The 56406-nt window shown below is 70.9% G+C and carries 56 protein-coding genes and 1 pseudogene (1 of these 57 only partly in view); 38 read left to right on the top strand and 19 right to left on the bottom strand.

Annotation, left to right across the window (positions count from 1 at the left end; translation table 11 throughout):
- Positions 1 to 251 carry the end of an ABC transporter ATP-binding protein gene (locus LADH09A_RS15915; protein WP_238645972.1) on the top strand. 532 nt of this gene lie to the left of the window's left edge, so the window shows 251 of its 783 coding nt (coding positions 533–783); its start codon lies off the left edge, out of view; its stop codon occupies positions 249 to 251.
- A 126-nt stretch (positions 252 to 377) separates the two neighbouring features.
- Here LADH09A_RS15915 and LADH09A_RS15910 read toward each other — a convergent pair whose 3' ends face one another.
- The 5 genes from LADH09A_RS15910 to LADH09A_RS15890 all read right to left on the bottom strand — a co-directional run bounded on the left by LADH09A_RS15910 (position 378) and on the right by LADH09A_RS15890 (position 3882).
- Positions 378 to 1142, bottom strand: a complete 765-nt coding sequence (locus tag LADH09A_RS15910; RefSeq protein WP_238645962.1) for a VOC family protein — start codon at positions 1140 to 1142, stop codon at positions 378 to 380.
- A 95-nt stretch (positions 1143 to 1237) separates the two neighbouring features.
- A complete protein-coding gene (locus tag LADH09A_RS15905) occupies positions 1238 to 1975 on the bottom strand; it encodes an ABC transporter permease (protein WP_238645961.1) in 738 nt (245 codons plus the stop codon).
- A gap of 10 nt (positions 1976 to 1985) precedes the next feature.
- Positions 1986 to 2933, bottom strand: coding sequence for an ABC transporter ATP-binding protein (locus LADH09A_RS15900; protein WP_238645960.1), 948 nt, complete (start codon positions 2931 to 2933; stop codon positions 1986 to 1988).
- Positions 2930 to 3241, bottom strand: a complete 312-nt coding sequence (locus tag LADH09A_RS15895) for a transcriptional regulator (protein ID WP_238645959.1) — start codon at positions 3239 to 3241, stop codon at positions 2930 to 2932. Before LADH09A_RS15895 ends, LADH09A_RS15900 begins: the two co-directional genes overlap by 4 nt.
- Positions 3238 to 3882, bottom strand: a complete 645-nt coding sequence (locus LADH09A_RS15890; RefSeq protein WP_238645958.1) for a transporter — start codon at positions 3880 to 3882, stop codon at positions 3238 to 3240. Before LADH09A_RS15890 ends, LADH09A_RS15895 begins: the two co-directional genes overlap by 4 nt.
- Before the next feature lie 135 nt (positions 3883 to 4017).
- Between LADH09A_RS15890 and LADH09A_RS15885 the strand changes: the two genes are divergently transcribed.
- From LADH09A_RS15885 to LADH09A_RS15870, 4 genes are read left to right on the top strand one after another with little or no spacing between them, the layout of a single operon-like run.
- A complete protein-coding gene (locus LADH09A_RS15885) occupies positions 4018 to 4422 on the top strand; it encodes a WXG100 family type VII secretion target (RefSeq protein ID WP_238645957.1) in 405 nt (134 codons plus the stop codon).
- Entirely contained in the window at positions 4419 to 5345 is a 927-nt protein-coding gene (locus tag LADH09A_RS15880) for a WXG100 family type VII secretion target (RefSeq protein ID WP_238645956.1), read from the top strand. The genes LADH09A_RS15885 and LADH09A_RS15880 overlap by 4 nt, the downstream gene beginning before the upstream one ends.
- Before the next feature lie 11 nt (positions 5346 to 5356).
- Complete coding sequence (locus tag LADH09A_RS15875; protein ID WP_238645955.1) at positions 5357 to 5758, top strand: YbaB/EbfC family nucleoid-associated protein; 402 nt, start codon at positions 5357 to 5359, stop codon at positions 5756 to 5758.
- A gap of 4 nt (positions 5759 to 5762) precedes the next feature.
- A complete protein-coding gene (locus LADH09A_RS15870; protein ID WP_238645953.1) occupies positions 5763 to 6374 on the top strand; it encodes a hypothetical protein in 612 nt (203 codons plus the stop codon).
- Between the two features lie 85 nt (positions 6375 to 6459).
- On the opposite strand, the gene LADH09A_RS15865 is transcribed toward LADH09A_RS15870, so the two are convergent.
- The 3 genes and pseudogenes from LADH09A_RS15865 to LADH09A_RS31920 all read right to left on the bottom strand — a co-directional run.
- A complete protein-coding gene (locus LADH09A_RS15865; RefSeq protein WP_238645951.1) occupies positions 6460 to 8742 on the bottom strand; it encodes a HelD family protein in 2283 nt (760 codons plus the stop codon).
- Positions 8743 to 9051: 309 nt separating this feature from the next.
- Complete coding sequence (locus tag LADH09A_RS31925) at positions 9052 to 9756, bottom strand: HNH endonuclease signature motif containing protein (protein ID WP_308194574.1); 705 nt, start codon at positions 9754 to 9756, stop codon at positions 9052 to 9054.
- Positions 9757 to 9853: 97 nt separating this feature from the next.
- Positions 9854 to 10303 (bottom strand): annotated as a pseudogene (locus LADH09A_RS31920) (DUF222 domain-containing protein); the annotation flags it as partial.
- Positions 10304 to 10564: 261 nt separating this feature from the next.
- Between LADH09A_RS31920 and LADH09A_RS15855 the strand changes: the two are divergent.
- The 3 genes from LADH09A_RS15855 to LADH09A_RS15845 all read left to right on the top strand — a co-directional run bounded on the left by LADH09A_RS15855 (position 10565) and on the right by LADH09A_RS15845 (position 13478).
- A complete protein-coding gene (locus LADH09A_RS15855; RefSeq protein ID WP_238645950.1) occupies positions 10565 to 11149 on the top strand; it encodes an ArsR/SmtB family transcription factor in 585 nt (194 codons plus the stop codon).
- Positions 11150 to 11277: 128 nt separating this feature from the next.
- Positions 11278 to 12606: an MFS transporter gene (locus LADH09A_RS15850; RefSeq protein ID WP_238645949.1), complete on the top strand. Its 1329-nt coding sequence runs from the start codon at positions 11278 to 11280 to the stop codon at positions 12604 to 12606.
- Between the two features lie 20 nt (positions 12607 to 12626).
- Positions 12627 to 13478: a menaquinone biosynthetic enzyme MqnA/MqnD family protein gene (locus LADH09A_RS15845; RefSeq protein WP_088951111.1), complete on the top strand. Its 852-nt coding sequence runs from the start codon at positions 12627 to 12629 to the stop codon at positions 13476 to 13478.
- Positions 13479 to 13581: 103 nt separating this feature from the next.
- On the opposite strand, the gene LADH09A_RS15840 is transcribed toward LADH09A_RS15845, so the two are convergent.
- Together LADH09A_RS15840 and LADH09A_RS15835 are read right to left on the bottom strand one after the other, a co-directional pair.
- Positions 13582 to 14544 (bottom strand): serine hydrolase, encoded by a 963-nt coding sequence (locus LADH09A_RS15840; RefSeq protein WP_238645948.1) that lies wholly within the window; start codon positions 14542 to 14544, stop codon positions 13582 to 13584.
- Positions 14544 to 15533, bottom strand: a complete 990-nt coding sequence (locus LADH09A_RS15835) for a hypothetical protein (RefSeq protein ID WP_238645947.1) — start codon at positions 15531 to 15533, stop codon at positions 14544 to 14546. Before LADH09A_RS15835 ends, LADH09A_RS15840 begins: the two co-directional genes overlap by 1 nt.
- A 370-nt stretch (positions 15534 to 15903) precedes the next feature.
- Here LADH09A_RS15835 and paaA point away from each other — a divergent pair, with 370 nt between their 5' ends.
- Genes paaA through paaE form a run of 5 tightly spaced genes read left to right on the top strand, consistent with a single transcriptional unit; the run spans position 15904 to position 19646 of the window.
- The gene (gene paaA / locus LADH09A_RS15830; RefSeq protein WP_238645946.1) at positions 15904 to 16983 is read left to right on the top strand and encodes a 1,2-phenylacetyl-CoA epoxidase subunit PaaA; all 1080 of its coding nucleotides are present in this window, start codon (positions 15904 to 15906) and stop codon (positions 16981 to 16983) included.
- Positions 16980 to 17264 (top strand): 1,2-phenylacetyl-CoA epoxidase subunit PaaB, encoded by a 285-nt coding sequence (gene paaB, locus LADH09A_RS15825; protein ID WP_088951115.1) that lies wholly within the window; start codon positions 16980 to 16982, stop codon positions 17262 to 17264. Before paaA ends, paaB begins: the two co-directional genes overlap by 4 nt.
- Positions 17261 to 17986 carry a 1,2-phenylacetyl-CoA epoxidase subunit PaaC gene (gene paaC / locus LADH09A_RS15820; protein ID WP_238645945.1) on the top strand — a complete coding sequence of 242 codons (726 nt, stop codon included), beginning with the start codon at positions 17261 to 17263 and terminating at the stop codon, positions 17984 to 17986. Before paaB ends, paaC begins: the two co-directional genes overlap by 4 nt.
- A gap of 53 nt (positions 17987 to 18039) precedes the next feature.
- Positions 18040 to 18513, top strand: a complete 474-nt coding sequence (gene paaD, locus LADH09A_RS15815) for a 1,2-phenylacetyl-CoA epoxidase subunit PaaD (protein WP_238645944.1) — start codon at positions 18040 to 18042, stop codon at positions 18511 to 18513.
- Positions 18510 to 19646, top strand: a complete 1137-nt coding sequence (gene paaE, locus LADH09A_RS15810) for a 1,2-phenylacetyl-CoA epoxidase subunit PaaE (RefSeq protein ID WP_238645942.1) — start codon at positions 18510 to 18512, stop codon at positions 19644 to 19646. Before paaD ends, paaE begins: the two co-directional genes overlap by 4 nt.
- Positions 19647 to 19874: 228 nt before the next feature.
- Here paaE and LADH09A_RS15805 read toward each other — a convergent pair whose 3' ends face one another.
- Both LADH09A_RS15805 and LADH09A_RS15800 read right to left on the bottom strand, forming a co-directional pair.
- Positions 19875 to 20384, bottom strand: a complete 510-nt coding sequence (locus LADH09A_RS15805) for a hypothetical protein (protein ID WP_238645940.1) — start codon at positions 20382 to 20384, stop codon at positions 19875 to 19877.
- Between the two features lie 56 nt (positions 20385 to 20440).
- Positions 20441 to 20836 (bottom strand): hypothetical protein, encoded by a 396-nt coding sequence (locus LADH09A_RS15800; protein WP_238645938.1) that lies wholly within the window; start codon positions 20834 to 20836, stop codon positions 20441 to 20443.
- 189 nt (positions 20837 to 21025) lie between these two features.
- Here LADH09A_RS15800 and mqnC point away from each other — a divergent pair, with 189 nt between their 5' ends.
- From mqnC to LADH09A_RS15700, 20 genes are all read left to right on the top strand, one after another.
- The gene (gene mqnC / locus LADH09A_RS15795) at positions 21026 to 22216 is read left to right on the top strand and encodes a cyclic dehypoxanthinyl futalosine synthase (protein ID WP_238645936.1); all 1191 of its coding nucleotides are present in this window, start codon (positions 21026 to 21028) and stop codon (positions 22214 to 22216) included.
- Positions 22217 to 22636: 420 nt separating this feature from the next.
- On the top strand, positions 22637 to 23857 hold the full coding sequence (locus LADH09A_RS15790; protein WP_238645934.1) for an LPXTG cell wall anchor domain-containing protein: 1221 nt from the start codon (positions 22637 to 22639) through the stop codon (positions 23855 to 23857).
- A gap of 164 nt (positions 23858 to 24021) precedes the next feature.
- A complete protein-coding gene (locus LADH09A_RS15785; protein WP_308194573.1) occupies positions 24022 to 24732 on the top strand; it encodes a demethylmenaquinone methyltransferase in 711 nt (236 codons plus the stop codon).
- A gap of 86 nt (positions 24733 to 24818) precedes the next feature.
- Entirely contained in the window at positions 24819 to 25043 is a 225-nt protein-coding gene (locus LADH09A_RS15780; RefSeq protein WP_030486260.1) for a hypothetical protein, read from the top strand.
- Between the two features lie 139 nt (positions 25044 to 25182).
- Entirely contained in the window at positions 25183 to 26460 is a 1278-nt protein-coding gene (locus LADH09A_RS15775; RefSeq protein WP_238645932.1) for a geranylgeranyl reductase family protein, read from the top strand.
- A 135-nt stretch (positions 26461 to 26595) separates the two neighbouring features.
- Positions 26596 to 26961, top strand: coding sequence for an NADH-quinone oxidoreductase subunit A (locus LADH09A_RS15770; RefSeq protein ID WP_007454588.1), 366 nt, complete (start codon positions 26596 to 26598; stop codon positions 26959 to 26961).
- 14 nt (positions 26962 to 26975) lie between these two features.
- On the top strand, positions 26976 to 27653 hold the full coding sequence (locus LADH09A_RS15765; RefSeq protein ID WP_124821345.1) for a NuoB/complex I 20 kDa subunit family protein: 678 nt from the start codon (positions 26976 to 26978) through the stop codon (positions 27651 to 27653).
- Positions 27650 to 28387, top strand: a complete 738-nt coding sequence (locus LADH09A_RS15760; RefSeq protein ID WP_238645931.1) for an NADH-quinone oxidoreductase subunit C — start codon at positions 27650 to 27652, stop codon at positions 28385 to 28387. The genes LADH09A_RS15765 and LADH09A_RS15760 overlap by 4 nt, the downstream gene beginning before the upstream one ends.
- Entirely contained in the window at positions 28384 to 29709 is a 1326-nt protein-coding gene (locus LADH09A_RS15755; RefSeq protein ID WP_238645930.1) for an NADH-quinone oxidoreductase subunit D, read from the top strand. The genes LADH09A_RS15760 and LADH09A_RS15755 overlap by 4 nt, the downstream gene beginning before the upstream one ends.
- A 52-nt stretch (positions 29710 to 29761) precedes the next feature.
- A complete protein-coding gene (gene nuoE, locus LADH09A_RS15750; RefSeq protein WP_238645929.1) occupies positions 29762 to 30964 on the top strand; it encodes an NADH-quinone oxidoreductase subunit NuoE in 1203 nt (400 codons plus the stop codon).
- The gene (gene nuoF / locus LADH09A_RS15745; RefSeq protein WP_238645928.1) at positions 30961 to 32277 is read left to right on the top strand and encodes an NADH-quinone oxidoreductase subunit NuoF; all 1317 of its coding nucleotides are present in this window, start codon (positions 30961 to 30963) and stop codon (positions 32275 to 32277) included. Before nuoE ends, nuoF begins: the two co-directional genes overlap by 4 nt.
- Positions 32277 to 34784, top strand: coding sequence for an NADH-quinone oxidoreductase subunit G (locus LADH09A_RS15740; RefSeq protein ID WP_238645927.1), 2508 nt, complete (start codon positions 32277 to 32279; stop codon positions 34782 to 34784). The genes nuoF and LADH09A_RS15740 overlap by 1 nt, the downstream gene beginning before the upstream one ends.
- A complete protein-coding gene (nuoH, locus tag LADH09A_RS15735; RefSeq protein WP_210925167.1) occupies positions 34781 to 36133 on the top strand; it encodes an NADH-quinone oxidoreductase subunit NuoH in 1353 nt (450 codons plus the stop codon). The genes LADH09A_RS15740 and nuoH overlap by 4 nt, the downstream gene beginning before the upstream one ends.
- Position 36134: 1 nt before the next feature.
- On the top strand, positions 36135 to 36776 hold the full coding sequence (gene nuoI / locus LADH09A_RS15730; protein ID WP_238645925.1) for an NADH-quinone oxidoreductase subunit NuoI: 642 nt from the start codon (positions 36135 to 36137) through the stop codon (positions 36774 to 36776).
- Positions 36773 to 37543: an NADH-quinone oxidoreductase subunit J gene (locus tag LADH09A_RS15725; protein ID WP_238645924.1), complete on the top strand. Its 771-nt coding sequence runs from the start codon at positions 36773 to 36775 to the stop codon at positions 37541 to 37543. The genes nuoI and LADH09A_RS15725 overlap by 4 nt, the downstream gene beginning before the upstream one ends.
- Positions 37543 to 37860, top strand: coding sequence for an NADH-quinone oxidoreductase subunit NuoK (gene nuoK / locus LADH09A_RS15720; protein WP_203121620.1), 318 nt, complete (start codon positions 37543 to 37545; stop codon positions 37858 to 37860). Before LADH09A_RS15725 ends, nuoK begins: the two co-directional genes overlap by 1 nt.
- A 12-nt stretch (positions 37861 to 37872) precedes the next feature.
- Positions 37873 to 39798: an NADH-quinone oxidoreductase subunit L gene (gene nuoL / locus LADH09A_RS15715; RefSeq protein WP_238645923.1), complete on the top strand. Its 1926-nt coding sequence runs from the start codon at positions 37873 to 37875 to the stop codon at positions 39796 to 39798.
- Between the two features lie 64 nt (positions 39799 to 39862).
- A complete protein-coding gene (locus LADH09A_RS15710; protein WP_238645922.1) occupies positions 39863 to 41398 on the top strand; it encodes an NADH-quinone oxidoreductase subunit M in 1536 nt (511 codons plus the stop codon).
- Between the two features lie 52 nt (positions 41399 to 41450).
- A complete protein-coding gene (nuoN, locus tag LADH09A_RS15705; protein WP_238645921.1) occupies positions 41451 to 43004 on the top strand; it encodes an NADH-quinone oxidoreductase subunit NuoN in 1554 nt (517 codons plus the stop codon).
- A gap of 90 nt (positions 43005 to 43094) precedes the next feature.
- Positions 43095 to 44180 carry a polyprenyl synthetase family protein gene (locus LADH09A_RS15700; protein WP_238645920.1) on the top strand — a complete coding sequence of 362 codons (1086 nt, stop codon included), beginning with the start codon at positions 43095 to 43097 and terminating at the stop codon, positions 44178 to 44180.
- Here LADH09A_RS15700 and LADH09A_RS15695 read toward each other — a convergent pair.
- Positions 44156 to 45385, bottom strand: a complete 1230-nt coding sequence (locus tag LADH09A_RS15695) for an MFS transporter (RefSeq protein WP_238645919.1) — start codon at positions 45383 to 45385, stop codon at positions 44156 to 44158. The genes LADH09A_RS15700 and LADH09A_RS15695 overlap by 25 nt on opposite strands.
- 153 nt (positions 45386 to 45538) lie before the next feature.
- On the opposite strand from LADH09A_RS15695, the gene LADH09A_RS15690 reads away from it, so the two are divergent.
- Positions 45539 to 46321: an IclR family transcriptional regulator gene (locus LADH09A_RS15690; RefSeq protein WP_238645918.1), complete on the top strand. Its 783-nt coding sequence runs from the start codon at positions 45539 to 45541 to the stop codon at positions 46319 to 46321.
- 81 nt (positions 46322 to 46402) lie between these two features.
- On the opposite strand, the gene LADH09A_RS15685 is transcribed toward LADH09A_RS15690, so the two are convergent.
- Complete coding sequence (locus LADH09A_RS15685; RefSeq protein ID WP_238645917.1) at positions 46403 to 48529, bottom strand: PhoX family protein; 2127 nt, start codon at positions 48527 to 48529, stop codon at positions 46403 to 46405.
- Between the two features lie 226 nt (positions 48530 to 48755).
- Between LADH09A_RS15685 and LADH09A_RS15680 the strand changes: the two genes are divergently transcribed.
- Both LADH09A_RS15680 and LADH09A_RS15675 read left to right on the top strand, forming a co-directional pair.
- Positions 48756 to 49271: a sigma-70 family RNA polymerase sigma factor gene (locus tag LADH09A_RS15680; RefSeq protein WP_308194575.1), complete on the top strand. Its 516-nt coding sequence runs from the start codon at positions 48756 to 48758 to the stop codon at positions 49269 to 49271.
- Complete coding sequence (locus tag LADH09A_RS15675; protein WP_238645916.1) at positions 49268 to 49987, top strand: anti-sigma factor family protein; 720 nt, start codon at positions 49268 to 49270, stop codon at positions 49985 to 49987. Before LADH09A_RS15680 ends, LADH09A_RS15675 begins: the two co-directional genes overlap by 4 nt.
- 23 nt (positions 49988 to 50010) lie before the next feature.
- Here the strand turns inward: LADH09A_RS15675 and rarD are convergent, their stop codons facing one another.
- The 4 genes from rarD to eccE all read right to left on the bottom strand — a co-directional run bounded on the left by rarD (position 50011) and on the right by eccE (position 53977).
- On the bottom strand, positions 50011 to 50928 hold the full coding sequence (gene rarD / locus LADH09A_RS15670) for an EamA family transporter RarD (RefSeq protein ID WP_238645915.1): 918 nt from the start codon (positions 50926 to 50928) through the stop codon (positions 50011 to 50013).
- Positions 50925 to 51422: a GNAT family N-acetyltransferase gene (locus tag LADH09A_RS15665; protein ID WP_238645912.1), complete on the bottom strand. Its 498-nt coding sequence runs from the start codon at positions 51420 to 51422 to the stop codon at positions 50925 to 50927. The genes rarD and LADH09A_RS15665 overlap by 4 nt, the downstream gene beginning before the upstream one ends.
- A 112-nt stretch (positions 51423 to 51534) precedes the next feature.
- Complete coding sequence (locus tag LADH09A_RS15660) at positions 51535 to 51921, bottom strand: phage holin family protein (protein ID WP_088951145.1); 387 nt, start codon at positions 51919 to 51921, stop codon at positions 51535 to 51537.
- A gap of 61 nt (positions 51922 to 51982) precedes the next feature.
- A complete protein-coding gene (gene eccE, locus LADH09A_RS15655; RefSeq protein ID WP_372492280.1) occupies positions 51983 to 53977 on the bottom strand; it encodes a type VII secretion protein EccE in 1995 nt (664 codons plus the stop codon).
- A gap of 203 nt (positions 53978 to 54180) precedes the next feature.
- On the opposite strand from eccE, the gene LADH09A_RS15650 reads away from it, so the two are divergent.
- On the top strand, positions 54181 to 54501 hold the full coding sequence (locus LADH09A_RS15650; RefSeq protein ID WP_238645909.1) for a WXG100 family type VII secretion target: 321 nt from the start codon (positions 54181 to 54183) through the stop codon (positions 54499 to 54501).
- A 22-nt stretch (positions 54502 to 54523) separates the two neighbouring features.
- The gene (locus LADH09A_RS15645; RefSeq protein ID WP_088951148.1) at positions 54524 to 54817 is read left to right on the top strand and encodes a WXG100 family type VII secretion target; all 294 of its coding nucleotides are present in this window, start codon (positions 54524 to 54526) and stop codon (positions 54815 to 54817) included.
- A gap of 85 nt (positions 54818 to 54902) precedes the next feature.
- Here LADH09A_RS15645 and mycP read toward each other — a convergent pair whose 3' ends face one another.
- Positions 54903 to 56126, bottom strand: a complete 1224-nt coding sequence (gene mycP, locus LADH09A_RS15640; protein WP_238645908.1) for a type VII secretion-associated serine protease mycosin — start codon at positions 56124 to 56126, stop codon at positions 54903 to 54905.
- Positions 56127 to 56406: the final 280 nt, after the last annotated feature.

Raw genomic sequence — 56406 nt, 5'->3', positions numbered from 1 at the left:
TGGAACTGGTCGACCAGTTGCGCCGCGAGCACGGCCTGACCGTCCTCGCCACGATGCACGACCTCTCCCTGGCCGGCGAGTACGCCGACCGGATGGTGATGCTCGCCGCCGGCAAGGTGGTGGCCGCCGGGACCCCGTCCGAGGTGCTGACCGAGCACCTGCTGGCGACCCACTACCGGGCCAGCGTCCGGGTGGTTCCGGGCACCCACGGCCCGCTGGTGGTCCCGGTCCGTCCCCGCGCTCATCTGTGACACCAGCCCGACCGGCAAGATCGCGCTCGATCGTGGAAAGAGTGGCCTCAGGAAGAGGACGAAGCCACTACATCCACGATCCAGTGCGATCTTGGCAGTTGCGGGCAGTGCGCGAGGTCGTCCGGCTCAGGAGCCCAGGTCGATGACGGAGAAGAGGGCGCCCTGGGGGTCACGTAGGGCCGCGAACCGGCCCGCCGGGATGTCCCGGGGTGGCACCAGGATCGTTCCGCCCAGCTCGGCGGCGCGGGCCGCTGCGGCGTCCGCGTCGGTCACCGCGAAGTACACCGTCCAGTACGCGGGCAGGTCGGCCGGGAAGTCGTCGGCCAGCGGCGGCATCATCCCGGCGACGATCTGCGTCCCGAGCCGCCAGCCGGTGTACGTCATGGGGCCCACCGCCTGGTCGTCCGGTTGCCAGCCGAACACCAGCTCGTAGAAGACCTTCGCGCCCTCGGGGTCGGGGGTGACCAGTTCGTTCCAGCTCATCGCGCCCGGCACGTTGAACACCTCCGCGCCGGCCATGGCCAGCGGCTGCCAGACGCTGAACGTGGCGCCGGCCGGGTCGGCGAAGACGGCCATCCAGCCCCGGTCGAAGACCTCGAACGGTGGCACGACGACCTGCCCGCCGGCCCGTTCGACCCGGCCGGCGACCAGTTCCGCGTCGTCGGTGGCCAGGTACGTCGACCAGATCGGCACCTGGTCCGGGATCGCCGGCGGCCCGGCCCCGGCCACCGGCCTGCCGTCGAGCAGGAAGACCGTGTAGCCGCCCGCCTCGGGCTCCGGTGTCACCCGGCCGGTCCAGCCGAACAGCTCCGGGTAGAAGCGCCGCGCGTCGGTCAGGTCCGGGGTGGCCAGGTCGGCCCAGCAGGGCGTACCCGGCGGGACGGTGCTCACGTCAAGACCCCTCTCGCACCCGGGCGGTCACGGCGACCCCCTGCCGGAATCCTGGCACCGTCCCGCTGCGGCCCGGGGCGAAAACGGACGAATCGTCAGCTGAACCGGCGACCCTCGTCCCGTCGGTACGCCCAGCCGGCGAGCGCCGCGAGCAGCACCACCCAGACGCCGAGCATGATCATCGCCAGCGGCTGGACGCGGTAGTCGCCGACCGCCGACCACATCAGCTCGGCCGCGCCCCGGGTGGGCAGGAACGGCGCGATCGTCTCGATGAACCCGGGTGCGTCACCGGGCGCGGAGAGCAGGCCGCCGCCGAACGCGAGTGGCAGGAAGACGACCTGCGCCACGACGATCGCCGCCTTGCTGGGCAGCGAGTAGCCGATGGCGAGGCCCATCAGCGTGAACGGCACCGAGATGACGGCCACGGTGCCGATGGTCAGCAGGAACGCCGCCAGGGTGATCTCGGCCGCGGTCAGCGTCGCGCCGATCACCACGACCGGGATCAGCGAGAGGTACGTCAGCGCCAGGCCGGCCAGCACCCGGCCCGCGAACCGGGGCGCGGGCCCGGCCGGCAGGGTCCGGGTGTACGGGTTCCAGGGCTGGTCACGGTCCTCGGCGACGCCGACACCGTACTGGAAGATGTTGGCGCTCATCACCGAGAAGGTGACCATCGACGCGGTGGCCAGGGTGGCGCCGGCCGAGTCCTCGCCGGCGAACGGCACCACGAAGAAGATCATGGCGGCGGCCGGGAAGAAGGCGCTGCCGACGACGGCCACCGGAATCCGGATGATCTCCAGGAGTTGGTAGCGGGCGTGAACCAGGGCGAGCTGCACGGTGGCCTCCTCAGACGGTGGTGGGTCGGCCGCCGGCCGCGGCGGTGGCGGTGGCGGTTCGGCCTTCGGTGGCCGGCTGGTCCCCGGTGGGCGCGTCCCCGCTGGTGATGGCGAGGAACGCCTCCTCCAGCGAGGTCGGTCGTACCTCCAGGTCGGTGAAGGCCGTTCCGGCCGTGACCAGCGCTCGGACCAGTGCGTCGGCGTCGGTGGTGAGCAGGTGCAGCCGGCCGTCGACGCGTTCGGTGCGGACGACGCCGGGCAGGTCTGGCAGTTGGTCGGCGACGAGGCTGACCCGTCGTACGCCGACGATGCCGCGCACGGCGTCCACCGTGTCGTCGGCGAGCACCCGGCCCTGCCCGATCACCACCACCCGGTGTGCCAGCGCCTCCACCTCCTCCAGGTAGTGGCTGCTCAGCAGCACGGTGCCGCCGTCGGCGTGGAACGCGCGTATCGCCTCCCACAGGGTGTGCCGGGCCGCCACGTCCAGGCCGGTGGTCGGTTCGTCGAGCAGCACCAACCGGGGCCGGCCGACGAATGCCAACGCCACCGCCAACCGTCGACGCTGCCCCCCGGAGAGACCTCCGGTCTGCCGTCGGGCGAGGTCGCCCAGGCCGAACTGGTCGAGCAGTTCACCGCGAGGCAGCGGGTCCGGGTAGTGCGCGGCGACGAAGTCGACGACCTCACTGACGCGCAGCGTGCCGGGCAGGCCGGTTTCCTGTGGCGTGACGCCGATCTGCCGCCGGCTCGCCGGGTCGCGGGGGTCGCCACCGAACAGCTCGACCCGCCCCGAGCTGGGCCGGCGCAGGCCGACCAGCAGGTTCATCAGAGTGCTCTTGCCGGCGCCGTTCGGCCCGAGCAGGCCGACCAGCTCACCGGCGGAGACTTCGAGGTCGACGCGGTCGAGGGCGAGGACGTCGCCGTACCGGCGAGTGGCCTGGTCGGCGCGGGCGAGGGTCATGACTGCTCCTTCGACGGGGTGAGGTCGAGCAGGCTGCGGATAGCTTCGGTGTACTCCTCGAACGCCAGCCGGCCCCGCCGGCTGAGCCGGACCAGGGTTGCCGGTGTCCGTCCACGGTGGGTCTTGCTGATCTCCACGTAGCCGGCGTCCTCAAGCTTGCGCAGGTGCACGGAGAGGTTGCCGGCGGTCATCGCGAGCAGTTCCTGTAGACGGGGAAAAGCGATCTTGTCGCCCTCGCCGAGAGTGGAGAGGCTGGCGACCACCCGCAGCCGGGCCTGCGCGTGGATGACCGGGTCCAGCTCGGTCACAGTCGCTGCCGCTCTCGCTGTCGCCGTCGGGCGAGTGCGCCGGCGACCAGGATCCCGCCGCCGCCGGCCGCCGCCACTACCAGTGCGTGCCAACCCGGCCCGGCGATCGCGCCGACCAGGTTGATCACGCTGATCCACACGCCCAGCCGGAACAGGTCCCGGTTCAGCCAGATAGCCCCACCAGCCATGTGCAGCGCGCCGGTCAGCCCGACCGCGGTCGCCGACCAGAGCAGTCCCGCCCGATCGTGTGGCAGGTACTCGGTGATCTGACCTGTCCCTGCGTAGACACTCACCGATCCGAGGCCCCAGGCGCACCCGTACCAGCGGCCACGTCGCGCGGAGTCGCCGGTCACCTGGCCGTACGCCCGCGCACTGGCGACCGCCTGGACCGCCGCGGCGGCCAGCAGCAGCGCGAAGAGGACGGTTAGCGGCAGCCAGCCCGGCAGACGGACCAGCTCCGAGTCGCCGGGGGGAAACCTCAGGAAGAACAGCCCGAAGCCGACCAGCCAGGCGACGCCCCAGGGCCAGTAGAGCAGGCGGGCGTCGGGATCGAGGCGCCGTGCCGTCGCCGACCGCTGGTCCTGGATCAGCCGCAGCGCCGCTGCCGCGTCGGCGGGTGGAAGGTCATCGTCTAGGTCCACGCAAACTACTTTACGGGACAAAGTCCAGGCTCGGTGACCCCGACGTCACGGGCGGGGTCACCGATGGCGGCGGGCAGTGCCTATGGTGGGGAGTCGTGGCGGCTGATCCGTCGCACAGGACACAGGGGAGGGTCCGTGTCGAGCCCGAGCAGTGAGCTGGAGGTCCAGCCGGAGGCGCTGACGGCGTTCGCCAAGGCGTCCACCGACCGGGCGGAGCGCTTTCGCGAGTTGCACCGCTCGTTCGGTGACGGGCACGTGCCCCGGCACGCGTTCGGGGTGATGCCGGCGTCCTTCGGTCTCGCCGCGGCGTACGCCGAGCAGTTCGAGGCCTGCCTCCAGGGGTTGGCCGAAGGCGCCGAGGTGATGGCGGACATCGCCGAGGGGCTGGCCGACACCGCCGCCGCCTACACCGGCACCGATGTGGCCAACACCGACATGTTCGTGCCCGGCCGGCCGCCCGCTCCCGACGTCATCGCACCCGGCCCCTGGTCACCGGGCACCTCGTCCCCCGGCAGCTCGACCGGGCAGGTGCCCGCGTGAGCACCGAGGCGTTGCAGCGCAACAAGACCTACTTCGAGCAGATCGTCTCGGGCACCCCCGACCCGTTCAAGCCGCTGTCCAACGCGGTGCTCTGGCCCTTCGAGCAGCTTCTCGAACTGGTCGCGGGCGAGCCGGACGACTTGATGCGCGCCGCGCAACTCTGCCTGGACACCGGCGCGGCGGTCCGCGAGATCGCCGGGGAGCAGATCCAGGACCGGGCCCGGCTGCGGGGTGCCTGGTCAGGCGACGCCGCCGAGAGCTTCCACGCCTCGATGGAGTCGGTGGAGGAGGCGATCGAGGAGCTGGCCAAGGGACTGGACGGCACCAAGGAGGTGCTGGTCGACGCGGCCAACGCCGCAGTCGACGCGTTCAACCTGCTGGTCGAGCTGATCCTCGAGTTCCTGCTCTGGTTCCTCACCGAGGTGATCATCGCGGCGGTCGCGGCGGCGCTCAGCGCCGGCATCTCGCTTGCCGCAACGGTCGTCCGGGTGCTGGCGCGGCTGGCCACCACCGTCGGGCGGATGGTCAAGATCGTCGCCCGGTTCGCCGAGATCCTCACGAAGCTGGCCGCCAAGATGCAGAAGGTCGCCGAGCTGCTGATGCGTTACCGCCGTGCGGTCCTGGAGATCCGCAAGGCGAAGAAGGCGTACAAGGTGTGGAACAAGTCCGGCTGGACGCCCGAGGGCAGAGCGTTCCAGATCGAGAAGTTCAAGACGCTCTTCCCGGGCAAGTTCGTGATCAATCAAGTGTCCCCGGTCAACATCCCCGGCATCGGCGGGGCTCTACTGGACACCGGCGTCGGGATGCACGACATCTCCGACGGCACGAAGGACCGCAACTACCTCGTGGACGGCACGTACCGCGAGGATCTGGGCCCGTACACCAAGGGCGTGCAGAATGTCTTCGACTCCATCCTGACCTGATAGGGACCGACATGACCTTTCCCGGTCTGGACCGCATCGAGGCGCTGGCCCGCAACCTGGACAGCTGGCAGCGCGAGCTGGCCGGCAAGATGACCGAGCTGGAAGACAGCAGCGCCGAGGGCGTCAGCGACTCCGGCCTGGTCCGGGTCACCGCCTCGGCGGACGGCACGATCGTCTCCACCGACGTCAACGCCCGGGCGATGCGCCTCGACTCGTACACCCTGGCCGAGGAGTTCACGGCCGCGGCCAAGCGCGCCCAGGAGGCAGCCGCCGCCCGGGTCCGTGAACTGGTCGGCGAGGTGATGGCCGACGCGCCGGGCGGCAGTCCACCGCCTGACAGCGGCCGTGCGGCTGACAGTGGTCGAGTGGCCGACGGCGGTCGTGCCGCTGACGACCGCCCGGACTGGTACTGAGCCCGTGGCGGACAACGGCTACCAGGAACGGGTCGGCCAGCTCGTCGAGCCGGGCGAACGGGTGCTTGCCGTCGCGAAGACGGACGTCGCCCAGGGCGCCCTGCCGGCGGATCCTCCGGCTGCCGACAACGCGGAGCCGTCCGGCAGCGGTCGCGGCGGCGGTGTCTCCGGGGTGTTGCTCAACCTGATCTCACCGGTGATCTCCTTCCCGGCGGGCGACCGGGTCGTCGACCGCATCACCCACGGGGTCGCCGGTCGAGGGGCTCCGGGTTCGGCGGCGTCCACCCTGCAACACTCCCGGCGGCCGGTCCCCCCGGTGACCACGCTCGAGGACACCATCCTCGTCGTCACCGACCAGCGGTTCCTCGTCTGCGCGTCCGGTCCGGTCAAGCTCTGGTCCAACAAGGCCGACGACGAACGGGCCGTAGCCGGGACCCGCGTCGTCTGGTCGGCACCTCGGGCCGCGGTGGCGAACGCCCGGGTCGGCTGGCACCGGCTCAACCCGAAGCGCCTCCGCATCGAGTTCACCGACGGCTCCTGGCTGGCCTTCACCGTGCCGATCGCCGAGCCCGGCAAGCCACTGCGCGAGATCGCCGCAGCTCTCACCGGCCGCTAGCCCCGCGCTGGCCGCTAGCCCCGCGCTGGCCGCTAGCCCCGCGCTGGCCGCTAGCCCCGCGCTGGCCGCCGGCCCGCGCTGGCGGTCAGTCCACGGTGGTGGCTGATCTGGTCAGCTCCGGCGTGGTCTGCGTCGCCGTGGTGAGCGCTGGCGCGGTCGACAGCGGCGCGGGCAACGGCTCGTGGTGCAGTACTGCCAGCCGGGACACCGCTCGGGTGAGCACCACGTACAGCCGGTGCAGCCCGCGCGGTTCGGCCGCGACGATCGCGGCGGGCTCGACCACCACCACGTGGTCGTACTCCAGGCCCTTGACCAGCGTCGCGGGCACCAGGGTGACCCGCTCCGCGGCCGCCACGTCGTCGGCGGTCGCGGTTGCGATGCCCGCATCGGTCAGAGCGGCGCGCAACCCGCCGACCGCGCCGTCCGCGGCAATCACGCCGACCGAGCCGTCGTGCGCGAGCGCCGCGCGCACCTCCGCCACCGTCGCCGAGGTCAGGTCGGTCACCGTACGCACATCCAGGCCGCCGTCGTGCCGTAGCGACTCGGCCGGCGGTACGTCCACCGCGAGCGCCGGTAGGAGCAGGTTCGCGAACGCGACCACGGCGGCGGGCACCCGAAAACCGATGGTCAGCGGGACCACCACGGCGTCCGGCTTGCCCAGGTGGGCAAGGGACTCCTTCCAGTCCGTTGCCGCCCACGGGCTGGTGCCCTGGGCGAGGTCACCGAGGAGGGTGATCGAGCCGTGCTCGCTGCGCCGGGCGATGGCCCGACACTGCATCGGGGAGAGATCCTGAGCCTCGTCCACCACCACGTGCCCGAACCCGGAAGGTCGTTCCAGCAAGCCGGTCGCCTCGTCGATCAGCACGGCGTCGGCGGCGGTCCAGCGGGTCGCCTTGGGGGTGCGAGCCGGCTTCGCCCAGACGAGCGACGCCTGCTCGGCGTCGCTGAGCAGGCCTTCCGCCGCTGCGGCCAGCCGGCTCGGGTCGGAGAACAGGCCGTGCAGCAGACCTTCCGGGGTGAGCGCCGGCCAGACCCCGTCCAGGAAGTCGACCACCGGGCGGCAGCGGCCCATCCGACGCAGCCAGGCATCACCGGGTGACTCCGCCCGACGGGCCTCGGCCTGCCGTTGCAGCAGGCTCACCACCCGCGCCCGGACCCGCTCCCGGCCGGTGCCGTACGGCAGTCCTTCCCGACGGGTCTCCTCGACGATCCGGTGCAGCGGCTCCACGCCGATCCGCCACCGGAACGAACCGTCCGACACGGTGATCGACTCGGTAGGCGTGCCGATCTGTGCCCGCACCGCCCGTTGCAGCACGCTCGCCATGCGTACGTCGTGCTTGAGCGCGGCGACCGTCGGCTCCTCGACCGCCCGAACCTCCACCCGGGAGATCAACTCCTCCACCGTGGCCTGCTCGACCTCGACCTCGCCGAGCGCCGGAAGCACCGCCGCGATGTACGACAGGAACGCCCGGTTCGGTCCGACGATCAGCACGCCGGCCCGCCGCAGACGCTCCCGATGCAGGTAGAGCAGGTACGCGGCCCGGTGCAGCCCGACCGCCGTCTTGCCGGTCCCGGGCGCACCCTGCACACAGATCGAGTCGGCCAGGTCGGCCCGGACCAGCTCGTCCTGCTCCGGCTGAATGGTCGCGACGATGTCCCGCATCGGCCCGACGCGCGGTCGTTCGATCTCGGCGGTGAGGATCCGACTGGTCGTGCCGAGTTCCTCACCCCGATCCAACCGCTCGTCCTCGAAGCTGGTCAGCACCCCGTTGCTGAACCCGAACCGCCGCCGGACCGCCACCCCCTGCGGATCCCGCGCGCTGGCCCGGTAGAACGAGCGGGAAACCGGTGCCCGCCAGTCCAGCACCAACGGCTCGCCGAGCTCGTCAGTGACGTGCCGCCGCCCCACGTGATACCGCCGACCTTCATGATCACCGGTGCCGGTGCCGGTGCCGGTGCCGGTGCCGTTGTCGGTGTCGCCCAGCGCCGGACGGCTATCGGTGGTCGCGCTGCTGGCGGTGCCGGTGGCCTCGCTGCCGGCGGTTGCACTGCCGGCGGTTGCGCTGCCGCTGGTCTTGCTGCCGACGTTCGCGTTGTCGGTGGTTTCCTGGTCCGTGGTTCCGGCGAAGTCGAGGCGACCGAAGAAGAGGGGCGTCGTCGGGTCGTCTGCCAACTCGGCCACCCGGCGAGCCAGGGTGCGACCCAGCGTCTCGGCCGCGTAGGCGTCGCCGGCCACCTGGTCACCGGTCGCGAAGAGGGCTTCGGCTCGCTCCCGCATCCGGCGTAGCGCTGCCCGCGAGTCGGCGAGGTGCGTGCGTTCGGCGGCCAGATCCGTGTCGAGGTGGGTGTCGAGGTCAAGTGCGGACATGCTGACGTCCCATCGTTCACATCTGCTGCGCGCTCGCGTGTCCGGGGGCGGATGGCCGGCCGCCCGGCGCGAAGACGTCCGTTCCGGTGCAGCTCACCTCGGCCGTCAAGCGGGCTGCAACCCTACGCTTCCGAGCCGGTCCCTTCCACCGAATTACCCACGCAACCATCCGTACGAGAGGGCGTGTCGCCGGGCGCGGCGCACGAAAGTGGGCGTGTCGTCGGTGGTGGCAACGTGCTGCCCGGACGTCGGCGGTCGGCCCGTGCGGTTGATGTCGTTCTCGGGTGGCGAAAGCATGTGTGCCGGGTATCAGCAGCGCCGGTGATAGAGGTTGCGCGGTGGCGCGCGTAGCGGGTCGAGCCAGCTCGGCGGAAGGAATTCGGGCCGGCTGTCGGGCGCGATGGGGACCACCCAGTCGCCGCGGTGCACGAGCCGGTGGTGGTAGCCGCAGAGCAGCACCGCATTGCCCAGCGCGGTGGCTCCACCGTCGGCCCAGTGCCGGACGTGGTGACCGTCGCACCATTGGGATGGCCGATCACAGCCAGGAAAGGCGCAGCCGCCGTCGCGCAGCACCAGTGCTCGGCGCAGCGGGCCGTTGAAGAGCCGGCGCTGGCGCCCGACGTCCAGGATCTGACTGTCTCCACCCAGCACCGCCGGCAGTACGCCCGCGTCGCAGGCGAGACGGCGGATCGCGCCCGGCGTGAGAGGAGCCCCGGTCTCTAGGGTGCCGGCGCGCACGCCGTTGACCAGCTCGTCCAGCGACACGGTCACCACGAGCTGCGGCCGGTCCCCGCCGTTGTCGGGCAGCTGGCCGGTGCGCAGCGCCAGCCGACAGACCTCGCCCAACGCGTCCGCTCGGCGCTGACCGGGACTGCGATCGTCGTGCTCACCTGCCGGTGCGCAGAGCGGGTCGATCGCCTCCCGTAGCAGGCTCGCGGTCTCCGTGTCGAGGTTGCCGCTGAGTCGGACCTGCCCGTCCTGCTGATCGGAGAGCGTGACGTGCCGGCGGGCCACGGCCCCGCTCGGTGGCCTTTTCGAGGGCGGCCAGCTCGGCGTGGTCGGCCAGGTCCGGTGCGACGTGCGTGAGGACGCGCTCCCCGAGCCGGCTGAGAATGGTCGGATCGAAGCGGTCGGCCCAGGTGACCAGTAGTTGGGTGGCGTTGTCCGCCACCTCCGGGCCGGCCTCGGGCGGAAGGGCCGCGATCGTCTCTGCCACCACCCGGCCCTGCTCGAGGGTCATCGCACCGCTGAGCAGCGCGTCACGCACCGCCTGCGGTGCGGCGTCGACGGTGGCGGCGAGCTGGACCAACTGGCGGGCGGAGCGGCTGGAGAGCCTCAGCCGCTCCCGCAGCCAGACGGAGGTGGACGAGGCGCCCTGGGCGACCGCCAAGCCGCGAGAGTCAACCTCACGCACCAGGCCGAGCTGAACGGCCGCCAGTCGCTGCGCCAACACGTGGGCCACGGCGAGAGACGCGAGCAGGTCGTCGTCGGAGAGCGCCCACAGTGGCGTGCCGGAACAGTCGTCGACGGCACCGCCCGCCTGCGCCAACGCTCTCAACATAGAAAGAAGATAGAACAGGTGTACGACACTTTCGGTCCGCGTCGACCCCTGCTCTGGCGCTGAATTCCGCCGTCGACGGACCACGCTCCGGCCGGCTCGTCCTGAACGCCGGGCATTGCGGCGGGGCCTCCGGCCATCCCCGCCGCCGGCTGTCCCGCCGAGGTGGCCACCTCTGCCGGGCCACGATCAGTTGGCAGAAGCGGGTTGTTGCCCACTGTGGGGGTGATGGCGGGTCGGGGAACCGCCCGGGATCATGGGCTCATGACCGAGGCCAGCCACGATTCGCGTCGGATGACGATCAGTGACCCGCAGGTGATGCGGGCGATGGCTCATCCGGCCCGGATAGCGATCATGGAATACCTGAGTAGCCGTGAGAGCGGTGGGACCGCCACGGAGTGCGCGGAGATCGTCGGGCTGTCGCCGAGTGCGACCAGTTACCACCTGCGCGCGCTGGCGAAGTTCGGCCTGGTCGAGCAGGCGCCGAGTCGCGGGGACGCGCGCGAGCGGCTGTGGCGCGTGCCGAGTGCGAGTGTGCTGGTCGAGGCGGGTCGCGATGCCGGGCCCGAGGGGCGCGCGGCCGAGCAGGCGCTGGTCGAGGCGCACGCGGTCCGGGCCATGGAGCGGACCCGGGACTGGCTGCGGCGTGCGGGGGGTGAGCCTGCCGAGTGGTACGAGACCGCTCTCTTCACCGACACACTGCTGCTGCTCACTGCCGAGGAGTTGGCCGAGGTGAACCAGGCGGTCCTGGCCATCCTGCGGCCGTACCAGGCTCGTCGGCGTCAGGCCGATCCTCCGTCGGGGGCTCGCACGGTCGCCGTGCAGTACCGGTCCGTGCCGCTGGCCTAGCTGGATGGTCGCGGTGCGCTGAACCGTACGCCGGTGGCCTGCTCGGACAGCCCTCTCGGCCGCCGGCCGTGCGCCGTCTGGCGACGGCAGGGGTTGTGCGAACAGTTGTGAAGGATTAACTTCGAAGTATGTCCTTCACAGCTGAGTCGTCGCGCTGGCCGGACGTCTGGCTCGCCGCCACCGCCCGTGGCACCACGATCTGTGGCGACTTCCTGGCCGCCACCGCGCTCGCGCTGGCGCTCCAGAGCTCCGGCGCCGGAGGGCTCGCCGTCTCGGCGCTGCTGCTCGCGGCCACCCTGCCCCTGGTGGTGCTCGCCCCGCTCACCGGACGGCTCGCCGACCGGGTGGACAGCCGCACCCTGCTGGTCACCGTCGGGCTTGCGCAGGCGGTCATCTGTACGCTGCTGGCCGTCGCCGAGCACCCGGTCTTGGTCGTGGGCCTCGTCGGCCTGCTCGCCTGCGGGCTCGCGGTGACCCAACCCTGCCTGGCGGCGCTGTTGCCGGCGATGGTCCGCCCGGCTGACCTGCCCCGGGCCAGCGCGATCAGTCAGAACGCCGTCTCCCTCGGCGCGCTCGGCGGGCCGGTGCTGGCCGGCCTGCTGGTGGGGCAGTTCGGCACCCGCGTACCCCTGCTTCTCGATGCCGTGACCTACCTGGCGCTGGTGGCGGCGGGCCTGCTGCTGCGCACCCGGCGGGGCGGCCGACGTCGCACCACCGTCGCAGCCGCTCAGGGGGGCGCGGCAAGCCCCGCCAACCAGGCCGACCCGAGCGGTACGGGCGCGAACTGGCGGCTGCGCCGTGACCCCCTGATGCTGGTCATGGTGGCCAGCACCGCCGTGGTGATCGCGGCGATCGGCGGCATCAACGTGATCGAGGTCTTCTTCATCCGGGAGACACTGCACGCTTCGGCAACCATGTACGGCCTGGTGGGAGCGGCATGGATGGCCGGTATGTTGCCCGGTAGCTGGGTTGCCGCACGACTCGCCCGTCGGTTCGACCACGACGCCGCCCTCATCCGTGGGGTGCTGATCACGCTGGCCATGTGCAGCCTGCTGGTGCTGCTGGCCGCGACGGTGCCGACGGCAGCCCTGCTCGTGCCGCTCTGGCTGGTGGCCGGCGCGGCGAACGGCGGCGAGAACGTCTTCGCCAACCTGCTCACCAGCCGCCGGGTGCCGGAGGCGATGCGCGGGCGGGCGTACGCCAGCTACGGCGCGGCGGTGCAGGGTGGCTCGATGACCGGCTATCTGATCGGCGGGGCGCTGCTGGCGGTCGTCCCGCCCCGACCACTGATCGCCGGAGCGGGCGTGGCCGGGCTCGTGGTGGTGTTGGCCTTCGTGCCGGTCGTCGCCCGGGCGGTACGACGGCCAGTGCCGAACGAGGCCCACCGGGATCGCCAGGTGGTCGGCGCGAATGCGGGGTTGGCCACTCCGGGCCGGCCCGCCGAGCCGGAGCCGTAGGCCGGGGATACGGTCGGGTCATGGCTGAGCGCATCGCACGCCCGCGGGTCGGGCACATCCAGTTCCTGAACTGCCTGCCGATCTACTGGGGTCTGATGCGCTCCGGCGCCCTGCTCGACGTCGACCTGCACAAGGATTCGCCGGACCGGTTGAGCGCCGCGCTGGTTGCCGGCGACCTCGACATCGGCCCGATCACCCTCTTGGAATACCTGAAGCACGCCGACGAACTGCTGCTCCTGCCGGACCTGGCCGTGGGCAGCGACGGGCCGGTGCTCTCGGTCAACATGGTCTCCACCCGGCCCCTCGCCGAGCTGGACGGCGCCCGGGTGGCGCTCGGCTCGACCTCGCGGACCGGGGTGATGCTGGCTCAACTGCTGCTCACCGAGCAGTACAACGTGCGGCCCGACTACTTCCGCTGCCCGCCGGATCTGACCCAGATGCTGCTGGAGGCCGACGCCGCGGTGCTGATCGGTGACGTGGCGCTACGGGCGTACTACGAGGCACCCCAGCGGGGCCTCACCGTCACCGATCTCGGGCAGGCGTGGCGAGAGTGGACCGGGCTGCCGATGGTCTTCGCCGTCTGGGCGGTCCGCCGCGACTTCGCCGCCGCCCATCCGGGCATGGTCAAGGAGGTGCACGAGGCGTTCCTGCGCTCGCGGGACCTCTGCCTGGCCGAGTTGGACCAGGTCGCCGAGGCGGCGGCCCGCTGGGAGACGTTCGACGCGGAGACGCTGGCCACGTACTTCCGGACCCTGGACTTCTCCCTCGGCGACCGTCAGGTCGCCGGGCTGCGCGAGTGGGCCCGGCGGGCCACCGCCATCGGCGAGGCCCCGGCACTGCCGGACGGCGGCCCGGAGTTCTTCGCCGGCTGAGCGGCCGGCGCGGCCGTTACCGCCCGCCCGCCTGAGCGGGCCCGCTGTCAGCCTGCGCTATTGGCTGCCAGCCCCCGACGGGGCCGCTGCCTGCCGGTGCGGCTCAGGCACCGGGGCGGAGCAGCGCCTCGGTGATCTTCTCGCAGTTCTTCATGCCGTAGTCGTAGCCCATGTTGATCGGGTACTTCACCATCACGCCCATCGTCCAGGTGTCGCCGATGGCCAGGCAGTTGATGTGCATCTCCTGCTCCCTGGTCCGGTCGATCCACCCGTTCTTGATGGCGATCTGCTTCTGCTCGGCAGCCGGGAAGGCCTTGCGGATGCCGAAGTCACCGGCGCCGCGCACCAGCTTCATCTCGTTGAGCAGCCACTTGGTCCACTTCGGCCCGGCAGCGGTGCCGGTGGCGATGCAGTTGCCCAGGCGGGCGGTGTCCCGGGGGGAGAGGGCCGTGCGGCTCCAACCCTTGTCCGGGGCGACGCTGCTGTCGGTCAGCTTGCACATGGAGATCAGCCGCTTGATCGAGGCGTCCCGGCCGACCTGGTTGTAGAACTGTTCGGCCCGGGTGTTGTCGCTGTCCCGGATGATCCGCGTCGCGTCGGCGAGCTTCGCGTCGCTCGGCGTCTGCCCGGCGTCCGCCGAGCGACGCAGGTAGTCGGCGACGATCCACGACTTGATCATTGAGGCGGTCGTGCTGGTCTCGCCCATGTTCTTGGAGCCGATGATCTGCCCGGTCCGCCGGTCCAGGACGCTCCAGGAGTACCAGCCCTCGATGTCCAGGTTGAGGTCCTTGGCCGCGAACGGCAGCGGTGCCAGCGAGGGGCTGGGGCTCGGCGACGGCGGGGCCGGCTGGCGGGCGCTGCGGTCGGTGGGCTTGCCGGTGGACCGGTCGCTGGTCGTCGTGCCGGCGTTGCCCCACGTGGCGGCGGCGGACGACTCGAACGGCGACCCGGGCAGCAGCCGCAGCGACACCAGCACCAGCCCGATCAGGATGACCGCGATCGCGACCAGCCGAAGGGGAGAAGCGTCAGCGCCCTCGCGCCGGGTGGCTCGACGGTTGCCGGCCATCAGAGTTTCCCGACCGGTTGCTGCGGCACCTTGAGCGCGGCGCCCGGCTGCGGGGTGACCAGTTGGGTGGCCACGCTGGCACAGACCTTCGCGCCGTAGTCCAGACCGCTCCTCTGCGGGTAGCGCAGCATCACCGCGAGACTCCACTTGTCGTTGACGGCGAGGCAGTTGACGTGCCAGTTGCCGTCGTAGTTGATCGGGGTCCAGCCGTTCTTCATGCTGACCGGGCCCTGCGCGGTGATCGACTTGGGCAGACCGTCGATGATCCCCCAGCGTCCGCCGCCCGAGCTGGCCCTCTGGTCCTTGGCCGCGGTGGTGCCCCGGACCTTGCTCATCTGCTCCAGCACCCACTTGGTCCACTTGGGGCCGGCGGCCCTGCCGTCGGCGATGCAGTTGCCGAGCCGGACCGCGTCGCGGGGGGACATCCGGGTGAAGCTCCAGTAACCGGTGTACGGCTTGACGTTGCCGCGTTTGGTGTCGGTCAGCCCGCAGATCTTGATCGCCCGCTGGATCACCGCGTCGGGCGTGCTGCTCGTGGAGGGCTTGTACGAGCCGCCGGCAGCAGCGTGCACCTTGTTGGCCGCACCGTCGTTGCTGTCGATGATGGCAAGGCTAGCGGCCGTCTTCATCGCTGCGGACGGCTCTTTCTTGAGCTGTCGCAGGTAGTCCGAGACGATCCACGCCTTGATCATCGACTCGGTGGAGCTGGTCGCGCTCATGTTCGGCGACCCGGAGATCGTGCCCGTCTGCCGATCCAGCAGCGCCCACGAGAAGAACTCACCCTGGAAGCTCACCGACACCGGCCCGGCCGCCAGCGTGGGCGGCGGCGGCGGGGTGGGCGCGGGCGCGGCGACGGTCGAGGCGGCACCGCCGCCTCCGCCTCCGCTGCTGCCGCCGTTGGAGAGGCGCGCGTACGCGGCGGGGACCAGTAGGACGCCGCCGAGCAGGACCGCCGTGATGGCGAGCACCATGGTCACGCGAGATCGCATGAGTGGGTGAGCTCCAGGTGTCAGGGCCGGGGGGACCGGCTTGTTGTCCGGACAAACCGGCTGATCGCCGAGGCCGGGGGAGATGGCCTCTGTGGTGCGGCGATCGTTTGAAGCCGATCGGTGTGACGGCGGAAAGTCTACGTCCGGTTGCCGGACTCGCCAGGGCCCGACACCAGGCAACCCGCCATAAAGGCGGGATATGGGACCGGTATGCGGTTCTTGCGGGGATTCACCTTTGTTTCGTGGCCTAAGTCACGGCAACTTCCGGAGACCCAGGTAACACAAAGCGCTCATTCCGTTACGGATGGGATCCTCGGATTCCTGTTACACCCCCTGGTGCATCGTGGCGCAAGCTGTAACACTTAGCCTCATGTATGGCAACGACTTCTCCGCCCCGGACGGCGCCTCCGACGAGGCGCCCGGCAGCGGCCTGTTGGGTGAGGTCGAGGCAGCCGAGGCCGAGCTGCGCGCGGCGGCAGCGCGCGGACGACGCGGCAGCCCCTCCCCGGACGAGGACCTGGCGGCGTACTTCGCCGAGGTCGTCGACGCCGAGCAGAAGATCGAGCCACGGGACTGGATGCCCGACGCGTACCGGCGGACGTTGATCCGGCAGATCGCCCAGCACGCCCACTCCGAGATCATCGGCATGCAGCCGGAGGGCAACTGGATCAGCCGGGCGCCGTCGCTCAAGCGCAAGGCGATCCTGCTGGCCAAGGTGCAGGACGAGGCGGGCCACGGCCTCTACCTCTACGCCGCCGCCGAGACCCTCGGCATCAGCCGCGACGAGCTGGTCCAGCTGCTGCTCGACGGTCGACAGAAGTACAGCTCGATCTTCAACTACCCCACCCTGAGCTGGGCCGACGTGGGCGCGATCGGTTGGCTGGTGGACGGCGCGGCGATCGTCAACCAGGTGCCGCTGTGCCGCTGCTCCTACGGCCCGTACGCCCGCGCGATGATCCGGGTCTGCAAGGAGGAGTCGTTCCACCAGCGGCAGGGCTACGAGATCCTGCACACCCTGGCGCACGGCACCCCGGGGCAGCAGGCAATGGCTCAGGACGCGGTGGACCGCTGGTGGTACCCGTCGCTGGCCATGTTCGGCCCGCCCGACGGCGACTCCACCCACTCCGGCCAGTCGATGGCCTGGAAGATCAAGCGCTTCTCGAACGACGACCTGCGGCAGCGTTTCGTCGACATGTGCGTCCAGCAGGCCGAGATCCTCGGGCTGCGCATCCCCGACCCGGACCTGCGCTGGAACGAGGAACGGCAGGCGTACGACTACACCCAGCCGGACTACGACGAGCTGATGCGGGTGATCTCCGGCGACGGGCCGTGCAACCGGGAACGGATCGCCCACCGCCGGGCCGCACACGCCGACGGCGCATGGGTACGTGAGGCCGCTGCGGCGTACGCCGCGAAGCGGGCAGAACAGCGGGAGAAGGTAGCGGCATGACGGATCACTCGCCTCTGTGGGAGGTCTTCGTGCGGGCCCGGCGCGGGCTGTCGCACACCCACGTCGGCAGCCTGCACGCGCCCGACGCCGAGCTGGCCCTGCGCAACGCCCGGGACCTCTACACCCGCCGCCAGGAGGGCGTGTCGATCTGGGTGGTGCCGGCCGGCGCGATCACCGCGTCCAGCCCGGACGAGAAGGACGCCTTCTTCGACCCGGCCGCCGACAAGGTTTACCGCCACCCCACCTTCTACGAGGTGCCGGACGGGGTGGCCCACCTGTGAACGGGCCCTTCGACTTCACCCTCGGTCTCGGCGACGACGCGCTGATCGCCGCGCAGCGGCTGGCCGAGTGGACCACCCGCGCCCCGGAGATGGAAGAGGACGTGGCGCTGGCCAACATCGCCCTCGACCAGCTCGGCGCGGCCCGCCTGCTGCTGTCGTACGCGGGCGAGCTGGAGGGCGCGGGCCGGGACGAGGACGCGTTGGCGTACCTGCGCGACGACCGCGAGTTCCGCAACGCGCTGCTGGTCGAGCTGCCCAACGGCGACTTCGCGGTGACGATGGCGAAGCTGTTCTTCCTTGCGGCGTACCAGTTGCCGCTGTACGCGGCGCTGGCCGGCTGCGCGGACGAGCGGTTGGCCGCGATCGGCGCGAAGGCACGCAAGGAGTCGGCGTACCACCTCGACCACGGCGCGCTGTGGGTGAAGCGGCTCGGTGACGGCACCGAGGAGTCGCACCGGCGCATGCAGGCCGCCGTCGACCAGGTGTGGCCGTACACCCACGAGCTGTTCGCCGCGGACCCGACGGCGCCGGTCGACCCGGCCACCCTGCGGCCGGCGTTCGACGAGACCGTCGGCGCGGTGCTGGCCGAGGCGACGCTCACCCTGCCGGGGAGCGGCTGGGCGCCGGCCGGCGGGCGGACCGGCGTGCACACCGAGCACCTGGCCTTCCTGCTCGCCGAGATGCAGGTGCTGCACCGCGCCCATCCCGGAGCGCACTGGTGAGCGCGAGGAGTGCAGCGCAGCGGAGCCCTGCAGTCGCGAACGCGAGTGGCACGGTGAGCCCCAGGGAGGCAGCCGCGTCGGTGGTGGACCCGGAGATTCGGGTGATCACCATCGACGAGCTGGGCATTCTGCGGGCGGTCGAGGAGGATCCGGCCAGTGGTCGGGTCACCGTCACCATCACCCCGACCTACACCGGCTGCCCGGCGATGGACGTGATCCGGGCCGACATCCGCCGCGCGCTCGCGGTCGCCGGCCACACCGACGCCGAGGTGCGCACGGTCTTCAGCCCACCGTGGAGCACCGACTGGATCTCCGACGGTGGCCGGGCGAAGCTCGCCGCCGCCGGGATCGCCCCGCCCGCCCCGGTGCCGGCCGCCGGCGTGGTGTCGCTGACCCTCGCGGTCCGTTGCCCGCAGTGCGGTTCGCCGGAGACCGAGCAGGTCAGCCGGTTCGGCTCCACCGCCTGCAAGGCGTTGTGGCGTTGCCGCTCCTGCTCCGAACCCTTCGACCACCTGAAGGCGCTGTGACTGTCACCATCACCCGCCCGGTCCGTCGCCGGCCGGTCTTCCACCCGTTGTCGGTCGCCGCCGTCGACCGGCTCACCGACGACTCCGTGGCCGTCACGTTCGCCGTACCGGAGGAGTTGCGGGACACTTTCGCGTTCCAGGCGGGCCAGCACCTCACGGTGCGTCTTCCCGTCGGAGCCGGGCCCACCGGCTCCGCCGGCCCGGACGGCACGGACGTGCGCCGGTCGTACTCGATCTGCTCCACCCCGGACGACCTGGCCCGGCACGGCCGGTTGCGGATCGGGGTGCGGGAGATCCCCGGCGGCGCGTTCTCGGCCTTCGCGTGTGGGGCGCTGCGCGGCGGCGACACGGTCGAGGTGCTGCCGCCGTTGGGCACCTTCACGACGGCCTTCGCGCCGGACCGGGTGCGGCACTACGGCGCGGTCGTCGCCGGCTCCGGCATCACGCCGGTGCTCGGGCTGGTCGCGACCGCCCTGGCCGTCGAGCCGGCCAGCACGTTCACCCTGGTGTACGGCAACCGTACGGCGAACACGGTGATGTTCGCCGAGGAGCTGGCCGACCTGAAGGACCGCTATCCCACCCGGCTGCACCTGGTGCACGTGCTTTCCCGGGAGCAGGGTGAGTCGCCGCTGCTCTCCGGGCGGATCGACGCCGAGAGGCTGGGCCGGTTGCTGGGCAGCATCGTGCCGGGCGACCTGGTCGAGGAGTGGTTCCTCTGCGGCCCGTACGGCATGGTGGTCGACGTTCGGGACGTGCTGACCGCGCGTGGGCTTCCCGAGTCGGCGGTGCGTACCGAGCTGTTCCACGTCGACGCGCCGCCGGAGCCGGTCCGCCGGCCTGTCGACCAGGCGGGCGCCGGGGCCGAGGTGACCATCGTGCTGGACGGCCGCTCGTCGAGCTTCACGATGGGTCGTGAGGAGCGGGTGCTGGACGCCGCGCTGAAGGTGCGCGGCGAGCTGCCGTACGCCTGCAAGGGCGGTGTCTGCTCGACCTGCAAGGCGAAGGTCGTGGACGGTGCGGTCACGATGGCCCGCAACTACGCCCTGGAGCCCGACGAGCTGGCCGCCGGCTACGTCCTGACCTGCCAGTCCAGCCCGACGACGGACAGGCTCACGGTCGACTACGACGCCTGACGACGCCCGATGGCAGGCGGTCGCCGTCGGGGTAGTGGTGGGCGCTGGACGAGCGATGCGAGGGTCAGCCTCCTGACGAGGAGTCCGAGACAGGGGGGCGGCCATATCCTTGTCCGCAAGCTCCGGACAGAGGTAACCTGCAACTGCCAGGGGCATTAGCCCTGTGGAAGTGGACCCGGCAGCCTTCCGGACGGTGGGTGAGCCGGGTCTCGCGCTTTCCGGATCTCTTCAGACCTGTCGCGATTCCCTGACAAGGCGCTGTACGGATGTTTTCCATCTCCCACCCTTGGCCCAACACCAGGCCACTGCGTCGGGAATGGCCAGCAGGCACTCTTCGTGGGCCCGTAGGTGGTCGTAACGGAGCGCGCCGGACAACCCTGATCTCCGCACCTGCTCGAAGAGCAGGCGTCGGTCGGCCTGGAATGTCGAGTCATCCCGTTCGAGGACGAGACGAGCTGCGTTTATCTTGGCCGCGTGCTCCACGAGATCGACGAGGCATGCCTCTCGAGCCATTCTGGCGTTGCGGTGGTCTCTCGCATCGAAGATGACGGCGTGGGCGGACAGGGTGGCGACCGCGGCGATTATCTGTCGGCGCCTGTCGTCCTTCTCCTTGTGAAAGTGGATGCGGCGCTGGCCGGGCAGGATTAGGTCGCGGATGGTCCGGCGCGCAGCAACCAGGTCCGCCGGAAGCACGACCGCAGCCGCGACGAGAAGCCCTCGCTCCTTCGTCTCGTCCACGAAGACGTGCGCATTCATGCGCGTCGGCCCTTCCTGTGGTGGTCGCTGGCCCTGGCCTATGCGTTGAGGATGTCTCGGATGCGATCCAACCTCTGCTGGGGCGTCAGCGCTGCCGGGTTCTTGGTGCCGATCGCGTCGAGTTCTGCGCGTACATCGCAGTCGTCGGGCTGAAGCACGGCGTCGATCACTCGTGCCCGCGGCCCGCCATCCCGAACGTAGATCCAGACCGTCTGCCACTGGCGCGGCTCGGTGTTGAGCTCGGCGGTGAGCCGTTCTGGAGGGAAGAAGCCGAGGCCGGTCGCTCTGAGTGTCTCGGCGATCTCCGCGAGGACCCAGCGGCCGAGCTTCCGGTAGCCCAACTCGTCCCGTAACTCGCCGAGAGTTGCTTGCGTTAGTCCGCCGTCGGCTCGACAACGGGCAGCGATGCCCGGAGCGGTCTCGGTGTCGCTCATATCGCGCCTCCCTCAACGTCAGCAATATCTTCAAGGCCGATGACACAAGATGTCAAGAGTATCTGAATATCATATTATGATCTTGACAATATAAAGAGCCTCGGTCGGACAGGTCGCGGGCGCTGGGGTGCATGTCACGGCGGACGGAGCGGAGTGCCAGGCGCTGAGGGCGCGACGTAGGCTCGGGGTGTGACGGTGAGCCGGGAGATCGACGACATCCTGCAGCGCGGCGCGGACGGCGGGCGGATCACGCCCGAGGAGGCGCTGCTGCTCTACACCGAGGCGCCCTTCCACGCGTTGGGCGAGGCGGCGGACGCGGTGCGCCGGCGGCGCTACCCGGACAACGTCGTCACGTACCTGATCGATCGCAACATCAACTACACGAACGTCTGCGTGACGGCGTGCAAGTTCTGCGCGTTCTACCGCGCCCCCAAGCACAAGGAAGGGTGGACCCACCCGACCGAGGAGATCCTGCGCCGGTGCGGCGAGGCGGTCGAGCTGGGCGCGACCCAGGTGATGCTCCAGGGTGGGCACCACCCGGACTACGGCGTGGAGTACTACGAGGAGCTGTTCTCCTCGGTCAAGCAGGCGTACCCGCAGCTGGTCATCCACTCGATCGGCCCCAGCGAGATCCTGCACATGGCGAAGGTCTCCGGGGTGAGCCTGGACGAGGCGATCGCCCGGATCAAGACCGCCGGTCTGGACTCGATCGCCGGCGCCGGCGCGGAGATGCTGCCCGAGCGCCCGCGGAAGGCCATCGCGCCGCTCAAGGAGTCGGGTGAGCGCTGGCTGGAGGTCATGGAGCTGGCCCACCGGCAGGGCATCGAGTCGACCGCCACCATGATGATGGGCACCGGTGAGACGCACGCCGAGCGCATCGAGCACCTGCGCATGATCCGTGACGTGCAGGACCGCACCCGCGGTTTCCGGTCCTTCATCCCGTGGACGTACCAGCCGGAGAACAACCACCTCAAGGGCCGCACCCAGGCGACCACGCTGGAATACCTGCGGCTGGTCGCGGTGGCCCGGCTCTTCTTCGAGACCGTGCCGCACCTCCAGGCGTCCTGGCTGACCACCGGTAAGGACGTCGGGCAGCTCTCGCTGCACATGGGCGTGGACGACCTCGGCTCGATCATGCTGGAGGAGAACGTCATCTCCTCCGCCGGTGCCCGGCACCGCTCCAACCTGCACGAGCTGATCGGCATGATCCGCTCGGCGGACCGGATCCCGGCGCAGCGTGACACCCTCTACAACCGGCTTGCCGTGCACCACACCCCGGCCGACGACCCGACCGACGAGCGGGTGGTCTCGCACTTCTCCTCGATCGCGCTGCCCGGCGGCGGCGCGGGCAAGTCCCTGCCGCTGGTCGAGGTCAACTGACACGGGTCGACGCCCGGCCGTTCGGCTGACCGAGGCTCATGCTCCTGCCGGATCCTCCCGGCGGTACGGGTGGTCCCCGTCGCCGCAGCGTCAGGCTGCCCGCTCCGGGGCTGGTGGAGATGATCGTCGGCGGCTAGCGTCGCGGCTCGTATCCGTTGCCACCTCCGGTCGCCGAGAACGGCGCAACCGTGCTGGTGGCGGCTGGTCTGATGGCCGTGGCCGTCCTCCATCGGCCCGCTGAGGGTCGTTCATATAACGCACGGCGGTACGGGCGGGATGGGTGACCATCCCGCCCGTACCGTCTGAGCAGCTCGGGCCGGACGGATGAAAAAATCTTCACCCGCTGGCGTGCGAGATCGACGTTCGATAGCGTCCGCTCGTTCCGCAACCATTTCTTCTTCCCTATCCCTCGGGGGACTGATGACAGCGTTCCACCGCTCGGCCCTGGCCCGCGCTGGCGTGGTGGCCTTGCTCGCGGCCGGTGGCCTGGCCACCGTGGCCGCCCCCGCGCAGGCCGCCGACCAGGCCGACCTGGCACTGGTGCCGCTCAGCTCCGAGCTGGCCAAGGGCGTCAAGGCGGCCAAGGCCAAGCCGTTCAAGTTCCTGGTCGACAACACCCGGAGCACGGTCGCCGCCAAGGGTGTCAGCTACACCGTGGACACCAGCCGGTTGAAGAAGAACAAGGTCGGCATCGTGGTGCCCGATGGCTGCCAGGTGCAGGGCAGGACGTTCACCTGCCCGCTCGGCGACGTTCCGGCCGGCACCAGCGAGGACTTCGGCATCCCGCTGTTCTCCACCGGCGGTCGCGGTGAGGCCGGCACGCTGGTGGTCACCATCAACTCGGCCAACGCCAAGGGCGACAAGGTCGAGCACGACATCACCGTCGCGAAGCCCGGCTACGACCTGACCAGCTGGGTGCAGGACGTCAACGCGAACGTGGTGGTCAACGGCGTCCAGGGCGACGACCCCAACCTCCGGCCGGTGCGGCGCGGTGAGACGGTGCCGCTGGACTGGGCGGTCTACAACGACGGCAGCCGCAAGGCCACCGGCCTGTCCTACGTGCTCACGCTCCCGGCCGGCGTCACCTTCGCCACCCTCCCGGACACCTGCGAGCAGCAGACCCTCAACGGACTGGCCCAGGCGCTCTGCCAGGACGACGGCGCCGTGATCAAGCCCGGTCAGTACTACACGGCGGACATCAAGGTGACGGTGGGCACGGACGTCACCGAGTCGGTGCTGCGCCTTGGCGAGCTGTTCGCGCAGGGTCTGGACGGTGCGGCGGGTCAGCCCGAGGAGCAGCCCGAGCAGGCGACCAGCGCCCAGCGGAAGGCCTTCACCGAGGTCGACGAGGTCGACAACCAGGCGATCTTCGACGTCTTCGTGGACCTGACCGCGCAGCCGACCCCGACCCCGACGCCCACGGTCACGCCGAGCCCGAGCGGCACGACGACGCCCGGCACGACCACGTCGCCGGTCGCCGGTGGCGGTGGCGGCGGTGGGTTGCCGGTGACCGGTGTGCAGGTCGGCGTGATCGGCGGCATCGGCGCGGTCATCCTGCTCGTGGGCGGGGCGCTGCTGGTGCTCTCCCGTCGGCGCAAGGTCGTCCTGGTCGCACCGGGCGACGAGAAGTCGACCGACTGACAACACCGCGCCACTGACCCGAGCGCTTCGATACGGGGTTCAGCGGCGGCAGAACTGGCGCGACGTGAGGGCGGGGTGGGCGACCACCCCGCCCTTTCGCGTACCGGGTGGGTGGCACCGCACCCAGCTGACGTCGGTTGGCGGGCGGCTGGCAGAGTGAAGGGGTGAGCCGTACCCCGCAGGGCCAGCGAGCCAGCCTGGACAAGCAGCCGCACGAGGTCGCCGCGATGTTCGACGGCGTGGCGGAGCGTTACGACCTGACCAACACGGTGATCTCGCTGGGTCAGGACCGCTCCTGGCGTCGGGCCACCCGTGCGGCACTGGGGCTGCGGCCCGGTGAGCGGGTGCTGGACGTGGGCGCGGGCACCGGTGTCTCGACGCGGGAGCTGGCGCAGTCCGGGGCGTACGCGGTGGGGGCCGACCTGTCGTTGGGCATGTTGTACGCCGGCAAGCGGGCCCGTCCCGAGGTGCCGCTGCTGGCCGGTGACGCGCTGCGGTTGCCGTTCGCCGACGCCAGCTTCGACGCGGTGACCATCTCCTTCGCGCTGCGCAACGTCAACGACACCGACGCGGCCCTGCGGGAGCTGGCCCGGGTCACCCGGCCGGGCGGGCGACTGGTGGTCTGCGAGTTCAGCACCCCGGTCAACCCGGCCTTCCGGACGGTCTACCTCTCGTACCTGATGAGGTCGCTGCCGGTGGTCGCCCGAGCGGTGTCGAGCAACCCCGAGGCGTACGTCTATCTCGCCGAGTCGGTGCGGGCCTGGCCGGCGCAGGCCGCGCTTGCCGGGCGTGTCGCCGCGGCCGGGTGGGGCCGGGTGGCGTGGCGCAACCTGACCGGTGGTGTGGTGGCCCTGCATCGGGGCATTCGCGAGTAGTCGGCGAGCGTTACGGACGGCACGGACATTATTCAGGTTTCGTGAATATCGGTCTTTAGTCCACTTTGCCCCGTACGCTCGATCGCATGACCGGAGCAGACCCGGCGGACCCGGTGGCCGCCACCGACGACGACGCGGCCGAACTCATCGCGCAGTTGCGCGCGTTGGCGGGGGCTGACCCGGTGGAGGTCCGGCAGGTGGTCGCCGAGGTGTTGGCGGCACTGGACCGGGCGGCGGGTGGCGCGCTGCGTGAGCACCTACCGGAGACGATCCGGGTCGATGCGGGGTTGGACGCCTCCAGCCCGGCCTGACACCTGACTGCTGTGGACGGTCAGGGAGTGTCACATCGGCGAGTTAGGTACCCCTGATCCTGCGCTGGTATGACGCCGGTCATACACTCGTCCCGTCTGGCTTGTGAAGCATTTCACGAGCGTGCGGGAGGAGGCGCGAATGACCCCGGTGGAACACGACGCCGACGTCATTGTCGTGGGCGCCGGTCCCGGTGGATCAGCGACTGCGTACCACCTGGCCCGGCACGGCGTACGGGTGCTGTTGTTGGAGAAGACCGAGTTCCCGCGGGAGAAGGTCTGCGGCGACGGGTTGACCCCGCGCGCCGTCCGTCAGCTCATCCGGATGGGTGTGGACACCTCGCCCGAGGCGGGCTGGCTGCACAACCGTGGCCTGCGCGTCATCGGTGGCGGGGTGCGCCTGGAGTTGGACTGGCCGGAGCTGGCGAGCTTCCCCAACTACGGCTTGGTGCGGACGAGACTGGACTTCGACGACCTGCTCGCACGGCAGGCGGTGGCCGCCGGTGCCAAGCTGCGGACCAACGTCAACGTGCTGGGCCCGGTGCTCGACGGCGACGGCCGGGTCACCGGCGTCGAGGCGGAGGTCGGGCCGGGCAAGGAGCCGACCACCTTCCACGCCCCGCTGGTCGTCGCGGCGGACGGGGTCTCCGGCCGATTCCCGCTCGCGCTCGGGCTGGCCAAGCGGGAGGACCGGCCGATCGGCGTGGCCGTCCGCCGCTACTACCGCTCGCCTGCCAAGCACGAGGACAACTACCTGGAGTCCTGGCTGGAGTTGCGCAGCAAGGACAGCGGCGACAACCTGCTGCCCGGGTACGGCTGGATCTTCGGCCTGGGTGACGGTCGGGTCAACGTCGGCCTCGGCGTGCTCAACTCGTCCTCGGCGTTCGGCAAGACCAACTACCGCCGGCTGCTCACCGACTGGCTCGCCAACACCCCGGAGGACTGGGGGATGACCGACGAGACCAACGCCGACGGCCCGATCCTCGGTGCCGCGCTGCCGATGGGCTTCAACCGGGTGCCGCACTACACGCGCGGCGTGCTGCTGGTCGGCGACTCGGGCGGCATGGTCAACCCGTTCAACGGCGAGGGCATCGCGTACGCGATGGAGTCCGGCGAACTGGCCGCGGAGGCCATCGTCCAGGCCCTCGCCCGGCCTGCCGGCCCGGAGCGGGAGCGGGCACTGATGGCGTACCCGAACGAGCTGAAGGCCCGCCTCGGTGGTTACTACCGGTTGGGCGGCATCTTCGTGAAACTGATCGGCCGCCCCGAGATCATGCGGATCGCCACCAAACACGGCATGCCGCACCCGACGCTGATGCGTTTCGTCCTCAAGCTGTTGGCCAACCTGACCGACCCGCGTGGCGGGGATGCGATGGACCGGGTCATCAACGCGATGACGAAGGCAGCTCCAGCCGTATAAGTAGGACGGCATCGGTGCTGGTCACAGCCCCGACGCCGACAAAGATCGACCCCCGCCGACTGCCACTGCGAGGGACGTGAATAGTGTGATTTTCGTCAAGCACCGAGGGCAGGGAAGGACGAGCAGGAGAAAACGATGTCGCTCTCGCCTTACGCACCGATCATCGGGCTGTTCGCCCTCGCCGCGGCGTTCTCGCTGTTTTCCGTCGGCGCCGCCCGCTTCGCCGGTCCCCGTCGCTACAACAAGGCCAAACTCGAGGCTTACGAGTGCGGCATCGAGCCCAGCCCGCAGCCGGTCGGCGGCGGGCGGTTCCCGATCAAGTTCTACCTGACGGCGATGCTCTTCATCGTCTTCGACATCGAGATCATCTTCCTCTACCCCTGGGCGGTCTCGTTCGACGCTCTGCCGATCTTCGGCTTCGTGGAGATGGTCCTGTTCATCGTCGCGGTCTTCGTTGCGTACGCCTACGTGTGGCGGCGCGGCGGCCTGGACTGGGACTGAGGAAGGAACGTCAGATGGGCATCGAGGAGAAGCTTCCCGCCGGCGTCCTGCTCACCTCGGTGGAGAAGCTGGTCAACTGGTCCCGGAAGTCGTCCGTGTGGGGCGCGACCTTCGGCCTGGCCTGCTGCGCCATCGAGATGATGGCAGCCGGTGGTCCGCACTACGACATGGGCCGTTGGGGCATGGAGGTCTTCCGGGCCTCGCCCCGGCAGGCCGACCTGATGATCGTGGCCGGCCGGGTGAGTCAGAAGATGGCCCCGGTGCTGCGCCAGATCTACGACCAGATGGCCGAGCCCCGCTGGGTGCTCTCGATGGGCGTCTGCGCCAGCAGCGGCGGCATGTTCAACAATTACGCCATCGTGCAGGGCGTCGACCACGTCGTGCCGGTCGACATGTACCTGCCGGGCTGCCCGCCGCGGCCGGAAATGCTCATCGACGCGATCCTCAAGCTCCGCGAGAAGATCATGTATGAGCCGCTGGGCCCGAACGGCCGCAAGATGCTGGCTGCCCGCCAGGAGCGCGGCGACGTTCCGATCGTGCCCTACGGCTCCATGCCTTCCTCGTACCGCAGCGACAAGGCCCGCCGTGCCGAGTGGACCCGGGCGGTCCGCGAGGGCCGCGAGGAGCAGTTGCGGATCGAGAACTGGATGAACGCCCAGAACCACCTCCACCCGCAGGCAGGCCCCAAATGACGTCTCCCACCGACAAGCCCAACGACGGGGGCGTACCGCTGCCGGTCGTGCCGGCCGGGGCCACCAGTGGTGCTCCCGCCGAGTTCCCGCCGGCCAGCCCGGCCGGTCGCGGGATGTTCGGCAACCAGGGCACCGGCGACGTGTCCGGGTACGGCGGCCTGGTCCGCCAGCGCCAGCCCATCGAGGAGGCGTCCCGGCCGTACGGGGGCTACTTCGACGAGGTCCGCGACGCGTTGGAGGAGGCGTACCCGGCCTTCGGCGACGCGATCGAGAAGGTCGTGGTCGACCGGGGTGAGCTGACCCTGCACATCCGCCCGGAACGGATCGCCGAGGTCTGCCAGGTGATGCGGGACGACCTGGCGCTGCGGTTCGAGCTGTGCTCGTCGGTGTCCGGCGTGGACTACCTGGGCGCCGACGAGCGGCGGCTGCACGTGGTCTACCTGCTCACCTCCATGACGTACCGGCGGCAGGTCCGGCTGGAGGCCGCGGTCTCCGTCGAGGCCCCGCACCTGCCCAGCGTGACCGCCGTCTACCCGACGGCGGACTGGCAGGAGCGCGAGGCGTACGACATGTTCGGCATCGTCTTCGACGGCCACCCCAACCTGACCCGGATCCTCATGCCGGACGACTGGGAGGGCCACCCGCAGCGCAAGGACTACCCGCTCGGCGGCGTGCCCGTCGAGTACAAGGGCGCGGAGATCCAGCCGCCGAACGAGCGGAGGTCGTACCAGTGACGACGTCTAACTACGCCAGCGAGCGCGAGACCGACGAGGGTCGGGTCTTCACCGTCACCGGTGGGGACTGGGACACCATCGTCTCGGGCACCGACCCGATCAACGACGAGCGGATCGTCGTCAACATGGGTCCGCAGCACCCGTCCACGCACGGGGTGCTGCGGCTGATCCTGGAGCTGGAGGGCGAGACGGTCCGCGAGGCCCGTTCCGTCATCGGCTACCTGCACACCGGCATCGAGAAGAACCTCGAATACCGCAACTGGGTTCAGGGCTCGACGTTCGTGACCCGGATGGACTACCTCGCCCCGATCTTCAACGAGACGGCGTACGCCCTCGCCGTCGAGAAGCTGCTCGGCATCACCGACGACATCACCGAGCGGGCCACCACCATCCGCGTGCTGATGATGGAGCTCAACCGGATCTCGTCGCACCTGGTCTGGCTGGCCACCACCGGCATGGAGCTGGGCGCGATCTCGATCATGCTGTACGGCTTCCGCGAGCGGGAGTACATCCTCGACATCTTCGAGACCATCACCGGTCTGCGGATGAACCACGCGTACGTCCGGCCGGGCGGTGTGGCCCAGGACGTGCCGGACGCGGCGATCGTCAAGATCCGCGAGTTCCTCAAGATGATGCCGAAGAAGCTCAAGGAGTACGAGGACCTGCTCTCCGGCCAGCCGATCTGGACCGAGCGGACGAAGAACGTCGCGGTGCTGGACGTGACCGGCTGTGTGGCCCTCGGCATCACCGGGCCGGTGCTGCGCTCCGCCGGTCTCGCCTGGGACCTGCGCAAGACCATGCCGTACTGCGGTTACGAGAACTACGAGTTCGACGTGCCGACCCACCCCGACGGTGACGTGTGGGGCCGCTACCAGGTCCGGCTCGCCGAGATCCGGGAGTCGATGAAGCTGGTCGAGCAGGCCCTGGACCGGCTCCGTCCGGGCCCGGTGATGGTCGCCGACCGCAAGATCGCCTGGCCGGCGCAGCTGGCCATCGGCGTGGACGGCATGGGCAACTCGCTGGAGCACGTCGCGAAGATCATGGGTCAGTCGATGGAGTCGCTGATCCACCACTTCAAGCTGGTGACCGAGGGCTTCCGGGTTCCGCCCGGCCAGGTCTACGTCGCCATCGAGGCTCCCCGGGGCGAGTTGGGCGTGCACGCTGTCTCCGACGGTGGCACCCGGCCGTACCGGGTGCACTACCGGGAGCCCAGCTTCGTCAACCTCCAGGCCCTCCCGGCGATGGCCGAGGGCGGTCTGATCGCCGACGTGATCGCCGGCGGCGCCTCGTTGGACCCGGTCATGGGGGGTTGTGACCGGTGAGTGCGAGGAGTGAGCTTGCGAGCCCCGCAGTCGCGAACGGAAGGCGGCTCTGATGACGACCACGACTTTCACCGACGAAACCCGGGAGCGGGCGCGCGAGATCATCGCCCGCTACCCGGCGGACCGGTCCCGCTCGGCGTTGCTGCCGCTGCTGCACCTCGTGCAGGCCGAGGAGGGGTACGTCTCCCCGGCCGGGGTCGCGTTCTGCGCCGAGGTCCTGGGGCTGAACAAGGCCCAGGTCGGCGCGGTCGCCACCTTCTACACGATGTACAAGCGCAAGCCGACCGGTGACTTCCTGGTCAGCGTCTGCACCAACACCATGTGCAACGTGCTCGGCGGCCAGGAGGTCTACGACACCCTCTCCGAGCACCTGGGCGTCGGGCACGACGAGACGACCGCCGACGGCACGATCACGCTGGAGCACGCCGAGTGCCTGGCGGCGTGTGACTACGGCCCGGTGATGACGGTCAACTACGACTTCTTCGACGGCGTGGACGCGTCCACCGCGGTCGGTGTCGTCGACGAGCTTCGGGCGGGTGGGCGGCCGATGCCGACCCGCGGTGCCCGGCTCTGCACCCTGAAGGAAATGGCGGTGCAGCTCGCCGGTTTCGCCGACGAGCGCGACGGCGCGGTCGCCGACGGTGGGCCGGGTGAGCCCACCCTGCGCGGGCTGCGGCTGGCGCAGCAGCACGGCGTCTCGGTGCCCGGCTTCGACCCGAACACCCCGATCCGCAGCAAGGCCGAGGCCGACAAGGCCGCCGCCGAGGCGAAGGCGAAGGCGGAGGCCGCCAAGCCGGCGCCCGTCGAGGCCAGCGCGGCACCGGTCAAGGGTGGCGACGGGGCGTCCGCCCCGACGGGGGCGGCCGGGGTCGCCGAGCCGGCGAAGCCGGCGCAAGCCACCGAGCCGGCGAAGCCGGCGGCTGCCAGCGGCAGCACCACGCGGGACGTCAAGGCACCGGACGACAAGTCGCCGCAGGTGCGTACCGCCGAGACCCGGCAGCCGGACGCGGGCACGGCAGTGCCGGACGCCCCGGGCACCAAGGTCCCGACGGACGGCACCGGCACCGCGCCCGCGGCTGGCGACGCACGGTCGGCCGAGGCCGCCGGCGTGGCGGCCAACGCGCCGGCCGGCGACGGCAAGCCCGCCGGCGACGAGGCCGGGGCGCAGGAGCGCAACCTCACCGAAGCGAAGGCTGGCACGGACGCCGACGGCGCCGGACCGGCGGACGCGAACGAAACGGGGGCCCAGAAGTGACCACTCCCCGCCCGGAGACCGTGGCCAAGCTGACGCCGGTGCTGACCAAGCGCTGGCTGTCGCCGGACGCCTGGCGTATCGGCACCTACGAGCAACTGGACGGCTACGCCGCACTGCGCAAGGCCCTCAAGGCCCACCCGGACGACCTGATCCAGCTGATCAAGGACTCGGGGCTGCGCGGCCGGGGTGGCGCGGGCTTCCCCACCGGCCTCAAGTGGGGCTTCATCCCACAGGGTGACGGCAAGCCGCACTACCTGGTGGTCAACGCCGACGAGGGCGAGCCGGGCACCTGCAAGGACCTGCCGCTGATGACCCACGACCCGCACGCGCTGGTCGAGGGCGTGATCATCGCGTCGTACGCGATCCGGGCCGCCCGTGCCTACATCTACATCCGGGGCGAGGCGGTGCACGCCGCGCGTCGGCTGCGCAACGCGGTCCAGGAGGCGTACGACAAGGGTTACCTCGGCCGGAACATCCTGCGCAGCGGTTACGACCTGGAGCTGGTGGTGCACTCCGGCGCCGGGGCGTACATCTGCGGCGAGGAGACGGCGCTGCTGGACTCGCTGGAGGGCTTCCGGGGTCAGCCCCGGCTGCGCCCGCCGTTCCCGGCGACCCACGGCCTGTACGCGAGCCCGACGGTGGTGAACAACGTCGGCACCATCGCCAGCGTCCCGCCGATCGTGCTCGGTGGGGCCGACTGGTGGAAGAGCATGGGCACCGAGAAGTCCTCCGGGCCGATGATCTACTCGCTGTCCGGCCGGGTCGTCAACCCGGGCCAGTACGAGTGCTCGATGGGTGTCACGCTGCGTGAGCTGCTGGAGCTGGCCGGTGGCATGCAGCCCGGGCACAACCTGCGGTTCTGGACCCCGGGCGGCTCGTCCACCCCGCTGCTCGCCGCCGAGCACCTGGACGTGCCACTGGACTTCGAGGGGGTGGCGGCGGCCGGCTCCATCCTGGGCACCACGGCCACCCAGATCTTCTCCGACCAGGACTGCCCGGTCTACGCGACGTACCGGTGGCTGGAGTTCTACCACCACGAGTCGTGCGGCAAGTGCACCCCGTGCCGCGAGGGCAACTACTGGATGGTTCGGGTCTACCGGCGGATCCTCGCCGGTCAGGGCACCCACGAAGACCTGGACACCCTGCTGGACACCTGCGACAACATCCTCGGCCGCTCGTTCTGCGGCCTGGGTGACGGCGCGACCAGCTCGGTGACCTCGTCACTGAAGTACTTCAAGCAGGACTACCTCGACTACATCGAGGGACGTACCGCGCCGAAGCTGTCGGACAAGCAGCTGGTGGGAGCCCACTAATGACCGACGTAGCAAAGCAGACCGAGACCGTCACGCTCACCATCGACGGCGTCGAGGTCACCGCCCCCAAGGGGACGTTGCTGATCCGGGTCGCCGAGCAGATGGGCACCGAGATCCCCCGGTTCTGCGACCACCCGCTGCTGGCCCCGGCCGGCGCGTGCCGGCAGTGCCTGGTCGAGGTGGAGGGCCAGCGCAAGCCGGTGGCCTCCTGCACCCAGACCGTCGCCGACGGCATGGTCGTGCGTACCCAGATCACCTCCCCGGTGGCCAAGAAGGCGCAGGAGGGGGTGATGGAGCTGCTGCTGCTCAACCACCCGCTGGACTGCCCGATGTGCGACAAGGGCGGTGAGTGCCCGCTCCAGAACCAGGCGATGTCCACCGGCCGCACCGACTCGCGCTTCCACGAGCACAAGCGGGAGTACGAGAAGCCGATGGCGATCAGCAGCCAGGTGCTGCTGGACCGCGAGCGGTGCGTGCTCTGCCAGCGGTGCACCCGGTTCTCCGAGGAGATCGCCGGCGACAAGTTCATCGACCTGATGGGCCGGTCGTCCGCCGAGGAGATCAACATCTACCGGGACGACGCGTACGGCGAAGAGGGCGACGCCGGGGACGTCCCGTTCAACTCCTACTTCTCCGGCAACACCGTGCAGATCTGCCCGGTGGGCGCGCTGACCGGTGCCCAGTACCGTTTCCGGGCCCGCCCGTTCGACCTGGTGTCCAGCCCGAGCGTCTGCGAGCACTGCTCGGCCGGCTGCGGCCAGCGCACCGACTGGCGGCGCGGCAAGGTGCTGCGCCGACTGGCCGGTGACGAGCCGCAGGTCAACGAGGAGTGGAACTGCGACAAGGGCCGGTGGGGTTTCCAGTACGCCCGGGCCGCCGACCGGTTGACCACCCCGCTGGTCCGCGACGAGCACACCGGTGAGCTGCGCGAGGCGTCCTGGAGCGAGGCGCTCACCGTCGCCGCCGAGGGCCTGCACACCGCTCGGGAGAGCGGGCAGGGCACGGCGGTGCTCACCGGCGGTCGGCTGACCGTCGAGGACGCGTACGCGTACGCGAAGTTCGCCCGGGTCGCGCTGAACACCAACGACATCGACTTCCGGGCCCGGCCGGTCTCCCGCGAGGAGGCCGACTTCCTGGCCAGCTCGGTCGCCGGGGTCACCGACGTCACCTACACCGACGTGGAGAACGCGCCGGCGGTGGTGCTGGTCGGCCTGGAGCCGGAGGAGGAGTGCCCGATCCTCTTCCTGCGGCTGCGCAAGGCGTACCTGAAGAAGACCCTGACGGTGTACGCGCTGGCGCCGTTCGCCACCCGTGGCCTGGAGAAGCTCGGTGCCAAGCTGGCCCGGGTCGTGCCGGGCGAGGAGGCCAGCGTGCTCGCCGAGCACGCCACGGTCGCCGAGGCGCTGAGCGCACCGGGCGCGATCCTGATCGTCGGCGAGCGACTGGCCTCCGTGCCGGGCGGGCTCTCCGCCGCCGCGGACGTGGCACGGCGTACCGGCGCGAAGCTGGTGTGGGTGCCGCGGCGCGCGGGTGACCGCGGCGCGGTCGACGCGGGCTGCCTGCCCAACCTGCTCCCGGGTGGACGGCTGGTCACCGAGCCGGCCGCCCGCGCCGAGCTGGGTGAGGCGTGGGACATCCCGGCCGGGGTGATCCCGAGCCAGGCCGGCCGGGACACCGACGGCATCCTCACCGCGGCGGCCAACGGGCAGCTCGGCGCGCTGGTCGTCGGCGGTGTCGACCCGGCCGACCTGGCCGACCCGCGACTGGCCGAGGCCGCTTTGGACGCGGTGCCGTTCCTGGTCAGCCTGGAGCTGCGCGCCAGCGCGGTGACCCGGCGGGCGAACGTGGTGCTGCCGGTCGCCCCGGTGGTCGAGAAGGCCGGCAGCTTCCTGGACTGGGAGGGTCGGCTGCGTCCCTTCGAGGCCGTGCTGAACACCGCCGCGATGACCGACGGCCGGGTGCTCGACGCGCTGGCCGCGCTGCTCGACGTGCGGCTCGGCACGGCGGACGTGCCGAGCGTGCGTCGCGAGCTGGGCACGCTGCCGGCGACGCGGACGTCCCGGCCGGCCGCACCGTCGGTGGCGCCGGGCCGGGTGCCGCACACGGCTGCCGGGGAGGCCGTGCTGGCCACCTGGCACCAGCTGGTGGACCTCGGCACCCTGACCGAGGGCGACGAGAACCTCGCCGGCACCGCCCGCCCGCCGGTGGTCCGGCTGGGCAAGGGCACGGCCGAGGCACTCGGTGTCGCCGACGGCGACGCGGTCACGGTCGGCACCGACCGTGGGGCACTGACCCTGCCGGCGGAGCTCACCGAGATGCCGGACGGCGTGGTCTGGTTGCCGACCAACTCACCCGGCTCGACCGTGCGACGCAGCCTCGGGGCGACGTCCGGCACGGTCGTCCGGATCTCCGTTCCCGCACCGAGCGCGGCCGTCCCGGCCGGGCGCGTGGCGGCTGACGAGACCGGTCTCCCGGGTCCGCTCCTCAACTCCGGGGGTAACCAGTGACTTCGTCAATCCTGGCCCAGGATCCGACGTTGGCCGACTTCGGCCGGGATCCGTGGTGGCTGGTTCTCGGCAAGATCGTCTTTGCGTTCGCCTTCGGTCTGCTGGCCACCCTGCTCGGTGTCTGGTTCGAGCGGCGCGTGGTCGGCTACATGCAGGTGCGGCCCGGCCCCAACCAGGTCGGCCCGTTCGGCCTGCTGCAGACCCTCGCCGACGGCCTGAAGATGGCCTTCAAGGAGGACATCCTGCCGAAGGCGGCCGACAAGGTCGTCTACTTCTTCGCCCCGACCATCTCGGTGATCTGTGCGGTCACCGCGCTGTCGGTGGTGCCCTTCGGCCCGATGGTGAGCATCTTCGGCCACCACACGCCGTTGCAGGTCACCGACGTGCCGGTGGCGGTGCTGCTGCTGCTTGCCTGCTCGTCGATGGGCGTCTACGGCATCGTGCTGGGCGGTTGGGCCTCCGGCTCGACGTACCCGCTGCTGGGTGGTCTGCGGTCCAGCGCCCAGATGATCTCCTACGAGGTCGCCATGGGCCTCAGCATCGTGGCGGTCTTCATGACCGCCGGCACGATGAGCACCAGCGGGATCGTCGCCGCTCAGGGCGACGCCACGCGGCTGACCATCTTCGGCACCGAGATCCCGGCGCCCGGCTGGTACGCGATCCTGCTGCTGCCCAGCTTCATCATCTTCTTCATCGCCACCGTGGGTGAGACCAACCGGGCGCCGTTCGACCTGCCCGAGGCCGAGTCCGAGCTGGTCGCCGGCTTCATGACGGAATACAGCTCGCTGAAGTTCGCGCTCTTCATGCTCAGCGAGTACGTCGCGATGGTGACCATGTCCGCGGTCACCACGACGCTGTTCCTGGGCGGTTGGCGGGCACCCTGGCCGATCACCATCTGGGAGGGCGCCAACTCCGGTTGGTGGCCGATGCTCTGGTTCTTCGGCAAGGTGATCGCGCTGGTCTTCGTCTTCGTCTGGCTGCGCGGCACGCTGCCCCGGCTGCGCTACGACCAGTTCATGCGCCTCGGTTGGAAGGTGCTGCTGCCGATCAACCTGGTCTGGATCCTGGTCCTGTCGGGCCTGCGCTCCATCGAGGACTGGGACACCCGCGGCAAGGTGATCGCGGTCGGCATCCCCGCCGGCCTCCTGCTGATCGCCACGCTCTTCTGGCCCAGCCGGCGGCCGCAACCGAAGCCGACGACTCAGGAACAGGTCGACAACCGGCCGTACGGGAGTTTCCCGCTGCCACCGATGGATCTTCAGGTACCACCGAGCCCGCGCATCACGCGCGTGGTCGCCGAGCGGGAGCCGGCCAACATCGTTGCCGGCTCGGACTCCAGGGAGGTGTGACGTGGGCGCGATCACCGGAACGTTCAAGGGATTCGGTGTCACCTTCTCGCACATGTTCAGGAAGGTCGTCACGACCGACTACCCGTTCAAGCCGCCGGTGTCGGCGCCGCGCTACCACGGGCGGCACATCCTCAACCGGCATCCGGACGGCCTGGAGAAGTGCATCGGCTGCGAGCTGTGCGCCTGGGCCTGCCCGGCGGACGCGATCTACGTCGAGGGTGGCGACAACACCGACGAGCAGCGCTTCTCGCCGGGTGAGCGGTACGCCAGCGTCTACCAGATCAACTACGCCCGTTGCATCTTCTGCGGGCTGTGCATCGAGGCCTGCCCGACCCGGTCGCTCACGATGAGCAACGAGTACGAGTTGGCCCGGGACAACCGGCAGGACCTGATCTTCACCAAGGAGCAGTTGCTCGCGCCGTTGCTGGAGGGCATGGAGCAGCCTCCGCACCCGATGCGGCTGGGTGACAGCGAGAAGGACTACTACGTCGGCGCGCTGGACAACCCGGGCACCTCGGCCGGTGCGGAGAAGTCGCCGATGGGTCCCGGCCGCTACCAGGTCGAGGAGCACCCCGGCGTGACGTTCCCGGGCGCCGAGCAGGCGGCCCAGCGCGTGGCGGCCGGCAAGGGAGAGGAAGCATGACCACGTCTACGGTGCTCGCCGCGGCGGGTTCGGTCTCCACCGGCGAGGCGGTCACCTTCTGGATCCTCGCCCCACTCGCGCTGTTCGGCGGGATCGGGATGGTGGCCGCGCGCAACGCCGTGCACTCGGCGCTGTGGTTGGTGCTGACCATGCTCTGCCTGGGCGTGTTCTACGTGCTCCAGGCCGGCCCGTTCATCGGCATGGTGCAGATCATCGTCTACACCGGCGCGATCATGATGCTCTTCCTCTTCGTGCTGATGCTGGTCGGTCGGGACTCGACAGACTCGCTGATCGAGACGCTGCGCGGCCAGCGGGTCGCCGCGATCGTGCTCGGCCTGGGCTTCGCCGGCCTGGTCGGCACCGGCCTGTACCAGGCACTGGACCAGACCAGCACGGTCGGCCTGGCGCAGGTCAACGCCGAGGGGAACGTGCAGGGCATCGCCCGGCTGCTGTTCACCAAGTACGTCTTCGCGTTCGAGCTGACCTCGGCGCTGCTGATCACCGCGGCGGTCGGTGCCATGGTGCTGGCCCACGTCGAGCGGCGTAAGCAGGACAAGGTCGACCAGGTGTCGACGATGAAGGCACGCTTCGCCCCGGGCAACTACCCCGGCCCGAAGCCGGGCCCCGGCGTCTTCGCGACCTCCTCCTCGGTGGCCACCCCGGCCCGGCTGCCCGACGGCCGCCTGACCGACCGCAGCACCCCGGCGATCCTTCCGCAGCGCGAGCTGACCGCCGAGGAGACCTCGCTCAAGGGGACGGACAAGTAATGGAAACGTTCTTCTCGGTCGAGCCGACCTACTACCTCGTCCTCGCCGCGGTGCTGTTCACCATCGGCGCCGCCGGGGTGCTGGTCCGGCGCAACGCGATCGTGCTGTTCATGTGCGTGGAGCTGATGCTCAACGCCGCCAACCTGACGCTGGTCACCTTCAGCCGGATCAACGGTGACCTCAACGGCCAGATCATGGCGTTCTTCGTGATGGTGGTGGCGGCGGCCGAGGTCGTGGTCGGGCTCGCGATCATCATGTCCATCTTCCGGACGCGACGCTCGGCGAGTGTCGACGACGCCAACCTGCTCAAGTACTAGAGGGGTCCACCGGTGGAAGAGACTGTGGAATACGCCCAGGCCACGGGGCTGCTCGGGGGCGTCTGGCTGCTGGTGGCGATCCCGCTGCTCAGCGCGGCCATCCTGCTGCTGCTCGGCCGGCGGGCCGACCGCTGGGGGCACTGGCTGGGTGTCGCCGCCATCGGCGCCGCCTTCGTGCTCGGCCTGTCCTTCTTCTTCCAGCTGCGTGGCCTGGAGAACAAGTCGGTCGAGCTGAGCCTCTGGGACTTCATCGCGGTCGGTGACCTGCGCGTCGACTTCGGCCTGCTGTTCGACCCGCTGGCTGCGGTCTTCGTGCTGCTGATCACCGGGGTGGGCTTCCTGATCCACCTCTACGCGGTCGAGTACATGGCGCACGACGCGGGCCGTCGCCGGTTCTTCGCGTACTTCAACCTGTTCGTCGCGGCGATGCTGCTGCTGGTGCTCGGCAACAACTACGTGATGCTCTACTTCGGCTGGGAGGGCGTCGGTCTGGCGTCGTACCTGCTGATCTCCTTCTGGACCGACCGGCCGAGCGCGGCCACCGCCGGCAAGAAGGCGTTCCTGATGAACCGGGTCGGCGACGCCGGCCTGGCCATCGGCATCTTCATCATGTTCGCCACCCTGGGCACCACCCAGTACGACGAGGTCTTCAACGGCGTCGGCGCGCTGACCGGCACCACCGTGCTGGTCCTCGGCCTGTTGCTGCTGCTCGGTGCGGCCGGCAAGTCCGGTCAGTTCCCCCTTCAGGCGTGGTTGCCGGACGCGATGGAGGGCCCGACCCCGGTGTCGGCGCTCATCCACGCGGCCACCATGGTCACCGCGGGCGTCTACCTGATCGCCAGGTCCAACCCGATCTTCTCCGCCAACTCGACGCTCCAGCTCGTGGTGGTCAGCGTCGGCGCGCTCACGCTGCTGATCGGCTGCATCATCGGCGCGGCCAAGGACGACATCAAGCGGGTGCTCGCCTGGTCGACGGTGAGCCAGATCGGCTACATGTTCCTCGGCGTCGGCCTGGGCGGTGGCGCGTACGCGCTGGCCATCGTGCACCTGCTGGCGCACGGCTTCTTCAAGGCCAACATGTTCCTGGGTGCCGGCTCGGTCATGCACGGCATGAAGGACCAGGTCGACATCCGCCGCTTCGGTGGCCTCTCGAAGCACATGAAGATCACCTGGCTGACCTTCATGATGGGCTGGCTGGCCATCATCGGCATGTTCCCGTTCTCCGGCTTCTTCTCCAAGGAGCCGATCATCGTGGCCGCCTTCGAGCGGGAGGACTGGACCGCCTGGCTCTTCGGCGGTGCGGCGCTGCTCGGTGCCGGGCTGACCGCGTTCTACATGACGCGACTGTTCGTGCTCACCTTCCACGGGCCGCAGCGGTGGACCGAGGACATCGAGCACCCGCACGAGTCGCCGAAGCTGATGACCATCCCGCTGATCCTGCTGGCGGTCGGCTCGGTCGGTGCCGGCTTCCTGCTCTCCACGTCCGTTCCGGACTGGCTGACGGCAACCGCCGGCCTGGGCGGCGAGCACGGGGAGCACGAGGCGGTTCTCTCGCACGCCGTGATCACCGTCCTGTCGCTGCTGGTCACCGTGCTCGGTGCCGGGCTCGCCTGGTTCCTGTTCCGGGCCGGCACGGCCACCGCGCCGCAGCCGGCCGGGGTGCTGGTCACCGCCGCCCGGCGCAACCTCTACACCGACGCGGTCAACGAGGCGGTCTTCGAGAAGCCGGGCATCTTCCTCACCCGGGCGCTGGTGTACCTCGACAACCGGGGCATCGACGGGCTGGTCAACGGGCTTGCCGCCGCGGTCGGCGGTGGCTCGGGTCGGCTCCGGCGGATGCAGACCGGCTTCGTCCGCTCGTACGCCACCTCGATCCTGGCCGGTGCGCTGCTGGTGATGGTGGCGTTCCTGGCCGTGCAGGCCGGGTGGTTGGCGTGATCGACCTGTTCCCGGCCGCCCCCGCCGGCGGACCACGCAGTGACGACGGAGGTAAGGCCGCATAATGTCCAACTTCCCGTTCCTCTCGGTGCTCACCGTGGCGCCGCTGGTGGGCGCCCTGGTGGTGGCCTTCCTGCCGCGCCACCGGCCGGAGCTGGCCAAGCAGGTGGCATTCGCCTGGTCGCTGCTCGTGCTGGTGCTCTCGGTGGTGATGTGGGTCAGCTTCAAGGCCGACGGTCAGCGGTTCCAGTTCCGCGAGTCGTACTCGTGGATCCCGAACTGGGGCATCAGCTTCACCTTCGCCGCCGACGGCATCGCGCTGGTGATGCTGATGCTGATCGCGGTGCTGGTGCCGTTGGTGATCCTGGCGTCCTGGCATGACGCGGAGTCGTCGAAGCGCTCGGTGCCGGTCTACTTCGCGCTGCTGCTGGTCCTCGAGTGCACGATGATCGGCGTCTTCGCAGCCGCCGACGTCTTCCTGTTCTACGTGTTCTTCGAGGTCATGCTCGTCCCGATGTACTTCCTGATCGGCAGCTACGGCGGCCACCAGCGGCAGTACGCGGCGGTGAAGTTCTTCCTCTACTCGCTCGTCGGCGGTCTGTTCATGCTGGCCGCGGTGATCGGCCTGTGGGTGGTGGGTGGCAAGACCCTCGACTGGCAGACGCTGTCCCAGGTCGACATCAGCACCGGCACCGAGCGATGGCTGTTCCTCGGCTTCTTCATCGCGTTCGCCATCAAGGCACCGTTCTTCCCGTTCCACACCTGGTTGCCCGACGCCGGTGGAGCGGCCCCGGCGGGCGCGGCGGCCCTGCTGGTCGGTGTGCTGGACAAGGTCGGCACGTTCGGCATCCTGCGGTACTGCCTGCCGTTGTTCCCCGAGGCGTCGAAGTGGTTCGCGCCGTGGGCGCTGGCGCTGGGCGTGATCGGCATCGTCTACGCCGCGCTGCTGGCGGTCGGTCAGAACGACCTCAAGCGACTGGTGTCGTACACCTCGATCGCGCACTTCGGCTTCATCGGGGTGGGCATCTTCGCCTTCACCACCCAGGCAGGCACCGGCGCGGTGCTCTACATGCTCAACCACGGGTTGGCCACCGGCCTGCTCTTCCTGGTGGTCGGCATGCTGATCAGCCGACGTGGCTCGGCGTTGATCAGCGACTTCGGTGGGGCCGGCAAGCTGGTCCCGGTGCTCGCCGGGGTGCTCTTCTTCGCCGGTCTCGCCTCGCTGGCACTGCCCGGTACGGCGCCGTTCATCTCCGAGTTCCTGGTGCTGATCGGCACCTTCACGGTGAACAAGCCGGTCGCGATCATCGCCACGCTCGGCATCATCCTGGCCGCCGCGTACGTGCTGTGGATGGTGCAGCGCACCACCCAGGGCACGCTCAACCCGGCGCTCACCGAGGTCGACGGCATGCGCCGGGACCTCAACCTGCGCGAGAAGGTCGTGGTCGCCCCACTGATCGCGCTGATCGTGCTGCTCGGCTTCTTCCCCAAGCCGGTCACTGACGTGATCAACCCGGCCGTCCAGGCGACGATGGACGACATCGGCAGAACCGACCCGGCGCCGTCCGTGGGCGGCACCGTCCAGGAGGCAGGCCGGTGAGCGCGAGGAGTGAGCTTGCGAGCCCCGCAGTCGCGAACGAAAGGTCAGCACTGTGACCGAGCTGAAACTGCCGTCGATCGACTACGCGGCGCTCTCCCCGATCCTGATCATGCTGGGCACCGCGTTGCTCGGTGTGCTCGTCGAGGCCCTCGTGCCCCGGCGCTGGCGGCACGTGGTGCAGCTGACGCTGGCTCTGCTGGCGGTTCTCGCGGCCCTGACCATGGTGGTCCTCAACTCCGACGAGCGGATCATCACCGCCGGCCAGGCGCTCGCGATCGACGGGCCGACGCTGTTCCTCCAGGGCGCGATCCTGGTGCTGGCCGCGATGGCGCTGCTGCTGATCGGTGACCGCTCGGTCGAGCGCGGCGGGGCGTTCGTCGCCCAGGCCGCGGTGACCGCCGAGTCGGCCGACGACCGGCGGCAGGCCGAGGGGCGCAACGGCCTCACCGAGGTCTACCCGCTCACCACGTTTGCGATCGGCGGCATGCTGATCTTCGTGGCGGCGAACGACCTGCTGACCATGTTCATCGCGCTGGAGGTCTTCTCCCTGCCGCTCTACCTGCTCTGCGCGCTGGCCCGTCGCCGGCGTCTGCTGAGCCAGGAGGCGGCGATGAAGTACTTCCTGCTCGGCGCGTACGCCTCCGCGTTCTTCCTGTTCGGCGTGGCCCTGATCTACGGCTTCACCGCCGGTATGCCGGGCCGGCCGGCCGGCGTCGACTTCGCCACCATCCACGCGGCGGTGAGCGAGTCCCCGGCCAGCCAGGTGCTGCTCTTCGCCGGCATGGCGCTGCTCGCGATCGGGCTGCTCTTCAAGGCCGCGGCGGCACCGTTCCACGTCTGGACCCCGGACGTCTACCAGGGCGCGCCGACCCCGGTCACCGGCTTCATGGCCGCCTGCACCAAGGTCGCCGCGTTCGGCGCCCTGCTGCGCGTCTTCCACGTCGCGTTCACCGACGCCAACTGGGACTTCACCCCGGTCCTCGGCGCGGTGGCGGTGCTGACCATGCTGATCGGCGCGGTGCTCGCGGTCACCCAGACCGACATCAAGCGGCTGCTCGCGTACTCCTCGATCGCCAACGCCGGCTACCTGCTGGTCGGTGTGCTGGCACCGAGCCGCGACGGCCTCGCCGGCACGATGTTCTACCTGGTCGCGTACGGCTTCTCGGTGCTGGCCGCGTTCGCGGTGGTGACCCTGGTGCGGGACGCCGACGGGGAGGCCACCCACCTGTCCCGCTGGGCCGGGTTGGGTCGTCGGTCGCCGTTCTTCGCCGCGCTGTTCACCTTCATCCTGCTGGCCTTCGCCGGTATTCCGCTCACCAGCGGCTTCATGAGCAAGTTCGCGGTCTTCGGGCCGGCGCTGGAGAATGGTCAGACCTGGCTGGTGATCGCCGGCGTGCTGACCAGCATGGTGCTGGCGTTCCCGTACCTGCGGGTCGTGGTGATGATGTGGCTGTCCGAGCCGGGCGAGTCCACCCCGACCGTCACGGTGCCCGGCGGGCTCACCTCCGCCGCGCTGATGATCGGTGTGCTGGCCACTCTGGTGCTGGGCATCGCCCCGGCGCCGCTGCTCGATCTGGCCACCGGAGCTGCCGAATTCGTGCGATGACGGAAGGTTCGATCACCGGGGGTCGGCGCGTGTTCACGCGCCGGCCCCCGGTGCGTATCCCCGACCCGGAGCAGGTCGAACGGGTGTGGCATGGTTGATGGTGTGGTGAATCCGGCGGGCGAGCGTTCAGGTGCCTCCGGCTCCGGCGGTCGGCGGGGTCGGGCGAGCACGAGTCAGTTCGGCGCGCTCGGCCTCAACCTCGCCGATCCCCGCGTCGAGGCGTCCGTGCTGGGTCTTCTGGATACGGTCGAGGTCGAGCTGCGGGCCAGTGTGTCCAGCGCCGACCCGTTCGTCACCGAGGCCGCCCGGCACCTCCTCGAGGCCGGCGGCAAGCGTTTCCGGCCGCTGCTGGTGGCGCTCGGTGCCCAGTTCGGTGATCCCACCGGGGCGCAGGTGGTTCCGGCCGCCGTGGTGATGGAGCTCACCCATTTGGCCACCCTCTACCACGACGACGTGATGGACGAGGCCGCCGTCCGCCGGGGCGCGCCGAGCGCGAACTCCCGCTGGACCAACTCGGTCGCGATCCTGGTCGGCGACTACCTCTTCGCCCGTGCGGCGGACATCGCCGCCGACCTGGGGCCCGAGGCGGTCCGGTTGCAGGCACGCACCTTCGCCCGGCTGGTGCACGGCCAGATCGCGGAGACGGTCGGGCCGCGCGCCGACGACGACCCGGTGACCCACTACCTCAACGTCATCGCCGACAAGACCGGCTCGTTGATCGCCACGTCGGCACGCTTCGGCGGCATGTTCGGTGGCGCACCGGCCGAGCACGTGGAGGCGCTCGCCGGGTACGGCGAGACGATCGGCGTCGCCTTCCAGCTCTCCGACGACCTGCTCGACATCGCCTCCGAGTCGGTGCAGTCGGGCAAGACGCCCGGCACGGACCTGCGCGAGGGCGTCCCGACGCTGCCGGTGCTCTACGCCCGCGCGGCGGACGACTCCGACGCGTCCTCGGTGCGGCTGCGGGAGATCCTGGCGACCGGCCCGCTGACCGACGACGCGCTGCACGCCGAGGCGTTGGGCCTGCTCCGGGAGAGCCCCGCGCTCAAGCGTGCCCGGGAGACCGTGCGCAGTTACGCCGAGGACGCCCGTGCGCGCCTGGCCCCGCTGCCCGAGGGCCCGTCCCGGCACGCCCTCGAATCACTCTGCGACTACATCGCCGACCGCACCAGCTGATCGTCGCCCCGGCTCGCCGCGTTGGCGACGCGGGTCAACAGGCGGCCGCCGCAGAGCATGAGGACGGCGGCCAGCAGCATGGACACCGCCGACGCGGTCCACATGGCCGGGTAGCCGAGGTGGGCGGCCAGTGGGCCGAGGGTCAACGGGCCGAGGCAGCCGCCCGCGTACACCCCGGTCTGGGTGATCGAGGTGGCGGCGGCCGGTGACTGCGGGTGGAGTCGGACCACCGCGAAGGTCATCAGGCCGGGCCAGGCCCAACCCAGGCCGAAGCCGAGCACCACGCCGGCGACCAGCGCCACCGTGCCGGTCATCGCGAGCAGGCCCAGACCGGCCGCGCCGACGACCAGCATCGCGGCGATGACGGCGACGTGACCGGTGACACGGCGGTCGGCCAGCCAGCCGGCACCCACCCGCGCGGTCACGCAGATCGCGCTGCCCAGCGTCAGGGTGAGGCCGGCGAGGCCCGGTGACATGCCCCGGCCCGCCGCGGAGTCCACCAGGAAGGTGCCCAGCGCGTTCGCTGCGGCCGCGGCCAGCGTCGCCGCCACGCCGACCACCACCAACGCCGCTGTGGCCCGGCCAGCGCGCGTCGCGCCGGCCCGCCGAGCCCGCAGAGGCACCTGCCGGGGTACGGCGGCCAGCGTGGTCGTCGCGGCCACGGCCGCCGCCACGAACGCCCAGCGCCAGCCGACGGTCAGCGCGATGGTGGGCACCGCTGCCCCGGCCAGCAGCGTGGAGACCGGGATGGCCGCCTGCTTGACGCCGAACGACAGCCCCTGCCGTCGGGCCGGCACGTGCTGGGCCAGCGCGGCGTTGCTGGCCAACTGGCCGAGCGCGTTCGCGGCGGCGCTGAGCGCCAGCAACCCGACCAGCACCGGGTACGACCGGGCGAGAGCCGCCACGGCCAGCATCGACCCGGCGGCCAGCACGATGCCGCAGCGGGCCACCGGGGCCGCGCCGTACCGCTCGACCAGGCGGCCGGAGGGCACCGAGGCCAGCGCGCTGACCCCGAAGTAGACGGATACGGCCAGGCCGAGGCCGGCCGGGGAGAAGTCGAGGTCCCTGCCCATCTGCACGGCGAGACCACCGAGCAGGAAGACGGGGAGTACGCAGGCCACGGTGGTGGCGACTGCGCCGGCGCTCGCCCTGATCGGGTGGGATGGGGCGACGGTCGGGTCGGGGGTGATGGCGTTGTTGGTCATCGTCCGCAAACCTACGTGAGACTCGCTCAGACCACTCCTGGTGACGGTCGGGGCACAACCTGTGGATGGTGATCTGGCATCCTCGACCCGAACAGGCATTTCGCACCGGGCCTGTTTTTCATATGGTGTAAGTCCCCGGCGGCGGAGGTGGTTGTGCGCGACCCCTTGGCAGAACCTTCGGACCTGATCCGCAGCGTGTCCCGAGCGCTGCGGGTGCTGGAGTCGGTCGGTCGCGCCCCGAAAGGCCTGACCGTCAAGCAGATCGCCCGACGGTGTGAGCTGACCGTGGCCACGACGTACCACCTGGTCCGCACCCTCGCCTACGAGGGTTACGTGATCCGTCGCGAGGACGGCACGTACATCGTGGGGTTGGAGGTGGCCGACCGGTACCGGGAGCTGGTGACCGCGTTCCGGGGCCCGCCAGCGGTCGGTGAGACGCTGCGGCGGGCCGCTTTGGACACCGGCTACAGCCACTACCTGGGTCGCTTCGTCGGCGGTCAGGTGGCCCTCACGGCGGTCGCCGAGGGGCACCGCTCGCCCTACCTGGAGGAGCTGGTGCCCGGCTTCGACGAGGGGGCGCACGCGACAGCCCTCGGCAAGTCGCTGCTCGCCACCCTCACCGTCGACCAGCGCAACCGCTACCTGCGGGAGTACGGCATGCGCCCGTTCACCACCGCCACGCTGACCACCACCGAGACGTTCGAGGCCGACCTGGCCGCCGGCGACCGGCGCGGTATGCAGTTGGAGATGGGCCAGTTCCGTCAGGGGGTGGCCTGCGCGGCGGTGCTCGTCGCGCCGGACAAGGACATGGAACGCCGCGTCGTGCTGGCCTGCGCGTTGCCGGCCAGCGAGATGATGACCTCCGCGCGGGTGGTGCGGGCCAAGCTGCTCACGGTGGCCCGCAGCGTCGCCGACGGCATCGCCTCCGACAACTGACCGCACCGACGCCGAGAGGCCCCCTCCCGGGCTGGGAGAGGGCCTCTCGGGGCGGTCCAGCGCCGGACCGCCAGGGAAACGTCAGCTGCCCACCGGGCCGCCGTCCAGACGCCAGGTGACCACCACGCCCGGCTTGGCGTAGTCGCCGTCCGGCCAGTTCGAGGCCGGGTTCTCCACCGAGGCGCCGGTGATCTCACCCGGGTGTTGCACCGCGACGAAGACCGACCGGTTGTCGCCGGTGATGAACGGGCCACAGGTCTCCGCGCCGAGCGGCACGGTCAGGAACTGCTTGAGGTGACCCCGCTCCGGGCCCTCGACGGCGGTGGCGAACAGGCCGTCGTTGCTGCCCAGCGCGTTGCCGTCGGTGGAGATCCACAGGTTGCCGGTGGCGTCGAAGGCGACGTTGTCCGGGCAGGAGATCGGGGAGACCTTGGTCTTGTCGTACCCGGCGAAGAAGGTCGACGCGTCGGTCGGGTCGCCGCAGACGATCGGCAACGACCAGGCGAAGGTCTCCGAGGTGTTGTCGTTGCGGTCCTCGACCAGCTCCAGGATCTGCCCGTGCTTGTTGGCGATGCGCGGGTTGGCCTCGTCTGCCTTCGGGTTGCTGCCCACACCCCGGTTGGTGTTGTTGGTCAGCGCCACGTACACCTTGCCGGTGAGCAGGCTCGGCTCGACGTCCTCCGGGCGGTCCATCTTGGTCGCGCCGACCTTGTCGCCGGCCAACCGGGTGAAGGTGAGCACGTCCGCGGCGGTCATGCCCTCGACGAACGACCGGTTGCCGCTGACCAGCTTGATCCAGCGACCCCGACCGTTGAACGCGCCGTCGGTGGGGAGCTTGCCCGTGCCGTCGATCTCGGCGGCGCTGGTCTGGTCGAGCTTCGCCACGAAGAGCGTGCCGGACTCCAGCAGGGTCAGGTTGTGCTTGCGGGCCGCCCAGGAGTTGCCCTTCATGAACTTCTGGTCCGAGACGAACTTGTAGAGGTAGTCGAACCGCTCGTCGTCGCCCATGTACGCGACCACGTGGCCATCCTTGGCCACGATCACGTTCGCGCCCTCGTGCTTGAACCGGCCCATCGCGGTGTGCTTGCGCGGGCGGCTCTCCGGGTCGAACGGGTCGATCTCGACGATCCACCCGAACCGGTGCGCCTCGTTGGGGTGCCTGGCCAGGTCGAAACGCTCGTCGGCGCGCTCCCACTTGCGGCTGCCGCTGGGGTAGCGGCTGGCGGTGCTGATGCCGTAGCGGTCCAGCTTCGGCTTCAGCTCGGCCGGGGCGGCGTCGGCGCCGACGAAGTACTGGTTGAAGTTCTCCTCGCCGGAGAGCACCGTGCCCCACGGGGTCACGCCACCGGCGCAGTTGTTCAGCGTGCCGACGACCGTACGACCCTTCGGGTCGGCGGCGGTCTTCAGCCACGCGGAGCCGGCGGCCGGGCCGGTCAGGTCGAACTTGGTGCTCAGCGCGGTGACCCGCCGGTTGTACGCCCGCGGGCCCTTGTCGACCGGCTTCCACTGCCCGGTGCCCGCGACCCGCTCCAGCTCCACCACGGACATGCCGTGCGCGGCCATGGCGGTGCGCAGTTGCTCGACGGAGAGCCCGTCCAGACCGGGGAAGCCCGGGAACATCAGGTCCTCGTTGGTGTACTCGTGGTTGACCACGAGCAGCGCCCGCCTGCCCTGCTTGTCCAGCGGCAGCACACCCACGAAGTCGTTGTTGTAACCGAACTGCTTGGACTGCGCGGCCGCGGTCTGGTGGTGCACGTCGAACTCCGGCGCGCCCGGCAGCACCGGGTCACCCCACTTGATCACCACGGCGTGGTCGTAGCCGTTCGGCACGACCAGGGTGTCCAGCTTGTTCGGCGGGATCGGCTTGAAGGTCAGCGCGCCGCTGCCGACACCGGTGCCGGGACGGCCGAAGCCGAAGGCCTCCGGGACGTCCGGGTTGGTGGGGGCGGCCAGGGCGGGGGCCGCGCCGGCGAGCGCACCGGCCGTCGCGCCGCCGAAACCGAGGACCAGAGCGCCGACCGCGCCGGCGCGGACCACACCGCGCCGCGTGACCTCCGCGTTCACCACGTCTCCGAAGTACGCGTTGTCGGAGGTGTTCGGCACCGGGTGGTCACAGGCGTTTCCGCAGCGGTACAGACAGGTCATGGCGTCACGGGTGCCGTGGCGCTTGCCGGTCAACAGGGGGAGCAGCCGGGGGCGGTCGCTCATGGGAGAAGCCTCCAGGGAGTCGGTGGCACGACAGGCGGCGTACCCGCCGGACGCTAGGAGCACGTGGTGAGCGCCCGTCGGCCACGGCGTGAACCGGGCATGAACACCTTCGCGGGCGGCAACCGGCACGCAACCGGTCTGACCTCGGGCTGAACCGATCGGCGTGACGGCACGTATTCCCGAGCGAACGCACCGCCGGACGCGCGCCGGAAGCGAGGAGACCGCCATCAGCGACCACGACGCCCAACTGCTGCGCGCGCTGCACGACGAGCACGCGGAGGCGCTGTACGCCCATGCCCTGCGGCTGGTCAACGGGGACCGGCAGCGCGCCGAGGACCTGGTGCAGGAGACGCTGCTGCGGGCCTGGCGACACCCGGAATCCCTCGACCCGCGGCGCGGTTCGGTGCGGTCCTGGCTGTTCACCACCGCCCGCAACCTGGCCATCGACGCCTGGCGGCGGCGGTCCACCCGGGTCGGCGAGGTGTTCACCGACGATCTGCCCGAACCGCCGGACGTGATCGACGAGGCCGAGCGGGCGGTGGAGGCGTGGACCGTCGCCGAGGCGCTCAACCGACTCAGCCCGACCCACCGCGAGGTGCTGGTCGAGTGCTTCTACCAGGGGCGGTCGGTGGCCGAGGCGGCCTCTCGGCTGGGCGTACCGCCGGGGACCGTGAAGTCCCGCACCCACTACGCGCTGCGGTCTCTTAGGTTGGTGCTGGCCGAGATGGGGGTGACGGGATGACGCAGTGCGAGTTCGCGTACGACGATGGCGCGTACGTGCTGGGCGCCCTGGCCCCCGCCGAGCGGGCGGCCTACGAGCGGCACCTCTCCGGCTGCGCCTCCTGCCGGGAGGCGGTCGCCGAGATCGCCGTCCTGCCCGGGTTGCTGGGGCGTCTGGACCCGGCGGGGTTGGAGCAGATCCTGCCGCCGCCGGCCCCGCCCCGGGTGCCCGCGCTGATCGAGGAGGCCCGGCGTCGCCGCAGGGGGGAACGCTCCGCGGACCGCCGACGGTACGCGCTGACCGCGCTGGCCGCCGCCGGGCTGGCCCTGATGGTCGGTGTGGGCACGGCCGTGGTGCTGCCCCGGCCCACCGGCCCGTCCGGCCCGCCGGTCGCGCAGACCAGCGCCCCGGCCACGCAGGTCTCGATGGTCGCCATGCGACCGGTGGCCGCCGCCGGGCCGGTGCACGCCGACATCGGGCTGTCCGGCACCAAGTGGGGCACGGCGGTGACCATGCGGTGCGGGTACGACGCGCGGACGAGCTACGGCAAGGCGTACCCGTTCCGGCTGGTGGCGCACGGCCCGAACGGCGCCAGTGAGCAGATCGGCTCCTGGCTGGCGGCCCCCGGCGACGCCCTCCAGTTCACCGGCGCCACCAGGTTCACCGACGCCGAGCTGGTCAGCGTGGAGCTGCAACGGGCCGATGGCACACCGCTGCTCACCTACGCGGTCCCCTGACCACCCGTCTCCACTCCGACGGGTCAGGGGGTGGGGACGGGTTCCAGGATCCGGGTCTGGGCTCGCGTGCGGCGGGAGTTGCGGACCGCGTCGGCGGTGAAGACGATCAGGGCGAGCCAGACCAGCGCGAAGCCGGCGAGGCGGGCCGGCGGCATCGGCTCGTGGAAGATCAGCACGCCGCAGCCGAGCTGGAGGATCGGTGCCAGGTACTGGACCATGCCGAGGCTGCTCAGCGGCAGGCGGTTGGCCGCACCGGCGAACATCAGCAGCGGGATCGCCGTGGCCGCACCGGCGAGCACCAGCAGCGCGGTGTGCCCGGCCGAGACGTGCCCGAACGTCGAGTCGCCCCTCGCCATCAGCCAGGCGAGGTAACCCAGCGCCGGCAGCGCCAGCACCGCCGACTCGACGAAGAGCCCCTCCGCCGGCGGCAGCCCCAGCCGCTTCTTGACCAGGCCGTAGCCGGCGAAGCTGAACGCCAGGGTCAACGCCAGCCAGGGCAGCCGGCCATAGTCCACAGTGAGCACCGCGACCGCCGACGCGCCGATCCCCAGCGCCGCCCACTGCGCCGGGCGTAGCCGCTCCCGCAGCACCGTCACCCCGAGCAGCACCACGACCAGCGGGTTGATGAAGTAGCCAAGCGCGGTCTCCACCACCCGGTCGGAGTTGACCCCGTAGATGTAGGTGCCCCAGTTGACCGCGATCAGCGCGGCGGCGGCGACCATCCCGGCCATCGCCCAGGGGCGACGCAGCAGCGCCCGCAGGAAGCCGACGTTGCGCAGCGCGGCCAGCAGCAGGGCCACGAACACCACCGACCAGACGATCCGGTGGGCCAGGATCTCCAGCGGGCCGGCGGGCCGCAACAGCTTGAGGTAGAGCGGGAAGAAACCCCAGAGCAGGTACGCGCCGAGGCCGTAGAGGTATCCCAGGCGGAGAGGCGTCACGCCTCCACCGTAAGGGGCGTACCGTCGCTTTGTTCCTTTCCGGTGACCGGGGTCACCGGAGTTCGCCGGTCGAGGTTCATCCACCGCTCGGGTCCGTCCAGCGGCGTGAAGCCCACCCGCGCGTACACCTGGTGTGCGTCGTTCGTGGCCAGCAGGATCCGGCGTACGCCCAGCTCGTCCAGGTGGTCGCGGGCCGCGCGGGCCAGCCACCCGCCCAACCCGCGACCACGGGCGGCGCGGTCGACGTACACGTCGCAGAGCCAGGCGAAGGTGGCCCGGTCGGTGACCACCCTGGCCACCGCGACCTGGCGGCCGTCCTCGGGCCGGTAGACGCCGAACGGCAGGGAGCCGGCGAACGCCCGGTCGACCGTGTCCCGGTCGCGTCCGAGTGCCCAGTACGCGTCGGTGGACAACCAGTGGTGCACCAGACCCAGGTCGAGCAGGGCCGGGTCGGTGCTGAGCAGGTAACCGTCGGTGCGGGTCAGCGTGAACACGACGCGACGCTAACCGCCCAGATGGGCGCCCGTGCCGGCCAATTCCCGAACTCTGGTCACCGGCCTGCCCGGGCCCCGGCCGGAGCCCGGGGCGGGCCGGTGCGGTCGGCGGTCAGTCCCGGTCGAGGACGGCGCCCAGGATCCAGGTCACGATGCTCACGAAGAGAGCACCGAGCACAGCGGCGGGCCAGAAACCGTCCACGGTGAACGGCAGCCCGGCCTGGTCGGCGATCCAGCTGGTGAGCAGGAACAGCAGCCCGTTCACCACCAGCGCGATGAGACCGAGCGTCAACAGGTAGAAGCCGCAGCCGACCGTCTTGATGAGCGGCTGGAGAACAGCGTTGACCACGCCGAAGATCACCGCCACCAGGAGCAGCGTGGTCACCGTCTCGCCAGCGGAGTTCGACTCCAGAGAGATGCCCGGAATGAGGAGTGTGGCCAGCCAGAAAGCCAGCGCTGTGCTGGCCAGCCGAATCAGCAGACCTTTCAGAAAACCCATGGCGGGGATCGTGCCACGGACCATGCACCCACGTAACCCGCCAGGTGACCGCCGCGCCGGATCAGCCGCGCGCCGGCCGCCCGATCAGTTGCGACTCGATCGGCGTGGGGGAGAGCAGTGCCCAGCGCAGCGCCCGCCGGTTGACCACGGCCACCATGTCGTCCCGGATCCGGGTCAACCACTCCGCCGACCCGCCCAGCCCCAGCGCGGTCCCGGCCAGCGCGGCCTCGGCGACGCTCAGCGGTTGCAGCAGCGCCAGGTCGACCCGGCTCAACACGTCCACGTCCGCCGGGGTCAGCTCGTCGCGTACCACCAGGGTGGCGCGCCACGGCGGGCCCGGCTCGGCGTCGGCCGGCACCGGCCCGGCGTCGACGACCAGCAGCAACGGGCGCAGCGCGCTGCCCACCCCGTCGGCCACCGGTCGACCGGGTGGGATCAGCGGGATCGTCCCACCCGGTGCGCCCACCCCCCGGACGAACGGCTCCCAGGCGCGCGGTCGGGAGGTCTGCACCACCACCAGGGCGCCGAGCGCCAGGGCGCGCAGGGCAACCAGCTGTGCGGCGCGTACCCCACCGACCAGCAGCACCCGGGTGCTCTCCGGCCGGAACAGTCGCACGGTGACCGCCCCGCCGTGCCGGTTCGTGCCGACCATCATCCCGGCATCGCCCAGGGTGAGGTCCCAGTCGTCCAGGGCGGGGCGGGGCTGCGCCTCGCGGGTGCTCAGCGCCAACGGCAGTGTGGCGGCAAGCCCGCCCAGGTGTGCGCCGTCGAGCCGCCGCAGCTCACCGCCCAGGTCGGTCACCAGGCGCTCCAGCGCTTCGGCGGCCACGGTCAGCTCGGTCGCCGTCTGAGCCGCCAGGCGTACGGTCAGCTCGGTCGGCGCCCCGACGGCGGAGGTTGTCGGCGTCGGCCCGGCGGAGATCGACACCGTCGTCGCGGTTACCGGCAGCGCGAGCAGCCGGGGCACCAGCCGTCGTGCTCCGGTGCCGTCCGGCCAGCGGATCAGCCGGAAGGTGGCCTGGACCAGGGTGCCGGACCGGAGCGTCGGCCAGGACTCCCGGACCGGGTCGCCGTCGTGATGGGCCAGCTCGCCCAGGACGCGCAGCGCCGCCGGCACGCCGAGTGGCCGCGCGGTCAGCGACCCGAGCCGACGGACGATCCGGCGTACGGTGCCGGCGAGCACCCGGCGCAGGTCCTCCTCGGACCAACCGTCGACGCGCAGCACCCGGACCGCCAGCACCGCCCGCTCCCGCCCGGCGAGCCGCCCGTCGGTGAGCTGGCGGTATGACGTGCCGACGGTGCCGCCGGCCGCCGGCACCGGTGCGGGTGCTCCGCTGAGCAGCAGTTGGACCCGCAGTGGGGGCACGTCCGGCCCGGTCTGGGGCAGCAACGCGGACGGCGCCGGGATCGTCCGGGACGCGTCGCCGAGCAGATCGCCGGGGTCCCCGAGTTCCAGGAGCACCACCATGCCCTCGGTGTCCTCCAGTACCGCCGCCGGCCCACCGGTCAGCTCCGTCGAGTGGACGACGGTGCCCGGAGCGACGAGGTCGAGCAGGTCGGCCGCTCCGGCCGGCCCGGTCAGCTCCCGACGACGGGTCAGATGCCCGGCGGCAGTGCCCAGCCACTCGAAGAGCCACCGGCCCCGGACCCGGAGCACGGCGACCGCCACCAGCAGCACGGCGACCAGTGCGGCGGCCGCGGTGATCGGCGCGGGCCGGCCCAGGGCGGTGAGGACGAGCGCCGCCGCGACCTGCGCGGCGACCAGTTGACCGGCCCGCACCCCTGCTCCCGTGCGCGGCGCGGGGGACGCCCGGCGGCCGAGCGGCGACCGGCGACGCCGTGCGCGTTGGTCGCCGGGGCGGTCGGCGGGTTGGCCCGACGCGCCCGGCCCGCTCGCCCCGGGGGCGGCACCTGGCCCGGACCCGACCGGTGTCGCCGATTGCGGCCCTCCGGTGGTGATCGCCGGCACCGCGCCTCCTCGACCAGTGGGGGATCGGGTCGGGCGGTCGGCCGCCCTCGGCGGCCCGTCACGCGCCGCGACGTGGCTGCAGCACATCGTAAGCGACCGATGGCTGCCGTGGTTGTCCACAGGGGAGACGCGGGGGGTAGCAGAACTGCTACGGGATCGCTACCGTCAGCCACGAAGTTCGTCGCTGACCCGTGTCTCAGTGTTCGACGACCGGGCCAAGCGAACGACGCGCCCCCAGGGTGGGCGCGTTCGAGGGCCAGGTGCGAGCAGAGAGACGAGGTGACATCGGGGTGTCCCAGACGCAGGCAGAAGCCGCGGTGATGCAGCAGACCGCCGCGAAGTTCGAGCAGGTCGACCAGTCGTTGCAGTCCATGCTGACCGGCCTGCTGGCCGAGCTGGAGGTGTTGCAGCAGGCCTGGCGTGGCGCAGGCGGCCGATCGTTCGAGCAGGTCAAGCAGCAGTGGTCACAGGACCAGGCGGCGCTGCACCGGGCGCTGCGCGAGACCGCCGGCGCGATCCGCACCGCCGGCCGGCAGTACGACGTCTCCGACGACGAGGTGGCCAGCCGGGTAGCCGGCACCAACCGCGGCGGCATCCAGCTGCCGCTCTGATCCCGCCCGGGAAGGAAATCCGATGGACCATGGTGTGCTGGTCGTCAACTTCGCCGCGCTTCAGCAGGCCGGCGCTGACATCCACAAGGCCCTGAACAGGCTCGACTCGCAACTCGGTCAGCTTGAGCGGGATGCGGCCCCGCTGGTCGCGAGCTGGACGGGCGAGGCCCGCGAGGCCTATGAGCAGCGGCAGGCACGGTGGCGCTCCGCCTCGCAGGACCTCCAGGCGATGCTGCGCGACATCAAGTTGGCGGTGGGCGACTCCGCCAACGACTATCTGGACACCGAGAAGAAGAACACCGGGCTGTTCCAGTGAGCGCGGTGGGCCGGGAGCGCTGACCGTGTCCAGGTCGGTGCCCCGGCCGCCGGGGCCCAGCGGCCAGGGCGGTGGGCTGACCGGGTCAGGCCTGGCCGGCCGGGCGCCAGCGTCGGCGGGCACCTCGGGGCAGCACCAGCGCGAGCAGCACCACGGTGGCCGCCGTGGTGCCGACCACCGCGCCGACCAGCAGGGCCCGGTCCCGTGCCGTCGCCCGTCGCGCCTCGTGGGCGAGCACCGCCGGGTCGGGTCGGTCGTCGGCGAGCGCGGTGACCGGTCGAGGGTCGCCCGCACGGCTGCCGCTGGTCTCGGTGACCGCCCGGTACGGGTTCAGCACACCGGCACCGTACCCACCGCCGTGGCCCGCGCCGGGAGCGGGATCGGCGGTGGCGATGATCCGCTCCGCCACCTGGGCCGCGGTCAGCTCCGGCCGATACTGGCGCAGCAACGCGGCGGTGGCGGCCACGAAGGGTGCCGCGTAGCTGGTGCCCTCGACCTGCTGGTGGCCCGCGCCGGGTGCGGCGGTCAGCACCTCACTGCCCGGCGCGACCAGGTCGACGTACGGCCCGGTCTGCGAGAAGGTCGCCCGCCCACCGTCCGCCCCGATCGCCCCCACGCCGAGCACTCCGTCATAGCCGGCGGGGAACGGTTGGGGGTTACCGCTGTCGTGCAGGTTGCCGGCTGCGGCCACCAGCACCACGTCCCGGTCGACCGCATACCGCACGGCCGAGCGCACCTCCGGGTCGTCGGCATACAGCACCACCGACAGGTTGACCACGTCGGCGTCGTGGTCGACGGCCCAGCGGATGGCCTGCGCGAACTCGTCGGCGCTGACCGTTCGCCCCGATTCACGCCCCTGCACCACCTGCTGCTCACTCACCCGCACCGGCAGGATCCGGGCATCCGGTGCGAGACCGTGGAAGGCGACCCCTGCGCGCGGTGTCGCCGCGATGATGCTCGCCACGCCGGTGCCGTGCCCGGCGCAGTCCCGGCTGCCGTCCCCGCCGGCGTCGAGCAGGTCGGTGCCGGCCAGCACGCGTCCGGCCAGTTGGGGGTGTGCCCGGTCGACCCCGGAGTCGACCACCGCGACGGTCACCCCGGCGCCGGTTGCCAGGGGCGCGAGCCGGGCGGGGTCGTACCGTTGCTGTGGCCAGGGTGCGGCCGTGACCGGCCGGGCCGGGGTGAGCGGGGTCGCACAGGCCGGCGCCGCGCGGAGCCTGGCGGTGGCGGCGACGGTGGGGAGGGCCGGTACGGTCAACAAGCCGGCGGCCAGACCTGCGAGGACCGGGCGCGCGAGCGATCGGGACATCGACAGCCTCCGTATCGTGTCGGCTCCGGAACGGGATGTTATCGCCTCACCCGCGCCCCGGCAGGCCGCCGACGGCCAGCCATTGTGATCTTGATACCACCTTGTAGGTTGTACGCGATACCTGTGGCCTGTTCTCGGAAGGGGAGGTGGCCGTGACCGCATGGGAGCCGGCCACGGAGGCCGAGGTGGCGATGCGCGACGCGCTGCGCGCCAACGACCAGGAGCTCTACTTCCGGCTCCTGTCCCGCACCGATCTGCTGTTGCCGGTCGCCGCTCCGAC

It is taken from the genome of Micromonospora cabrerizensis (genome assembly GCF_022230955.1).
Taxonomy (GTDB): domain Bacteria; phylum Actinomycetota; class Actinomycetes; order Mycobacteriales; family Micromonosporaceae; genus Micromonospora; species Micromonospora cabrerizensis.
The sequence above is the reverse complement of the archived record's forward strand: the minus strand, read 5'-3'. Positions and strand labels throughout refer to the sequence as shown.

What these genes read in the sequence shown, in the direction of transcription:
- LADH09A_RS15850 (WP_238645949.1), top strand. Translation starts at nt 11,278, where the DNA reads ATGTCCTTCACAGCTGAGTCGTCGCGCTGGCCGGACGTCTGGCTCGCC.
- LADH09A_RS15740 (WP_238645927.1), top strand. Translation starts at nt 32,277, where the DNA reads ATGACCGACGTAGCAAAGCAGACCGAGACCGTCACGCTCACCATCGAC.
- LADH09A_RS15685 (WP_238645917.1), bottom strand. Translation starts at nt 48,529, where the DNA reads ATGAGCGACCGCCCCCGGCTGCTCCCCCTGTTGACCGGCAAGCGCCAC.
- LADH09A_RS15760 (WP_238645931.1), top strand. Translation starts at nt 27,650, where the DNA reads ATGACGTCTCCCACCGACAAGCCCAACGACGGGGGCGTACCGCTGCCG.
- LADH09A_RS15710 (WP_238645922.1), top strand. Translation starts at nt 39,863, where the DNA reads ATGTCCAACTTCCCGTTCCTCTCGGTGCTCACCGTGGCGCCGCTGGTG.
- paaA (WP_238645946.1), top strand. Translation starts at nt 15,904, where the DNA reads ATGTATGGCAACGACTTCTCCGCCCCGGACGGCGCCTCCGACGAGGCG.
- LADH09A_RS15875 (WP_238645955.1), top strand. Translation starts at nt 5,357, where the DNA reads ATGACCTTTCCCGGTCTGGACCGCATCGAGGCGCTGGCCCGCAACCTG.
- mycP (WP_238645908.1), bottom strand. Translation starts at nt 56,126, where the DNA reads ATGTCCCGATCGCTCGCGCGCCCGGTCCTCGCAGGTCTGGCCGCCGGC.
- nuoE (WP_238645929.1), top strand. Translation starts at nt 29,762, where the DNA reads ATGACGACCACGACTTTCACCGACGAAACCCGGGAGCGGGCGCGCGAG.
- LADH09A_RS15660 (WP_088951145.1), bottom strand. Translation starts at nt 51,921, where the DNA reads ATGGGTTTTCTGAAAGGTCTGCTGATTCGGCTGGCCAGCACAGCGCTG.
- LADH09A_RS15900 (WP_238645960.1), bottom strand. Translation starts at nt 2,933, where the DNA reads ATGACCCTCGCCCGCGCCGACCAGGCCACTCGCCGGTACGGCGACGTC.
- eccE (WP_372492280.1), bottom strand. Translation starts at nt 53,977, where the DNA reads ATGTGCTGCAGCCACGTCGCGGCGCGTGACGGGCCGCCGAGGGCGGCC.
- paaB (WP_088951115.1), top strand. Translation starts at nt 16,980, where the DNA reads ATGACGGATCACTCGCCTCTGTGGGAGGTCTTCGTGCGGGCCCGGCGC.
- LADH09A_RS15845 (WP_088951111.1), top strand. Translation starts at nt 12,627, where the DNA reads ATGGCTGAGCGCATCGCACGCCCGCGGGTCGGGCACATCCAGTTCCTG.
- LADH09A_RS15865 (WP_238645951.1), bottom strand. Translation starts at nt 8,742, where the DNA reads ATGTCCGCACTTGACCTCGACACCCACCTCGACACGGATCTGGCCGCC.
- LADH09A_RS15645 (WP_088951148.1), top strand. Translation starts at nt 54,524, where the DNA reads ATGGACCATGGTGTGCTGGTCGTCAACTTCGCCGCGCTTCAGCAGGCC.
- LADH09A_RS15700 (WP_238645920.1), top strand. Translation starts at nt 43,095, where the DNA reads ATGGTTGATGGTGTGGTGAATCCGGCGGGCGAGCGTTCAGGTGCCTCC.
- LADH09A_RS15840 (WP_238645948.1), bottom strand. Translation starts at nt 14,544, where the DNA reads ATGGCCGGCAACCGTCGAGCCACCCGGCGCGAGGGCGCTGACGCTTCT.
- LADH09A_RS15835 (WP_238645947.1), bottom strand. Translation starts at nt 15,533, where the DNA reads ATGCGATCTCGCGTGACCATGGTGCTCGCCATCACGGCGGTCCTGCTC.
- LADH09A_RS15800 (WP_238645938.1), bottom strand. Translation starts at nt 20,836, where the DNA reads ATGAGCGACACCGAGACCGCTCCGGGCATCGCTGCCCGTTGTCGAGCC.
- LADH09A_RS15780 (WP_030486260.1), top strand. Translation starts at nt 24,819, where the DNA reads ATGACCGGAGCAGACCCGGCGGACCCGGTGGCCGCCACCGACGACGAC.
- LADH09A_RS15675 (WP_238645916.1), top strand. Translation starts at nt 49,268, where the DNA reads ATGACGCAGTGCGAGTTCGCGTACGACGATGGCGCGTACGTGCTGGGC.
- LADH09A_RS15770 (WP_007454588.1), top strand. Translation starts at nt 26,596, where the DNA reads ATGTCGCTCTCGCCTTACGCACCGATCATCGGGCTGTTCGCCCTCGCC.
- LADH09A_RS15775 (WP_238645932.1), top strand. Translation starts at nt 25,183, where the DNA reads ATGACCCCGGTGGAACACGACGCCGACGTCATTGTCGTGGGCGCCGGT.
- LADH09A_RS15855 (WP_238645950.1), top strand. Translation starts at nt 10,565, where the DNA reads ATGACCGAGGCCAGCCACGATTCGCGTCGGATGACGATCAGTGACCCG.
- nuoK (WP_203121620.1), top strand. Translation starts at nt 37,543, where the DNA reads ATGGAAACGTTCTTCTCGGTCGAGCCGACCTACTACCTCGTCCTCGCC.
- LADH09A_RS15725 (WP_238645924.1), top strand. Translation starts at nt 36,773, where the DNA reads ATGACCACGTCTACGGTGCTCGCCGCGGCGGGTTCGGTCTCCACCGGC.
- LADH09A_RS15695 (WP_238645919.1), bottom strand. Translation starts at nt 45,385, where the DNA reads ATGACCAACAACGCCATCACCCCCGACCCGACCGTCGCCCCATCCCAC.
- LADH09A_RS15765 (WP_124821345.1), top strand. Translation starts at nt 26,976, where the DNA reads ATGGGCATCGAGGAGAAGCTTCCCGCCGGCGTCCTGCTCACCTCGGTG.
- LADH09A_RS15790 (WP_238645934.1), top strand. Translation starts at nt 22,637, where the DNA reads ATGACAGCGTTCCACCGCTCGGCCCTGGCCCGCGCTGGCGTGGTGGCC.